Origin of the sequence: Neobacillus sp. GCM10023253, from assembly GCF_042653105.1 — a bacterium.
GTDB lineage: Bacteria > Bacillota > Bacilli > Bacillales > Cytobacillaceae > Neobacillus > Neobacillus citreus.
In genome coordinates, this window is the sequence record NZ_JBHSHV010000027.1 from 288,357 (window position 1) to 346,027 (window position 57,671).

Annotated in this window: 53 protein-coding genes (2 of these 53 cut by a window edge); 36 read left to right on the plus strand and 17 right to left on the minus strand. The window is 38.0% G+C overall.

Annotated features, from left to right (window positions below):
• The 18 genes from ACFPA1_RS24945 to ACFPA1_RS25030 all read left to right on the plus strand — a co-directional run.
• On the plus strand, positions 1-379 hold the 3' portion of the coding sequence (locus tag ACFPA1_RS24945; RefSeq protein ID WP_378586778.1) for a GNAT family N-acetyltransferase. It extends 116 nt beyond the left edge of the window; only the last 379 of its 495 coding nucleotides appear in the window; the start codon falls outside the window, past its left edge; its stop codon occupies positions 377-379.
• Positions 369-1,322 carry an aminotransferase class V-fold PLP-dependent enzyme gene (locus ACFPA1_RS24950; protein WP_378586781.1) on the plus strand — a complete coding sequence of 318 codons (954 nt, stop codon included), beginning with the start codon at positions 369-371 and terminating at the stop codon, positions 1,320-1,322. Before ACFPA1_RS24945 ends, ACFPA1_RS24950 begins: the two co-directional genes overlap by 11 nt.
• Positions 1,323-1,351: 29 nt before the next feature.
• A complete protein-coding gene (locus tag ACFPA1_RS24955; RefSeq protein ID WP_378586784.1) occupies positions 1,352-2,413 on the plus strand; it encodes a GNAT family N-acetyltransferase in 1,062 nt (353 codons plus the stop codon).
• Between the two features lie 65 nt (positions 2,414-2,478).
• The gene (locus ACFPA1_RS24960; protein WP_378586787.1) at positions 2,479-3,708 is read left to right on the plus strand and encodes a glycosyltransferase family 4 protein; all 1,230 of its coding nucleotides are present in this window, start codon (positions 2,479-2,481) and stop codon (positions 3,706-3,708) included.
• A 3-nt stretch (positions 3,709-3,711) separates the two neighbouring features.
• Entirely contained in the window at positions 3,712-4,749 is a 1,038-nt protein-coding gene (locus ACFPA1_RS24965) for a polysaccharide biosynthesis protein (RefSeq protein WP_378586790.1), read from the plus strand.
• A 16-nt stretch (positions 4,750-4,765) separates the two neighbouring features.
• The gene (locus tag ACFPA1_RS24970) at positions 4,766-5,875 is read left to right on the plus strand and encodes a capsular polysaccharide biosynthesis protein CapF (protein ID WP_378586793.1); all 1,110 of its coding nucleotides are present in this window, start codon (positions 4,766-4,768) and stop codon (positions 5,873-5,875) included.
• Between the two features lie 3 nt (positions 5,876-5,878).
• Complete coding sequence (wecB, locus tag ACFPA1_RS24975) at positions 5,879-7,003, plus strand: non-hydrolyzing UDP-N-acetylglucosamine 2-epimerase (protein ID WP_378586796.1); 1,125 nt, start codon at positions 5,879-5,881, stop codon at positions 7,001-7,003.
• 2 nt (positions 7,004-7,005) lie between these two features.
• On the plus strand, positions 7,006-8,232 hold the full coding sequence (locus ACFPA1_RS24980; RefSeq protein ID WP_378586799.1) for a glycosyltransferase: 1,227 nt from the start codon (positions 7,006-7,008) through the stop codon (positions 8,230-8,232).
• A 107-nt stretch (positions 8,233-8,339) separates the two neighbouring features.
• Entirely contained in the window at positions 8,340-9,623 is a 1,284-nt protein-coding gene (locus ACFPA1_RS24985; RefSeq protein ID WP_378586801.1) for a hypothetical protein, read from the plus strand.
• Entirely contained in the window at positions 9,565-10,851 is a 1,287-nt protein-coding gene (locus tag ACFPA1_RS24990) for a glycosyltransferase family 4 protein (protein ID WP_378586804.1), read from the plus strand. The genes ACFPA1_RS24985 and ACFPA1_RS24990 overlap by 59 nt, the downstream gene beginning before the upstream one ends.
• Positions 10,841-12,190 (plus strand): flippase, encoded by a 1,350-nt coding sequence (locus ACFPA1_RS24995; RefSeq protein WP_378586807.1) that lies wholly within the window; start codon positions 10,841-10,843, stop codon positions 12,188-12,190. The genes ACFPA1_RS24990 and ACFPA1_RS24995 overlap by 11 nt, the downstream gene beginning before the upstream one ends.
• 14 nt (positions 12,191-12,204) lie before the next feature.
• A complete protein-coding gene (locus ACFPA1_RS25000; RefSeq protein ID WP_378586810.1) occupies positions 12,205-13,572 on the plus strand; it encodes a hypothetical protein in 1,368 nt (455 codons plus the stop codon).
• Between the two features lie 22 nt (positions 13,573-13,594).
• On the plus strand, positions 13,595-14,506 hold the full coding sequence (locus ACFPA1_RS25005; RefSeq protein WP_378586812.1) for a glycosyltransferase family 2 protein: 912 nt from the start codon (positions 13,595-13,597) through the stop codon (positions 14,504-14,506).
• Positions 14,507-14,511: 5 nt separating this feature from the next.
• Positions 14,512-15,678, plus strand: a complete 1,167-nt coding sequence (locus ACFPA1_RS25010) for a nucleotide sugar dehydrogenase (protein WP_378586949.1) — start codon at positions 14,512-14,514, stop codon at positions 15,676-15,678.
• Between the two features lie 234 nt (positions 15,679-15,912).
• On the plus strand, positions 15,913-17,445 hold the full coding sequence (locus ACFPA1_RS25015; RefSeq protein ID WP_378586815.1) for a YifB family Mg chelatase-like AAA ATPase: 1,533 nt from the start codon (positions 15,913-15,915) through the stop codon (positions 17,443-17,445).
• An 11-nt stretch (positions 17,446-17,456) separates the two neighbouring features.
• On the plus strand, positions 17,457-17,927 hold the full coding sequence (locus ACFPA1_RS25020; RefSeq protein WP_378586817.1) for a transposase: 471 nt from the start codon (positions 17,457-17,459) through the stop codon (positions 17,925-17,927).
• A 267-nt stretch (positions 17,928-18,194) separates the two neighbouring features.
• A complete protein-coding gene (locus ACFPA1_RS25025; RefSeq protein ID WP_378586820.1) occupies positions 18,195-22,076 on the plus strand; it encodes a KAP family P-loop NTPase fold protein in 3,882 nt (1,293 codons plus the stop codon).
• Positions 22,077-22,370: 294 nt separating this feature from the next.
• Positions 22,371-22,571, plus strand: a complete 201-nt coding sequence (locus ACFPA1_RS25030) for a hypothetical protein (protein WP_378586823.1) — start codon at positions 22,371-22,373, stop codon at positions 22,569-22,571.
• A 43-nt stretch (positions 22,572-22,614) separates the two neighbouring features.
• Here the strand turns inward: ACFPA1_RS25030 and ACFPA1_RS25035 are convergent, their stop codons facing one another.
• Entirely contained in the window at positions 22,615-22,809 is a 195-nt protein-coding gene (locus tag ACFPA1_RS25035; RefSeq protein ID WP_378586826.1) for a hypothetical protein, read from the minus strand.
• 935 nt (positions 22,810-23,744) lie between these two features.
• Positions 23,745-23,852 carry a helix-turn-helix domain-containing protein gene (locus ACFPA1_RS25040; RefSeq protein WP_378586951.1) on the minus strand — a complete coding sequence of 36 codons (108 nt, stop codon included), beginning with the start codon at positions 23,850-23,852 and terminating at the stop codon, positions 23,745-23,747.
• A 227-nt stretch (positions 23,853-24,079) separates the two neighbouring features.
• Between ACFPA1_RS25040 and ACFPA1_RS25045 the strand changes: the two genes are divergently transcribed.
• Positions 24,080-24,361, plus strand: coding sequence for a hypothetical protein (locus ACFPA1_RS25045; RefSeq protein ID WP_378586829.1), 282 nt, complete (start codon positions 24,080-24,082; stop codon positions 24,359-24,361).
• A 225-nt stretch (positions 24,362-24,586) separates the two neighbouring features.
• Here the strand turns inward: ACFPA1_RS25045 and dnaB are convergent, their stop codons facing one another.
• From dnaB to ACFPA1_RS25075, 6 genes are all read right to left on the minus strand, one after another.
• A complete protein-coding gene (gene dnaB, locus ACFPA1_RS25050) occupies positions 24,587-25,906 on the minus strand; it encodes a replicative DNA helicase (RefSeq protein ID WP_378586832.1) in 1,320 nt (439 codons plus the stop codon).
• A gap of 179 nt (positions 25,907-26,085) precedes the next feature.
• Positions 26,086-26,415: a replicative helicase loader/inhibitor gene (locus ACFPA1_RS25055; RefSeq protein WP_378586835.1), complete on the minus strand. Its 330-nt coding sequence runs from the start codon at positions 26,413-26,415 to the stop codon at positions 26,086-26,088.
• Positions 26,402-27,241 (minus strand): conserved phage C-terminal domain-containing protein, encoded by an 840-nt coding sequence (locus tag ACFPA1_RS25060; protein WP_378586838.1) that lies wholly within the window; start codon positions 27,239-27,241, stop codon positions 26,402-26,404. The genes ACFPA1_RS25055 and ACFPA1_RS25060 overlap by 14 nt, the downstream gene beginning before the upstream one ends.
• Positions 27,222-27,533, minus strand: a complete 312-nt coding sequence (locus ACFPA1_RS25065; protein WP_378586841.1) for a helix-turn-helix domain-containing protein — start codon at positions 27,531-27,533, stop codon at positions 27,222-27,224. The genes ACFPA1_RS25060 and ACFPA1_RS25065 overlap by 20 nt, the downstream gene beginning before the upstream one ends.
• Positions 27,534-27,583: 50 nt before the next feature.
• Complete coding sequence (locus ACFPA1_RS25070; RefSeq protein ID WP_378586844.1) at positions 27,584-28,147, minus strand: competence protein ComK; 564 nt, start codon at positions 28,145-28,147, stop codon at positions 27,584-27,586.
• A 663-nt stretch (positions 28,148-28,810) separates the two neighbouring features.
• Complete coding sequence (locus tag ACFPA1_RS25075) at positions 28,811-29,284, minus strand: sigma-70 family RNA polymerase sigma factor (RefSeq protein ID WP_378586954.1); 474 nt, start codon at positions 29,282-29,284, stop codon at positions 28,811-28,813.
• An 832-nt stretch (positions 29,285-30,116) separates the two neighbouring features.
• On the opposite strand from ACFPA1_RS25075, the gene ACFPA1_RS25080 reads away from it, so the two are divergent.
• The 6 genes from ACFPA1_RS25080 to ACFPA1_RS25105 all read left to right on the plus strand — a co-directional run bounded on the left by ACFPA1_RS25080 (position 30,117) and on the right by ACFPA1_RS25105 (position 35,616).
• On the plus strand, positions 30,117-30,989 hold the full coding sequence (locus ACFPA1_RS25080; RefSeq protein ID WP_378586847.1) for a transporter substrate-binding domain-containing protein: 873 nt from the start codon (positions 30,117-30,119) through the stop codon (positions 30,987-30,989).
• 93 nt (positions 30,990-31,082) lie between these two features.
• Positions 31,083-31,817, plus strand: coding sequence for an amino acid ABC transporter ATP-binding protein (locus ACFPA1_RS25085; protein ID WP_378586850.1), 735 nt, complete (start codon positions 31,083-31,085; stop codon positions 31,815-31,817).
• A gap of 22 nt (positions 31,818-31,839) precedes the next feature.
• Positions 31,840-32,562 (plus strand): amino acid ABC transporter permease, encoded by a 723-nt coding sequence (locus ACFPA1_RS25090; protein WP_378586853.1) that lies wholly within the window; start codon positions 31,840-31,842, stop codon positions 32,560-32,562.
• A gap of 2 nt (positions 32,563-32,564) precedes the next feature.
• Entirely contained in the window at positions 32,565-33,224 is a 660-nt protein-coding gene (locus ACFPA1_RS25095) for an amino acid ABC transporter permease (RefSeq protein WP_378586857.1), read from the plus strand.
• Positions 33,225-33,332: 108 nt separating this feature from the next.
• On the plus strand, positions 33,333-34,280 hold the full coding sequence (gene speB / locus ACFPA1_RS25100; protein WP_217032643.1) for an agmatinase: 948 nt from the start codon (positions 33,333-33,335) through the stop codon (positions 34,278-34,280).
• 34 nt (positions 34,281-34,314) lie between these two features.
• Positions 34,315-35,616 carry a hypothetical protein gene (locus tag ACFPA1_RS25105; RefSeq protein WP_378586860.1) on the plus strand — a complete coding sequence of 434 codons (1,302 nt, stop codon included), beginning with the start codon at positions 34,315-34,317 and terminating at the stop codon, positions 35,614-35,616.
• A gap of 371 nt (positions 35,617-35,987) precedes the next feature.
• On the opposite strand, the gene ACFPA1_RS25110 is transcribed toward ACFPA1_RS25105, so the two are convergent.
• Genes ACFPA1_RS25110 through ACFPA1_RS25120 form a run of 3 tightly spaced genes read right to left on the minus strand, consistent with a single transcriptional unit; the run spans position 35,988 to position 37,831 of the window.
• Positions 35,988-36,962, minus strand: coding sequence for a toll/interleukin-1 receptor domain-containing protein (locus ACFPA1_RS25110; protein WP_378586863.1), 975 nt, complete (start codon positions 36,960-36,962; stop codon positions 35,988-35,990).
• Positions 36,963-37,001: 39 nt separating this feature from the next.
• On the minus strand, positions 37,002-37,448 hold the full coding sequence (locus ACFPA1_RS25115) for a DUF3908 family protein (protein WP_378586866.1): 447 nt from the start codon (positions 37,446-37,448) through the stop codon (positions 37,002-37,004).
• A gap of 47 nt (positions 37,449-37,495) precedes the next feature.
• Complete coding sequence (locus tag ACFPA1_RS25120; protein WP_378586869.1) at positions 37,496-37,831, minus strand: hypothetical protein; 336 nt, start codon at positions 37,829-37,831, stop codon at positions 37,496-37,498.
• Positions 37,832-38,213: 382 nt separating this feature from the next.
• Here ACFPA1_RS25120 and ACFPA1_RS25125 point away from each other — a divergent pair, with 382 nt between their 5' ends.
• Entirely contained in the window at positions 38,214-38,858 is a 645-nt protein-coding gene (locus ACFPA1_RS25125; protein ID WP_378586872.1) for a hypothetical protein, read from the plus strand.
• A gap of 1,064 nt (positions 38,859-39,922) precedes the next feature.
• On the opposite strand, the gene ACFPA1_RS25130 is transcribed toward ACFPA1_RS25125, so the two are convergent.
• Together ACFPA1_RS25130 and ACFPA1_RS25135 are read right to left on the minus strand one after the other, a co-directional pair.
• Positions 39,923-42,013 carry a LysM peptidoglycan-binding domain-containing protein gene (locus ACFPA1_RS25130; RefSeq protein ID WP_378586875.1) on the minus strand — a complete coding sequence of 697 codons (2,091 nt, stop codon included), beginning with the start codon at positions 42,011-42,013 and terminating at the stop codon, positions 39,923-39,925.
• A gap of 278 nt (positions 42,014-42,291) precedes the next feature.
• Entirely contained in the window at positions 42,292-42,819 is a 528-nt protein-coding gene (locus ACFPA1_RS25135) for an NUDIX hydrolase (protein WP_378586878.1), read from the minus strand.
• A gap of 532 nt (positions 42,820-43,351) precedes the next feature.
• Between ACFPA1_RS25135 and ACFPA1_RS25140 the strand changes: the two genes are divergently transcribed.
• The 5 genes from ACFPA1_RS25140 (at position 43,352) to solA (ending at position 48,832) form a co-directional block, all read left to right on the plus strand.
• Entirely contained in the window at positions 43,352-44,614 is a 1,263-nt protein-coding gene (locus tag ACFPA1_RS25140) for an NAD(P)/FAD-dependent oxidoreductase (RefSeq protein ID WP_378586881.1), read from the plus strand.
• Between the two features lie 43 nt (positions 44,615-44,657).
• On the plus strand, positions 44,658-45,677 hold the full coding sequence (gene dctP, locus ACFPA1_RS25145) for a TRAP transporter substrate-binding protein DctP (protein WP_378586884.1): 1,020 nt from the start codon (positions 44,658-44,660) through the stop codon (positions 45,675-45,677).
• Positions 45,678-45,771: 94 nt separating this feature from the next.
• Positions 45,772-46,299 carry a TRAP transporter small permease gene (locus ACFPA1_RS25150; RefSeq protein WP_213148083.1) on the plus strand — a complete coding sequence of 176 codons (528 nt, stop codon included), beginning with the start codon at positions 45,772-45,774 and terminating at the stop codon, positions 46,297-46,299.
• Between the two features lie 27 nt (positions 46,300-46,326).
• A complete protein-coding gene (locus tag ACFPA1_RS25155) occupies positions 46,327-47,628 on the plus strand; it encodes a TRAP transporter large permease (RefSeq protein ID WP_213148084.1) in 1,302 nt (433 codons plus the stop codon).
• Positions 47,629-47,662: 34 nt separating this feature from the next.
• Complete coding sequence (solA, locus tag ACFPA1_RS25160) at positions 47,663-48,832, plus strand: N-methyl-L-tryptophan oxidase (protein ID WP_378586888.1); 1,170 nt, start codon at positions 47,663-47,665, stop codon at positions 48,830-48,832.
• A 169-nt stretch (positions 48,833-49,001) separates the two neighbouring features.
• On the opposite strand, the gene ACFPA1_RS25165 is transcribed toward solA, so the two are convergent.
• The 4 genes from ACFPA1_RS25165 to ACFPA1_RS25180 all read right to left on the minus strand — a co-directional run bounded on the left by ACFPA1_RS25165 (position 49,002) and on the right by ACFPA1_RS25180 (position 52,585).
• A complete protein-coding gene (locus ACFPA1_RS25165) occupies positions 49,002-50,246 on the minus strand; it encodes an NAD(P)/FAD-dependent oxidoreductase (RefSeq protein WP_378586891.1) in 1,245 nt (414 codons plus the stop codon).
• Positions 50,243-50,575, minus strand: a complete 333-nt coding sequence (locus ACFPA1_RS25170; RefSeq protein ID WP_213148087.1) for a (2Fe-2S)-binding protein — start codon at positions 50,573-50,575, stop codon at positions 50,243-50,245. Before ACFPA1_RS25170 ends, ACFPA1_RS25165 begins: the two co-directional genes overlap by 4 nt.
• Complete coding sequence (locus ACFPA1_RS25175; RefSeq protein WP_213148088.1) at positions 50,572-50,844, minus strand: (2Fe-2S)-binding protein; 273 nt, start codon at positions 50,842-50,844, stop codon at positions 50,572-50,574. Before ACFPA1_RS25175 ends, ACFPA1_RS25170 begins: the two co-directional genes overlap by 4 nt.
• A 70-nt stretch (positions 50,845-50,914) precedes the next feature.
• The gene (locus ACFPA1_RS25180; RefSeq protein ID WP_378586895.1) at positions 50,915-52,585 is read right to left on the minus strand and encodes a sigma-54 interaction domain-containing protein; all 1,671 of its coding nucleotides are present in this window, start codon (positions 52,583-52,585) and stop codon (positions 50,915-50,917) included.
• Positions 52,586-52,760: 175 nt separating this feature from the next.
• Between ACFPA1_RS25180 and ACFPA1_RS25185 the strand changes: the two genes are divergently transcribed.
• The 5 genes in view from ACFPA1_RS25185 to ACFPA1_RS25205 are tightly spaced (at most 51 nt apart) and all read left to right on the plus strand, a layout consistent with a single transcriptional unit that may run on beyond the window.
• Positions 52,761-53,933, plus strand: a complete 1,173-nt coding sequence (locus tag ACFPA1_RS25185; protein ID WP_213148090.1) for an NAD(P)/FAD-dependent oxidoreductase — start codon at positions 52,761-52,763, stop codon at positions 53,931-53,933.
• On the plus strand, positions 53,930-54,970 hold the full coding sequence (locus ACFPA1_RS25190; protein WP_378586899.1) for a proline racemase family protein: 1,041 nt from the start codon (positions 53,930-53,932) through the stop codon (positions 54,968-54,970). The genes ACFPA1_RS25185 and ACFPA1_RS25190 overlap by 4 nt, the downstream gene beginning before the upstream one ends.
• On the plus strand, positions 54,967-55,908 hold the full coding sequence (locus ACFPA1_RS25195) for a proline racemase family protein (protein WP_378586901.1): 942 nt from the start codon (positions 54,967-54,969) through the stop codon (positions 55,906-55,908). Before ACFPA1_RS25190 ends, ACFPA1_RS25195 begins: the two co-directional genes overlap by 4 nt.
• Before the next feature lie 51 nt (positions 55,909-55,959).
• Positions 55,960-56,856, plus strand: a complete 897-nt coding sequence (gene dapA, locus ACFPA1_RS25200) for a 4-hydroxy-tetrahydrodipicolinate synthase (protein ID WP_378586904.1) — start codon at positions 55,960-55,962, stop codon at positions 56,854-56,856.
• A 39-nt stretch (positions 56,857-56,895) separates the two neighbouring features.
• Positions 56,896-57,671: the 5' portion of an aldehyde dehydrogenase family protein gene (locus ACFPA1_RS25205; RefSeq protein ID WP_378586907.1), read on the plus strand. Its footprint extends 709 nt past the window's final position; only the first 776 of its 1,485 coding nucleotides appear in the window; its start codon is at positions 56,896-56,898; its stop codon lies off the right edge, out of view.

The following is a 57,671-nucleotide window of genomic DNA, read 5'->3' on the forward strand; positions in this document are numbered from 1 at the left end:
TATGAACAATTTAACCAAGTATGCAATAGATAGTTATGATGATATGCTTCGTTTTAAGAAGAATGATTCAGCTATCTTAATTGGAGCTTTTGACAATGAAAAAATAATTGGTTTTCTTTGGGCTCACAAAAGAGAATTTCTTGGTGATAGCAGGGTGCACATTGGACATATAGTTGTGAATTCTGAAGTAAGGTCAGGTGGCATTGGTACAAAGTTATTAAAGTATCTTGAGGATTATTCTATTCGAGAAAATATCAAAAAAATTGACTTGATGGCAACATTTGAAAATGAAAATACAATGAAATTTTACAAAGCAAACGGCTTTTCAATTGAACGCGTTCAACTTGAAAAGGAACTAGGTGATATTGATGGTAATTGATAAAATTGCAGTTAACAAAGACAATTACAGAGTGCATGAGTTCTACTATAACAGTGCACGTGAGGGAATGTTTGACCTTTTAAATAATATGAAAAATAACAACAAGATTGATACTTTATTATTACCAGGTTACATTGGCTGGTCCCCTAGAGAAGGAAGTGGGATATTTGATCCAATTAACAACCTAGAAGGGTTAACTGTTCAATATTACAAGATGACGACTGATTTAAATATAAACCTAGATGATCTATCTCAAAGAATAGAAGACCTAGGTAGTGATAAATTTGCAGTTCTAGCAGTAAATTATTTTGGGTTTGTTGATAAGTGTATTAAAGATGTTGCCGATATTGTAAAAAAATATTCAGGATGGCTTATTGAAGATAATGCTCATGGGTATTTCACTTATCTTAATACTCAGGATAATTATTCGGATGCAACATTCTTTTCACTGCATAAAATGTTTCCATTCAAAGCTGGGGGGAGTTTAATAGTAAGAAATAAACTATTGAGCGAACTTAAATATAATGGTCGTAGTATAAGTGAAACACAGTATAACCCTTGGATATACGATGTAAGTAAAATAGCAAATATAAGAAGAGAAAATTACCTGACTTTAGCAAGTATTATTCGAGAGGAAGGCGTTACAGAATATTTTACCCCACTTAAAGAGCATTTAGTGTTAGAGACTGTACCCCAAACTTTTCCTATTCGTATTACTTGTGGAAATAGAGATAAGATTTATGAGTTGATGAATGAGTCAGGTTATGGAGTAGTTAGCCTATATCACACGCTAATTGAACCACTCAGAAGTCCTGAATATCAAGTGAGCTTGGATCTTTCTAAATGTATTATGAATTTACCCGTACATCAAGATGTTAATAAAGATAAATATCAAGATATGATTAATTTATTAGTGAAGTATTGTAAGGAAACAAGCTGCTAGGTTTAACATAAGGAGGTATTTGGATAAATATGTTAATGTCAACAAAGATAAAAAATTTCTCAATTATTGACATAACAGAAGATGAAAAATGGGATGAAATTGTAAAAAGTTTTAAAAACTATGATGTAAACTATTTAAGCAACTACGTTAAGGCATTCCAACTTCACGGCGATGGCGAACCTCTACTATTTTATTACGATGATGGTAGTACGAGAGCCATGAACGTTGTAATGAAACGGGATATTGCTTGCGCTAAACCCTTCAAGGATAAGTTACCAATGAATACTTATTTTGATTTATCCACACCTTATGGTTATGGGGGCTTTTTGATTGAAGGTAGAAATTATGATGAAGTTAATAAAGCCTATGATTTTTATTGTAGGGAACAGGGATTTGTAAGTGAATTTGTTAGATTTCACTTGTTCAACGAATATCAATCCTGGTTCAGTGGTTCTTTTGAAACTCACACACGAAATGTAGTCCGCACCTTGGAATTGCCACTGGATGAAATGTTAATGGATTTTGAACATAGGTTTCGTAAGAGCCTTAAAAAAGCTAATAAAGCTAAATTAGATGTTGAGATAGATTATTCTGGAAAAAGGTTAGAGGAATTTTTAGAGATTTACTATGGAACAATGGATCGAAATAATGCGCAAGATAATTTTTTCTTTTCAGAAGAGTTTTTTAAAGAACTTAATAAAATGAATGATAATTATGTATATGTACATGTACTATTTGAAGGAATAATCATCTCTACTGAACTTGTATTATATGGCCAAGAGAACTGCTATTCATTTCTTGGGGGCACTAATCAAGATTACTTTAATCTACAAGTTAATACTTTTTTAAAATACGAGATTATTAAGTGGGCGAAAGAAAAGGGGCTTAAAAGATTTGTCCTTGGTGGTGGCTATGGAGAAGATGATGGTATTTTTAAGTATAAAAAGAGCTTGGCACCAAATGGAATTCAAGACTTCTATATTGGTAAGAAAATTTTTGATAAAGATAAATATAATGAATTAGTTAGAATCCGTTGCCAGGAAGAGGATTATGATGCAAATATATTATTTTTTCCGGCATATAGAGGGTAGGACTTAATTATATTTTATTAATCGTTTTACGTGCGGTTAATAGTGTTGAGAAGGCGGGATAAGTAATGAAAGTAATATTTCTTTCAATTGGTGGATTAACTGATTTGGGTGAAAATGCTGTTTATCCAGATTTACTAAGATATTTTCGAGACAATGGTCATTCGGTACATGTTGTCTGCCAACGAGAAAGACGCTCTGGTCTACCCACTGAAATGAAGATTGAACATGGAATAAAAGTACTTCGGGTAAAAACTGGAAACATCACAAAAACTAATCTAATTGAAAAAGGCATTTCAACTGTGCTTATTGGGTATCAGTTTAGAAAAGCAATAAAAAGGTATTTTGGTAATGTGAAGTTTGACCTAGTTCTTTACTCTACTCCGCCAATTACAATAGCAAATACTGTTTCATTTATAAAGAAGCGAGATAATGCCTTTTCTTATCTTATGTTAAAAGATATTTTTCCACAAAATGCAATAGATATTGGAATACTTGAAAAAGCTGGGGCGAAGGGTATTTTAACTAAGTACTTTTCGGTTAAAGAAAAAGAGCTTTATTTACAATCTGACTTTATTGGTTGTATGTCAGAAGCAAATGTTGAATTTATAAAAAGAAATAATTCCTATTTAGATAACGAGAGAATTGAGGTTTGTCCTAATACGATTAATCCTTTGGCTATTAAAAATACTGATAAGAAATTACTAAGATCGAAATTTAATTTACCACAAGATAAATTAATACTTGTTTACGGTGGAAATTTTGGTAAGCCCCAAGATGTTAACTATATTATTCAAGTATTAATTCATAATGCAGGAAAGGCTAATATTCATTTTGTAATGTGTGGCTCTGGAACAGATTTCTTTAAAATAAAAGAATATGCAGAAAGTGCAGATAGCAATTACATTACAGTTATTGATAGTTTGAACAAGAATGAATACAGCCAATTGCTTGATGCATGTGATGTTGGCTTGCTTTTCTTAGATCATCGATTTAATATACCAAATTTCCCTTCGCGATTACTAGATTATATGAATCATAGTATGCCGGTGTTAGCTGCTACAGATAGAAATACTGATCTTGGGGAAGTTATATTAAATGGAGAATTTGGATGGTGGTGTGAAAGTAGTGAAGTCCATAGCTACGGAAGTATTATTGAAGAAATAATTTCTAATCCAAAGGTTATCCAAGAAAAAGGGAAGTTAAGTAGAAAATATTTAGAAAAGCATTTTGATACAAAAATTGCTTATGGACGGATTATGAGTGCTTATAAAAAATGTACAAGTAGGAGGAGTTAGGAAATGTTCAAAAATAAAACTCTACTTATTACAGGTGGAACAGGTTCTTTTGGAAATGCTGTAATGGAAAGATTTCTTGATACTGAAATAAAGGAAATTCGAATTTTCTCCCGCGATGAGAAAAAGCAAGATGATATGAGAAAACTTTATAAAAATGACAAGTTAAAGTTTTACATTGGGGATGTAAGAGATTTAGCCAGTGTTAAAAATGCTATGTACGGAGTGGATTATATATTTCATGCAGCAGCACTAAAGCAGGTTCCATCTTGTGAGTTCTTCCCTCTTGAAGCGGTAAAAACAAATGTGATGGGTACAGACAATGTATTAACAGCTGCTATTGAGTATGGAGTTAAAAAAGTTATTTGTCTCTCGACAGATAAGGCAGCTTATCCAATTAATGCGATGGGTATTTCAAAAGCGATGATGGAAAAAGTATTTGTAGCCAAATCAAAAACTGTTGATCCTGAAAGGACACTAATTTGTGGAACTAGATACGGCAATGTGATGGCGTCACGAGGGTCGGTTATACCATTATTTATTGAACAAATTAAGAGTGGCCGGCCTTTAACGGTAACGGATCCTAATATGACAAGATTTCTTATGAGTTTAGAAGAAGCAGTAGAGTTAGTGGTATTTGCATTTCATTATGCTGGGGCAGGCGATATCATGGTTCAAAAATCCCCGGCTAGCACTATTGGAGACCTTGCTCAAGCTGTAAAAGAATTATTTGATGCGGATAATGAAATAAAAATCATTGGAACCCGCCATGGAGAAAAACGTTATGAAACACTTCTTACCAAAGAGGAATATGTAAAGGCAGAAGACTTACCCGGTTTCTATAAAGTTCCTGCTGATCAAAGAGACCTTAACTATGATAAGTATTTTGCAGAGGGAGATCAAAAGCTTACTAGTGTAGAAGAGTATAATTCGGATAATACACAAATCCTTACCATTGAACAAATTAAAGAAAGACTACTTGAATTAGATTATGTACAAAATGAATTAAAAGAGTGGAATAAAAAAGTTCCAGTTATGAATTAAAGGGTGGTTTTGAGTAATGAATATTCTTGTTACAGGAGCAAAAGGGTTTGTAGGAAAAAATCTTATCGCAGAGCTTAAAAACAACGGGTATAACGATATATTTGAGTTTACTAGGGAAAGTGATCCTTCACTACTTGAGAAGTACACAAAAGAATGTGATTTTATCTTTCATCTAGCTGGAGTTAATAGACCAAAAGCTGAAAAGGAATTTATGGAAGGTAATTTTGGTTTAACTTCTCAATTACTAGAATTATTAAAAAAACATAATAATAAAGCCCCTGTGCTTCTAACTTCTTCTATTCAAGCAGAAAAGGATAATCCATATGGTAGAAGTAAGAAAGCTGGAGAGGATTTATTATTAAATTATTATTATGAGACTGATGCTAAAGTATATGTATATCGGCTCCCAAATTTATTTGGTAAGTGGAGCAAACCAAACTATAATACAGTAGTAGCTACATTTTGTCATAATATAGCTAGTGGCTTAGATATACAGATTAACAACCCAGATGCAGAGCTTAATCTTTGTTATATAGATGATGTATTAGAAGAGTTTATTAGGGCTCTAGAGGGAAGGCCAACTATTCAGGATGATTTCTGTGTTGTACCTGTAACACATAATATTAAACTTGGAGATTTAGCGGATCTTATAAAGAGCTTTCAAGAAACCAGAACAAATTTAAGTATCCCTAATATGGGGGATGCTTTAACTAAAAAGCTTTATAGTACTTACTTAAGCTTTTTACCAGAAGATCAGTTTTCTTATGATCTTAAAATAAATTCTGATCATAGAGGTTCTTTTACAGAATTTATGAGAACACCTGAAAGAGGACAAGTTTCTGTAAATGTTTCAAAGCCAGGGATTACAAAAGGAAACCATTGGCATCACACTAAAAATGAGAAATTTTTAGTTGTTAGTGGAGAAGGTTTAATTCGTTTTAGAAAAATAGATGGAGAAGAAATTATTGAGTATAGAGTAAGTGGAGAAAAGCTACAGGTTGTAGATATTCCTACTGGATATACGCATTCAATAGTAAATGTTGGGGAAAGTGATCTCGTAACAGTAATGTGGGCAAATGAGTGCTTTGATCCGGAAAAGCCGGACACTTATTTCGTGGAGGTATAATTAATGAAGAAATTAAAAGTTATGACAGTCGTTGGTACTAGACCTGAGATTATAAGATTATCAGCTGTTATAAATAAATTAGAACAATCAAATGCAATTGAACATATACTTGTTCATACAGGACAAAATTATGATTATGAATTAAATGAGGTGTTTTTTAAGGATTTTAATTTAAAGAAACCAGATTATTTTCTTAATGCAGCTACGGGAACAGCTGTAGAAACTATCGGTAATATTCTGGTTAAAATTGATCCAATTTTTGAAGAGGTAAAGCCAGATGCTTTCTTGGTTCTTGGTGATACAAACAGCTGTTTAACAGCAATTGCAGCTAAAAGAAGGCATATTCCTATATTCCATATGGAGGCTGGAAATAGATGCTTTGACCAAAGAGTACCGGAAGAAACTAACAGAAAGATTGTAGATCATACAGCAGATATAAATTTAACCTACAGTGATATTGCAAGAGAATATCTTTTAAGAGAAGGATTTCCTTCCGATCGTATTATTAAGACTGGGAGCCCTATGTTTGAGGTCTTAAATTCTAGAAAAGATGATATTAAAGCATCAGATGTACTTGAAAGACTAGGGCTGGAAGAAGGAAAATACTTCGTTGTATCTGCTCATAGGGAAGAAAATATTAACTCTGAAGTAAACTTCTTAAACTTAGTCAAAAGCTTGAATGCTATTGCTGAAAAGTATAATATGCCTGTTATTGTTAGTACGCATCCAAGAACGAGAAAAATGATTGAAGATAAAGGGATTGAATTTAATCAAATGGTAAGAACATTAAGACCACTTGGATTTAATGATTATAATAAGCTTCAAATTAAGGCTAAAACTGTTCTAAGTGATAGCGGGACAATTAGTGAAGAATCTTCTATTCTTGGATTTAGAGCACTAAATATTAGAGAAGCTCACGAAAGACCTGAGGCTATGGAAGAGGCATCTGTAATAATGGTTGGGCTTGGAAAAGAGCGTATCTTACAAGGGCTCGAGATACTAGAAACTCAAGAGAAAGATACTCTAAGACTTGTTGGGGATTATAGTATGCCTAATGTGTCTGATAAGGTTTTAAGAATAATATTATCTTATACAGACTATATTAATAGGGTTGTTTGGGGGAAGTAGAATTGTATGACAACTTGGATGTTCTATTTATAGGTGGGCTATTCCCAAAAGAAAAGGAAAAAGAAATATTACAAAACTCAATTGGTAATGTTCAAAATGCTGCTAATAATTTGCAATGGAGTATTGTAGATGGTTTAGATGCAAACCGAACTGAGAAAGTAAAAATATTGAATTCACTCTATATCGGTTCCTTTCCTAAACGATATAAGAAAATGTATATTAAAACTCATAAATTTTCCCACACCATTAATACTTTTCCAGAAGATATTAATGTTGGGTTTTTAAATATAACTGGAGTAAAGAATTTAAGTAGATATTTTTCATTAAAACCATATGTTAAAAATTGGGCACAAACAAATAACGGGAAGAAAAAAATAGTTATCGCTTATGCTATGACATCGACTTTTACACGCCTGTTAAGATATATTAAAACTTTAAATAGCGAAGTTAAAACTTGTCTAATTGTTCCGGATTTACCACAATATATGAATCTAACAAATAATAGTAAGGTATACAATATCTTAAAGAAAATTGAGATAAAAAGTATAGATTTAGACGCGAAGTATATTGACAGTTATGTTCTTTTAACAGAATATATGCGTCAAGCATTAAATATAAGTTCTCCATCTGTTGTAGTAGAAGGTATTTCTACTAATTTATTTGAAAAAATTTCCCCTATTCCTATTGAAGAAGAAATAAAAACGGTTCTATATAGTGGTGGGCTAATTGAAAAATATGGAATACTTGATTTAGTATCTGCATTTAAAAAGTTAAAGGGAGATAAATATAGATTAATAATATGTGGTTCAGGTGAAGCTGAAGATTTTATCCGAAAAGAGAGTCGAAGAGACAAGAGAATTGTCTATAAAGGGTTACTGAAAAGAGAAGAAGTACTTCAGCTTCAAAAGTCTTCAACAGTCTTAGTAAACCCTAGACCCAACAATGAAGAATATACTAAGTATAGTTTTCCTTCTAAAATCATGGAATATATGTCATCAGGAAGACCAGTAATTGCTTATAAGTTGGACGGAATTCCTGAAGAGTATTATGACTATATTTATCCTGTTATGGAAACTGAAGATGGACTTTATAACGCCCTAAGGGATGTGTTGTCAAAAGACAAGATAGAATTAAATAATAAAGGAAATCTAGCAAAAGAATTTGTATTGACTCAAAAAAATAGTACAAAACAGGGAGAAAAAATACTAAAAATGGTAAATCAGTTATAGCTTATTTGCTATAACCTCAGGCACAAGGATAGATATACCAAACCCTTCTGAAACACGTATTAACACACGGACTATCTTATTTTAAAAAACGGAAGGTGAGGGTTACTGTGAAACAATTAGTCACAGAAAAAAAAGGTCTTGATTGGTTTTGGTTAGTCATCGTATTTCTGTTTTCAATTAACTTTTATGGAAAAGGGCATTTTTTATTACTGCTTTTATTATTAGTAGGACTAATAGTTATAAATTATAAAAAATCCAAATTTAAAATTACAATTGATCATTTGTTAATATTTCTGTTTTCAATTAGTTATTTTATTATATTATTTATGCATCGATCACCTGGAATAGGTGCGATGCTTATTTATCTTATTGGCCCAATAGCGTGTTATTTTATTGGTTACTTTATTATTAAAGTAGACAGTAAATTTATCGTGAAAACAATGCTTTCTATTACTTTAGGTTTGTTTTTAAATGGTTTATTAAATATGATAAATTATTTTCAAATCTATGGATTTAACCCCAATCAAACTGGTTTAAGAGTAGTACCCAATATATGGAGTGGGGGAGTTCTTACAGATACTTTGCAAGGTACTTATTTTGCATTAGTATCTAGTATTTTGTTTTATAGTTTCATTTTATTGAAAAAAGGGAAACATATTCTGATACCAATTATATTAATAGGCTGTACAATTTTCTCTATAATCTCTTCTTTTATTTTAGGAAACAGGACTTTAATTGCGGTTGTAATGGTTAGTTTTGTGGTCAGTTTTCTAGTATATAGTTATTTAGAAAGAAAAAGTAAAAAAGAATTTTTTAAGGTTCTTCTTTTTGTATCAGGACTATTTTCATTAGTTTTCATTTTTTACATTAGTAATTCCTTTGGACTAAAAGAGTTTGTATTAAATTCTACGTGGTATACAAGAACCGAAACAGCTTCAATGATGGATGATGCCAGGATAAGATTTTATAAAATAGCATTAAGTCAGATGTTAGATTTTCCTTTTGGTGGATACCATATGAGCTTTACGTATGCGCATAATTTATGGTTTGACGTCTTAAATGCTACTGGTTTAATTCCATTCTTTTTTCTACTTTTGTACACATTGAATTCTATAAAAGGTCTAGTAAATATAATAATTTATAAATCTATTGATATGCAATTTAAAATGTTTACTTTAGGTATTTATTTAGGTTTTTTCTTAGTATTTATGGTCGAACCAATTTTAGAAGGTGTTCCATATATGTTTCTGTTATTTATCTTATTTAATGGTATGACTAATAAATATATAGAAGTCTATAAGTCTATGCGGAAGTCAAAAGGAGAAAAGAAATATGAAAATATTATGGCTAACGAATATACCTCTTCCAGAAGCATGTCAGCTAATGAATGAAACACCTTCTCCATTCGGAGGCTGGTTAATTAATGCATCAAATAGTTTATCAACTCAAGAGGATATTGAACTTTCAATCGCATTTCCTAAATCTAAGTCAAAGGATGTAATTCAACTTACTGGAGAAAATATTAATTATTTTTCCTTTCCTACTGTAAGTATGAAAGATGAGAGTTCAATTCAAGATAATTCTTATATTAAAAGTATAGTAAAAGAGTTGAAGCCAGATTTGGTCCATGCTTTTGGGACTGAATTTGCTCATACATTGGCAATGATGAATGTTTGTAAAGCTCTCGGGATTAAAACAGTTATAAGCATTCAAGGGCTAGTTTCAGTATATTCAAAGCACTATACAGCTAATTTGCCAATAAAAGTTCAGAAAAGATTTACTTTTAAAGACTGGATTAAACAGAGCAATCTTATACAACAACAAAAACAGTTTGAAAAAAAAGGTGTCCTTGAGATCGAAGCAATTCAAAAAACCGATCATATTATTGGTAGAACTACGTGGGATAAGGGCTGTACAGAGCAAATTAATCCCACTGCTAACTATCATTTTTGTAATGAAACGTTGAGAGAAGAGTTTTATAAACATAAGTGGTCTATAGATAGATGTGAAAAGCATTCTATCTTCTTGAGTCAAGCGGGTTACCCTATCAAAGGGCTACATTATGTTCTAGAGGCGATGCCGTTAATTCAACAAAAATTCCCTGATACAAAACTTTATATTGCAGGGACAGATATCACATCTTCCGGTACACTTAATGAAAAACTTAGAATGTCATCTTATGCAAAGTACATTGCAGAACTGATTGAAAGTTACAATTTAGTTGATAGTGTTTCTTTCACTGGTGTTCTAGATGAGAAAAAGATGTGTCAAAGGTATCTAAGTTCTAATGTTTTTGTTAGCCCTTCATCAATTGAAAACAGTCCTAATTCATTGGGCGAGGCTATGATATTAGGTGTTCCATGTGTAGCGTCTCACGTTGGAGGTGTACCAGATATGATAAAGCATAATGAAGAGGGTTATGTTTATCAGGCTGATGCACCATATATGTTAGCACATTATGTATGTGAAGTATTTGAAAGTGATGAACGGGCGTTAAGATTCTCTAATAATTCTAGAACACATGCATGGAAAACACACAATCCTAAAATAAATACAGATCGTTTAATAGAAATATATAAAGAAATATTGCAAAAGAAGGAAACAAGCGTTGAAAATTAATAATAAAATTGCGGAATTTTTGAAAAGAATAAAAGGTAATGAGGTTGCCGCAAAGACCATTAATAATGCAAGTTGGCTAGTTGGAGACAAAATTTTCACTATGGTAATTGGGGTCTTGGTTATGGCTCTAGTGGCTAGATATTTAGGACCTGAAAATTATGGAAAATACAATTACGCTTTAGCTTTTGTTACATTATTTACAACTTTATCTACTTTAGGTTTAGATACATTATCTGTTAAATCTATTGTACAACAAGATGAAGAAGAGGGGACAATACTCTGCACCGGTTTAGTTTTAAGAGTAATAGGCGGAATTGTGTTAACAATTTTGTCCAGTGTAATTATTAAGTTCATTGAACCAGATGAATCTCTTATTCATTCACTTGTAATGATAATGTCCCTCACTATGGTTTTTAAATCATTAGAAGTAATTGAATATTGGATTCAAGCATATCAAAAATCCAAAATATCCTCTCTAATTCGTATGGTAGTTTATGTTTTTACAGCTTTACTGAAAATTGCATTTGTGTTGTTGGAAGGAGGCCTATTGCAACTAGCACTTATCTATATGCTGGATGCATTGATTATTGGAACTTCATTAGTTATCGTATATTTTAAAAAAAGAACATCTCATTCAAAATGGAAATTTAGATTTCAATATGCAAAAAGTATTTTATCGCAAAGTTGGTATATGATTCTTTCGGGTCTAATGGGTACGCTTTATATGCAAATTGACAAAGTGATGCTTGGATCAATGTTAATAAATAAAGAAGAATTAGGTGTATTTTCAGCTGCAACCCAAATTGCTAGTATGTGGTATTTTGTTCCAATGGCTGTAATAACATCTTTTAAGCCTGTTATAATGAAGAATAAAAAAATAAGTGAAGAGAGTTACCTTAAATCAGTCAAGCTTTCGTATACTATTGTGGCTTGGATGGGGATAGGATTTGGGGTTCTTATTCTATTATTCTCAGATATAATAATAGGAATACTTTTCGGATCTAACTATTCAAAGGCCGCGGGCATCTTATCAGTAAGCGTATGGGCGGGAACTTTTGCCATGCTTGGCTCAGCAAGAGGAACTTGGTTAATTAGTGAAGAATTACAAAAATATTCAGTAATATATATTGGTGGAGGTTGTATTATCAATATTATATTGAATTATTTTTTAATACCAGTATTAGGTGGATATGGTGCGGCTATTGCTACATTGGTTACGCAAATAGCTGTTTCCTTAATTATTCCGGCATTTTTCAAAAAGACTACATTGTCAGTAATTATGATGTTAGAAGCATTTAATATAAAAAAAGCTTTAAAATATATAAAGAGAATCGATTAAAGGGAGGGGAAGATTTGAGCATAAAACGTCTACTCCGTGTTTTAGGAAGACTTAATGATTTGCAATATGTAAGTCTTAGTATAAAACATTATTCTGGTAAATTACTGTTAAATATTCGATTGCTAATGTTGAAAAAGTATCATCATGGTAGGACGGTTAATTTTAACCCAATTAGAAATAAGAAATTACTTAAAACTTTAAAATATGCTTATAGAAATTCTCAATATTATAAAAATACCTTTGATGAAAAAGGAATAAAAATCAAAAGTATTAGGGAAGATTGGGGCCGTGTACCCTTTCTAGACAAAAGTATTATTAGAAAAGAAAAAGATAGAATCTTGGCTATGTCAGATTCAAAGAATTATGTAGGATTTGTTACTACAGGAGGTAGTACAGGGGAACCTTTAGGTTTCTATACATTTGGTAGTTATGACGCAGAACATCAAAAATTTTTATATCAATTAATGGGTTATAGTCCCGGTGATAAAATTTTAGCAATGGACGGTACATTGGTACCGGATGACTTAATCAATAAAAATATATTTTGGACAAATAAAAGTGCAAATGATTTACCTTATGGAAGTGTAGCTCTATCTTCTCAGTATCTAAACAGTAAAAATATTAATTATTATATCGATTTTATAAAAAAATTCAAACCTGCGATTATTAGAGGGTATCCTTCATATATAGACTCTATAGCTATGTATATATTAAAAAATAATATTGATTTAGGTTTTAATATAAAAGGTATACAAATAACTTCTGAAAGTTTTTATAATTATCAGGTAGATAATATTAAGAAGGCTTTCAAAACGAATGTATATACTCAATATGGACATGCAGAAGCAAGTGTATTTGGATACTCAGTCGATGACAGCTTGATGATTTACTGTTCTCCGTTTTATGGATATACGGAAGTTATAGGAGAAGATGGTATTCACGTTAAACCCGGGGAGATGGGGGAAATAGTTGTAACTGGCTTTAATAATTATGCAATGCCGTTTATTAGATATCGGACAGGAGATTTAGCGATATATGATGGTGATGATAATGGGATAGTAAAGCTAAGAAAGATCAATGGAAGGACACAAGATTATATTTATACAGAAAATATGGAGAAAGTCTTACTTACTGCGATTGTTTTTGGAAGACATTATAAAGCATTTGAAAATATTGAAAAGTGGCAAATTGTTCAGAATGTACCGGGTGAAATTATCTTTAAAATTATTAAGGGTTCAAGCTATTCTATTAATGATCAGATTGAGTTGCAGGATAATTTTTATCAACTTGCCAAAATTAAAACTGAATTTGAAATAGTGGATAATTTGCCTTTGACACCTCGTGGAAAATCCAAATTTCTTATTCAAAATTTATTAATATAGAATATATAGGGAAGTGGAATATATGTTATCTCCTGTAATTGTCTTTGTGTATAATAGACTAGAACATACAAAAGAAACCATTGAAGCCCTCGCAAAAAATAGTATTGCAGATGAGACTGAAATATATATTTTTTCTGATGCGCCAAAGGATAAAAAATCGGAAAAAAAAGTTACATTAATTAGAGAGTACCTAGACTCATTGGGAGAAAGAAAGCTCTTCAAGTCAGTAAAAGTTTTTAAAGCTGAATCAAATAATGGGCTTGCAAAATCTGTTATTTTAGGAGTTAGTCAAATCATTAATGAGTATGGGAAAGTAATAGTAGTTGAAGATGATCTGGTTTCCTCTGCGGACTTTCTTCAATTTATGAATGATGCATTAGATTATTATGAAGCAAACAAAAATATTTGGTCAATCAGTGGATATAATATACCTATAGAAATACCAAATGATTATAAAAGTGAAGTTTACTTATCTTATAGAGGATGTAGTTGGGGATGGGCTACTTGGAAAGATAGATGGGAAAATGTAGATTGGAATGTATCAGATTATCATGTGTTTAAAAAAAATAAAGATCTAAGAAGAAGATTCGGTCGTGGTGGAAGAGACTTGTCTTTCATGTTAGATTTACAAATGCAAGGAAAAATCGATTCTTGGGCCATTAGATGGTGTTACACACAATCTAAATTAGATATGTTCACAGTTTATCCAGTTGTATCTAGAATTAAGAATATTGGTTTAGATGGTACTGGAACTCATAGTGGGATGACTTCTCATTATGACTCTGCATTGAATAATAATCATCAAAAATGTAATTTTGATAACTCAGGTTTGGATAGGCGATTACTGAAAAAATTTAGAAACCATTATATGTCTCTATCACAGTATTTATTGCTAAAATCAAAAGTTTTAGCAAAAAAAGCATTAAGGATGTAATGATGATGAAAATTACTATTGCAGGAACAGGCTATGTTGGATTATCTAATGCAATATTATTAGCGCAACACAATGAAGTAATAGCACTTGATATTATTCAAGATAAAGTAGATATGATTAACCATAAAAGGTCTCCGATTATTGATAATGAGATAGAAGAATACTTAGCAACTAAAGAACTAAATCTAACTGCTACTACAGATAATTATAAAGCTTATAAGGATGCAGATTATGTAATCATTTCTACACCAACAAATTATGATCCGGAGAAAAACTATTTTAATACTAGAACTGTGGAAGCGGTTATCGCTAATGTTATATCTATTAATCCAGATGCGGTAATGGTAATCAAATCTACCGTCCCTGTTGGTTATACAGAAAAAATAAAAGAGAAGTTTGAAACAGATAATATTATATTCTCACCTGAATTCTTACGTGAAGGAAAAGCTTTGTATGATAACCTATATCCTTCACGTATAATCGTTGGTGAACAGTCTGACAGAGCACAAGTATTCGCTGATTTGTTAGTTCGAGGAGCTATTAAGGAAGATATTCCTGTTTTATTTACAAATTCAACAGAAGCAGAGGCTATTAAACTTTTTGCCAACACTTACCTTGCGATGAGAGTCGCATTTTTTAATGAGCTCGATTCTTATGCTGAGGTCAGGGGATTAGATAGTAAACAAATTATTGATGGTGTGGGTCTAGATCCTCGTATTGGTCATCACTATAATAACCCTTCATTTGGATATGGGGGCTATTGCTTACCTAAAGATACAAAACAGCTATTAGCCAATTATGAAGACGTTCCAAATAATATAATGACAGCTATCGTAGATGCAAATAGAACAAGAAAAGACCATGTTGCCGAAATGATTATTAAGAAGAAACCTAAAATCGTTGGTATCTATAGACTTACCATGAAAATGGACTCAGATAACTTTAGACAATCAGCTATTCAAGGTGTTATGAAGCGTATTAAAGCTAAGGGTATTGAAGTTGTTGTATATGAGCCAGCGCTTCATAAAGAAACGTTTTTTAATTCTAGAGTTATTAATGATTTTGAAGAATTTAAGAATATAAGCGATGTGATTGTAGCAAATCGTATGTCTGATGATTTGCGTAAAGTTGAGGATAAGGTTTACACAAGAGATTTATTTAGTAGGGATTAATAAATTACCCACTGGGCTGTCCTATTTGGCAGCTTGATGGGTATCTTTTTGTCATTTTTTTACTTTAATACGTTAATTCATAATAACAATGGGTGACAGGCACCATCCAGGGATTTTCCAGTTTGTTGATTTTGTGTTAAATAGTTCGGGTTATTTCTTTGTTGTTTAAATTTTGTGGAGTATAATATAGATGTGATTTTTAATAGATTATGAGTTTTGAAGGCATCTTCTGTAATGACGGTTGGTTTGAATGGTATGGATGGTTACAAGGTGAAGGTTGAAGCGAATGCACGCACGGATAAGGAGTCGTTTGTGATTGTGGGCTTGCCTGATGCTTCGGTGAAGGAATCAAAGGAGCGGGTTTGGAGTGCGTTGTATGAACAGAATGCTGATATACATACGAAGAAGATTACTGTGAATTTATCTCCTCCAGAATATAAAAAGACAGGCCCGGGTTATGATGCTGCAATGGTGATTGCTGTTTTGAAAGCTATTGGTGAGCTGGATGGAGTGAATTTGGATGATACGTGTATCATTGGAGCCATATCATTAGAATGTAATATTGAACCATTTGAAGGGATTATCCCAGTCGTTACAAATGCAATAAAGCTTGGTTTTAAGAAAATTTTTATTCCTCCCATTAATACCCACATATTTCCCCATACTGTAGGAATAGAATTAATTCCTGTTTCCTCGATATCCAGACTCATTTCCCATTTACGCGGACAAACGACAGTAGAGCATTTATTTACTTTTCCAAATACTAATATTGAGAAAGTACCGCCTATAGAAATACATGAAGAACCGCAAATTGATTTCCAAGCGGTGATTGGGCATACCCAGGCGAAAAGGGCATTGGAAATTGCAGCTACAGGCGGACATCATGTATTGTTATGCGGGCCGCGGGGTTGTGGAAAAAGTATGCTGGCTGAAGCATTTCCTTCGATTTATCCAGACCTAACTCCAGAAGAAGTGCTGGATTTATATGGGATCTATCAGTTGGGGAGAGAGGAACTTCCTTCTGTGAAGCAGCCACCAATTAGACATCCGCATCATTCTGCTTCTGCTGCCTCACTACTTGGGGGAGGAACGTATCCGAGACCTGGAGAAGTTTCATTGGCTCATTATGGCATTTTATTTCTTGATGAAATGGGGGAATTTTCGAAGAAGACACTCGATATGCTCCGACAGCCAATGGAAAGCGGACGTATTACTATCAATCGGGCCAAACAATCTGTCACCTATCCAGCTGACTTTGTGCTAATTGCAGCAACAAACCCCTGTCCTTGTGGCTACCATGGCTCCTCAAATCATTACTGCGTATGTACTCCTAAGCAAATTGCCTCCTACAAACAAATAATCTCAGGGCCAATTATGGATCAGATTGATTTTTACCTGACATTACGTAATGTATCCTTTAAGCAGGAAAATAGAATGGAAGAGAGTTCCCTTTTTATAAAAGAGCGAGTGAAAAAGGCACGAGAACGCCATTATGAGCGCTATGGGGAAAGAATCTTAAATAATCGTGTCCCGTTTCATTTAATCCAAAGCAAAAGCCCAATCACCAGCGAACAATTGGAATACTTACATCAAGTTTGCTGGGAAAATAAATGGAGCAATCGTACTCAGGTCAAAATCATCCGCATAGCCCGCACGATTAGCGACCTTCAACTTGAAACCAAAATATCAGATTACTCTTTAAAAGAGGCAGTACAATGGAAAATACAATCCCAAACTGAAACAGTGCCGCCAGTCGGAGTTGAATAAGGGGAATCGCCATGGGGAGAAAAAGACGAGAGTGGATTCCGCATGCCTATCACCATATATATTCAAGAGGAAACAATCGGCAAAACATCTTTTGTGATGAGACTGATATGCAAGAGGCTTTCCGGCTATTAACGATGATTCATAATGAAACACCGATTTCCATTTGTGCTTTTTGTTTTATGACAAATCACTATCACCTACTTTTGAAAACGGAGGAGGTATCTATTTCTAAAATCATGGGGATCTTTAATAAACGCTATACTGATTATTTTAATGGACGATACCGTCATGTAGGACATGTTTTTCAACAGCGATTTAACAGTTCCCCTATTCCATATCCACAGGATCTTCTCCAAGTAAGTAAATATATCCACCGCAATCCAATTAGCACCAAAAAGCCAATGGTAGTCAGAATGGAACACTATCCTTACAGCAGCTACAAATTTTACAAAAATGCCAATTATTACCCTTACCATTTCTGAACCTCCATGACCTGCCAGAGAGCTTTATCCTGCAAAATCAGAAAACGATTGAATATTATTGCAGATTTGTTGAGGAGGAATAATTTTAATAAACAAGTTGTTAATTGGAGGCTTTCTGGAAGGTGCCTGTCACTCAATGTCGCTTTAGTATAGTAAATAGTTTTATTAATTGATTTTCAAATATTATAAGCTGTCTTAATTAATAAATATAAAAAAAGACAATTTATGTCGATTTTTGGTATTATTTACATAAGGAGGCTGAAATAAATGGAAGAGGGCTATTTTTTAAAAGACACCGCGTTGATAGACAAATCACATGATGCCTTCCATCATGAGGACTATGTAAAAAATCTTAAGAAAATAATTGAGGAACATGACCCGCCTTATAATATTGCTCTAATCGGAAAATGGGGGGTCGGTAAATCATCTATTATCAATTTACTAAAGAAAGAATTAAAAGGGAAACAGGAGATAGTAACCCATGAAATAAATGCCTGGAAATATGAAAATGAATCTCTAAGGAAAGCCTTTTTAAAGAATCTTTGGCAAACTTTTGAAAAAGATAAAGACATTAGTTATTTTAAATTATTTGCAGAAAGTTTTAGACAAACAAATGTGCAAGCTGCTATAGATGATAAACTTTCAACAACTTCCCAAACAATTAAAAGTATGTTCCAATTAATCGGGGTCTTGATAACTTTGTTTGTAGTTTCTTCAATATGTGTACTAACTTGTTTATATTTATGGGATGGTCTAAATGCAGTGTTTACCTCAAATACATTTTTAGAAAATGCAAAAGACACATTTAAAACTTTTAAAAACAACATCTGGGTCGCTATTATTATTGCACCTTTATACAAAATGTTACAAGACATACTTATATCATCAATGCAATCCAAAGTTGCAGATATCCAGTTGGTCAAACCAGTTGAAACAGCAGATGAATATGAGGAATTGTTTAAGGAAGCTATAGCAAATTATAAGAAAAAACATCCTCAATTCAAAAAATTAGTAGTCATTGTGGATGACCTTGATAGACTTAGCACCAGAAAAGTAGTTGCTGCTCTTGATGCAATTAAAGCCTTTGTTGAGATAAACGAATGTATCTTCATCGTAACGTGTGATGAAAATATATTAATAAATGCTTTAGAAAAAGAAAAATTGAATAAATCCCCTGACATTGATGGGGAACTTTTTTTGGATAAGTTATTCCATTTTAGAGTACCATTACCCCCTATTATTGAAAATGATATGAGACAATTTGCATTTGATATAGGAAAACAAGAAGTTCCGGGGCTTGTTAAACTTTGTAATGGGCAGTTTGAAGAAATTATTGATATTTTAATTCACTCAGAAGTTAGCACGCCTAGACAAGTAAAAAAACTGTTAAATACATTTGCAAATAATTTACTTATCGCCAATTCAAGGGAAGCACAAAACAGAAAGTTAGAGCAACAATTATTAACTGGAAAGAATGGAATCAGGTTCCTTGCTAAACTTTCTGTTATCCAGTCAGATTATAATGAAATAAATATTAATCTTGGTAATGATTTTAGCTACTTAGAGGAATTGCTAAACTTCTATCAGAATAGCAAAGCTGAAGGGGTAGAGGTTAAACCTTCAATTAAGATGCTTTTCAATCAGAAGGATGCTGATTATAAAATCAAACCACATTATGAGGGGTTGATGAACTTCCTTACCCGAACACAACATATTACTGTGGAGAACTTAGCTCCATTTATCTATTTAGCTCAGGATGCAATTGGATTAAAAGCAGGAGATGAAAAACAACGGGCTATTCGTAAAAATTTAATCAGTGGTAATGAGAAGGGTATCATTGACTTGTTAAATGAGGGACCTAATTCTGAAAATATTGTGTATGCAATTATCGAAGAGATTAAGCGTTCATCAAGAAATGATTTACCGTCTGTAATTAAGGCAAGTATTCAGTTAATTAACCATATAAAAGAGCGGAAAAAAGAATTAGCAGATGCCATTTCTTATCTATTAACAACAATTGAAGTAACTAAAGTGAGATTTTGGCAAGTTGAGCCTCAAAATATGCTGGAAGTTTACTTTTCAGCAGAAAACAAGATAGGTATAGAAAATGGTCTCGTCCATTTATTAGATGAACTTTTTTTGAGAAGCGATAACTGGAAAAAACCTCAAGGAAAAGGAATGGATACGGATGACTTCATCCAAGAAATATCAGATACTCTTGAACTTATATTAAATGTTATAAACGAATTACCAATTAGTGTGCAAGATAAAGTGAAAACATTTCTACAAGTTGAACTCGATGATTATAAATTCTTTCCTTTCGAAAAGGTCTACTCTCTTTACCAAAATCACGAGGAACTATTTTGGGATTATTTTGGTTTGCCTTTTGTAACTCAATTAGTTGATGATATGGAATTTGTTGACGGAAATGTTTTAGATGAAGAAATAAATACTTTTGTAAATATTGCACCATTACTTATAGAAAGACATAGCTATGATTTCATTGAATTAATACCTTCGGCTATATCAGCATCATCGGAGAGTAGAGTGTTAGATATATTAAGTTTGTTAAACTTGGTCTTGGATACAATAGATGTTAATACAGGAACAAAAATTATTAACGCAATAACAGAATATTCCTTTGAGGAACAGAATGATGTAGGTGAAGTGATTTCTATACTTAAAAGAATTCCGTTCAGTTTAAAATCTAATTCTGAACTTGCAAAACGACTTGATACATTTATCTTACAGCATCTGCCTAAAAACAATAACATTATTATGCAATATATGATTGATTTCATGGAAAATGTCTTGTCAATGGAAGAGAATGATTTTGGGCTGTTTGATAATATTTTTAATAACATACTAGATAACATATTAAATGAATCGGGTTATGATGTAGTTCTAAAACGATTAAGTGAATACCTTACTGATGAGCAAAGGACAAATTTGTTCAATAAGTTAAATCCTCCTACATTACTGTTTTCTTATAACTCTTCATTCTTCGATAGAGTTTATTCGTTATATGCACTCCTTGGAAATGATGAAAGTAATAATCCGTTTATTCAAGGTAATATGAGACAGGGGATTTTATATTTTCAGAATAACCAATGGAGTCAAAACCCAAGCTGGGCAAATGATTTTATTAAATTATTCTCTGTAGCTTCTGGCAAACTTGAAGAATCCGATATTATTAATTTTATAAATGCATTGAATAATTATGTTCGAGGAAATCCTGACTTAGTTATTAAGTCATTTATGTATATCGGCAAACATATGCCAAAGCCGAATGTTGTACAGGCGATTGAATATGCGATCAAAAACTCAAGTTCAGAATCCTCGAAGTTAAATACACTTGAGTTTATAAAATCCTGTAAACAATTTATTAACAAAGATAATAATAATTTAACACTGTATATTAGTTATTTATTGGATAATTTCCACCTTAACGTTGGAAATTTCTTAGAAGAACTTTCTTCAAAGTTTAGTTTTATTCCGGAGCCAGATGTTATAAAGTTATTAACAAACATTGTAAATTTAAATGTAGAAAAGATTCAAGCCAATTTAACTACAATACAAAATGCTACAAGTAAATTTTTCTCTGCTCTTGAGTCTGATAAGAGTAAAGGGAATGTTCTCACCATTTTATTAGAGAAAGATTGTAATAAAGAAATTTTAAAGACTATTCTGTTAGATGCGCTAGAACAAACCAGTGTTGTATCGTTATTGAACAGTGTAATTCAATCAGCTGTTAAAACGGATAGATATTATAAGAGGGACCTTCTAGAATTATGTGTTCCGTACCAAGAACAGCTTAATAAAGCTGGTATTACAAACTTACTTATTGATGTATTACGAGATAATGATGATACCTACATTATTAGTATTTGTGATATTTTACTCCACAAATATAGTAGCTTTAGGTTTGGTCATGAAAAGAAACTTATCTCATCTCAATTAGTTCCGGCATTTAGGAATCTAAATATGGAGGCAAAAGAAAAGTTGTTGGAAGTTGCTAAACTGTTTAATATGGAAAAAGAGTTTGAGCAGGCAATAAAGGAAAAAATCTTAACTAATGAAGAAGAAGAGCTAGTTTTTAGAATACTAGCTTTTAGGAAGAGTAGATTCCATGATATGTTATCAAGATAGGGTATATCCTTGGTTTGAATGGTTTCCTAATCGGATAATTAGTATTTAACTTAGGAATGGTGCCTGTCACCATCCGAATGGATTAATAGGTGGTCCATCGGGGTATGGTAAAAATATGCTTACGGGAAATCCAGGATAAGACCCCCACTAAAATAAATCCAATAATTGCTTCAAGAGGAATTCCTAAAAAAATCATGTATAATTATGTTATGCCGTACCATTTTCCATCAACCACTCCTAATAATTTGTTTTCTTACCTTATATTTGAAATGAAATTTAGGGGAGGTGGAAAGTATGAATGAGCTATTAAAAATCCATGATACTTACCGAAAAGTCGATGGTATCTTAGTTCAAATGGGTAAACATGTACCAAAAAGTAAGGTGTATCGAATTATGATTAATCATTCGAACGATAAAGGTCATGAATACCATAAATACCATCGTTTTTCTGAACAATGTATTCATGAGATTATACAAAAAATCTTAGCTAGTTAATATAGCGCTCGGTTATAGTCATTTAATTGGTACGGCTGCTATCCTAATTTTTTGGGATAGCTTTTTTCTTATGCAAAATGCCAAAAGAACCATTGATGCCATTATTGGAAGCAGCAGAAAACATAGAATTTGGTTGCAAATTTCCTGTACATGGCGAATTAATAGTAACCAACAGAACTTCTTTACCGATTAGTAGTGAAGGTGTAAAAAGGTATAAGAGAGCAACACGTTGAAACAAAAGCTTCTCCTAATGGGCAGGCATACAATAACTTGATCAATGATCAACTTAAAAGTCTAATAGAGCATGATGAAACTTCTGAAGGAACCCCACTAGTGATTATTGATGGGAAGCCCTTGTCATGGGAAGAAGTGGGCAAGAGGCTCATGTCGTACGAAGGCTTTCAGATAAAAATTGAAATGTGTGATATGACGGATGATTTTGAGTGAGGTGCAGGAGTCGGGGTTAGATTCATACTGGCAAACAGTGACAGGTACTAAGCAAATTAGATTTCGACATTCATCAGCTGCCAAAATAAATATAGATCAAGTTTTGAAAGGGTTCAGGCTAATTCTAATCAATCGTTTGTTTAAATGACAAAATTATCAGCGAAAAAGGAATGGAAAATCGATTATATCATTACTTTTTTAGCATTTATCCAAACGTTTAATTGAGAAATCGGCAGTAGATTTTGATGGAAATTACCGAATTCCCGAATGTATGTTGTACCTGCCAGAAATGAACCATCCTAATCTGTCAACATTCATCAAATTTCTCACGAGCAAAGGACCAGAGATGTTGATTTATCAACATTTAGTCCAATTCACATAAACGTTTGTCTGACCGACAAGCATTTTTGTGTTAGTAAAAGAAAAAGTCCGCCAGTGGCAAGACTTTGAATTGGTTTACACAAACGTTTAGTTAAATTGCGCAGGACCAACAATTTGTTGAAATCCATCGAACGTTCGTAGTTATGACCGATTACTCCTATAGCGATAGTTGAGCATGGGGCCGGTCCCCTTGTGATGAAAATAGAAAACCGCCCTTGCCTTGGGCTAATCTGAAACATCTTCAGAACTGTTTTAATCCTTTAATGCTTCACGGACCTCTTTTACAAACTCATCAGGCTGAATTTCCAGCACTTTAGAGATTTTAAAGACTGTATCCAAGGAAGGTTACTTTTCATTTCTTTCTAGATCGCCAATATAGGAGCGATCCAAACCGGATTCAAATGCAAGCTTTTCTTGTGATAGTCCTTTGGCTTTTTGCCGCCGTCTTAATATTCGCCTATGTAAATGGCCAAGGAAATTCTCCTTTTTAAGATCATTAGATAATTAGATGAAATATCACTCTACAGGCTACAGTCCGCATTTTGGTGTTATTTGAAAAATTATTAAAAAATGAGCCGTGGAGGGGCTATTTTGCCTGTCCACGTATCATGATTACCAAATTTGTCACAAGGAGATTGACCCTGTTTGTTGTAATGTATCTGGTAGAAAGGAGCGTAATCATGCGTATTGGCAAACAGAAAAGTTTTATCTATTTTCCCTCCTATGGCTTTATCGAAGTGAGTACGGTAGCATTTCAAAGAAAGCAAGACCCACGATTAAGCAGGCAGGTGGGGCAAGAAGAACGTCAGTCGTTGCAACAGCTGTCCCAGAATGGCTTGAGTGACGCATCAATCAGAGAAATGTTTGAACAGGCCTATCCGGGACATACCGTTATTCAAAACGGAAACGAGTGGACGATGATCCCAAACGAGAACCTTAACAAGAATAAATTCAAAGACTAGCCCTTAACTTCCGAAGGATTACCGGTTGAGAAAGGAGGGAATCCCGCAAGGGATGAAAGCGGGACAAGAGACCCTCTTTTCCTACTGACATCATGAATCGTGAGGCTGTCTTCATTTCTTGCGGGGACACTCGGTCATGAATGCCAACCTTTGTCCAGGACTAGCCAGGTTCAGCCGCCAGCCTGAGTTCGTTTTTAAAAAAAGCCCTTCGATCTTCGTCCTTCGTTATGTTTCCAAATGGGTGAACAGGCCATATTCTCTCTGGAAGCCAAGTTCGATGGTGCCGGTGGGGCCATTGCGGTGCTTGGCGAGTATGATTTCGATTTTGTTCCGGTACGGTGAGTCTTTGGTGTAGTAATCATCGCGATATAGGAAGGCGATCAGGTCGGCATCCTGCTCGATTTGCCCGCTTTCACGCAGGTCGGAGAGAACCGGATGCTTGTCGTGGCGGCTTTCGACACCGCGGCTCAGCTGGGACAGGGCTATGATGGTTACGTTCAGTTCTCGCGCCATGGTTTTCAGGGCCCGTGAGATTTCATTGATTTCCGCCTGGCGGTTTTGTCGGAAGCTTCGGTCGCCCTCTATCAGCTGAAGGTAATCGATGACGACGAGGATTCGCTGCTCTTGGCCGTATTCCCGCCGTGCTTTGCGAACCTTGGACCAAATATAGGGGATATCCATCCCGGCTTTGTCAAAAATATGGAGATTCAGTTGGGACAGTGCCCCGATGGTATCGGTAAAATGCTGCCAATCCTCCTCTTGAAATTCCTTCTTCGGGTTTTTTATTTTCCGGCTGTCGATCAAGCCGGTGAATCCCGCCATCCGTTTTAGCAGCTGCTTTTTGGACATCTCTAGGGAGAAAATCAGGCTGATGTCCTGTTTGGCTGCATGATGAGCCACATTCAGAGCGAAGGCCGTCTTTCCCATGCTCGGGCGGGCACCGATGATGACCAGGTCGGATTCCTGAAAGCCGCCGGTGAGCATGTCAAGGGTGGGAAAGCCAGAAGGGATGCCGACAATCTCGCCCAAATCCTTTTCACAATCCATGAACAAATCCACCAAGGACGGGGTGATGCTGCCGGTGTCTTCGTCGGTAAGCTGGTCATCGATCGCCATTAGCTCTTGAATCCCATTGTGGATTGTCTTTCGGATGTCTTTTCCGTTTGCCTGCTCGATGAGGCGCGAGGCAATGTGAATCGTTTTTCGTTTTTGCGCATATTCTTTGACGGATTGCTGATAAAAGGGAAAGTTGGCGGTAGTAGGCACGCTCCCGGCTAGTCGATTCAAATAGCTAACCCCGCCAATCCATTGGAGATTGTCGATGCCAAGCTCGTCAATCATCGAAACATAATCAATCGGCTTTCCCTTCTCATCCAGGCTGCGAATCGCCGAATAAATCAGCCTCAACTGCGGAAAATAAAGCTGCTCCGGCAGAATCGCCGCCTCCTTCACCAGCCCGCCGTCCAGAAACAACGCCCCCACAAAAGCCTCCTCCACCTCCTGACTAAAGCATGACAGTTCTTGTGTTTGTGTTTGATTAATCATAATCGTGCCTCCTAACAGTGATGCATGGGGACGGTTCTCGTGCATCACTATTTCGTAGTAGTGACCAACTGACGGAGGCTGCTCCCGTGTTGAGATTTGCGCGTCCGTCATGATTTTTGTGATAAAGGGGGACGATGACAGGCCCGTCCCGACAAGGACTTTGAAGTCTGCTTTTTCCTCTACCTCTGAATTCCCAGAATGGTCCTCATGTTGGCCAGTTCTCGCTGGACCACTTCTTCACTCGCTAGCTTATGCCTGGTGGTCATGATGAATCGGGTCTCCCTGGCATTAGGGACGGTCATGGAGCCGGACGATTTTGGCAATAGGTCGGCGATTTTAGGCGGATAGGGTGATTCTTTTACGAACGAAAACAGTCTTTCCTGCACGATGTCGTGTTCATAGCTTTTGAGCACTTCATGCCACATGTTCACCTTTTCCTGATTGACGATAAATTGGTCGTAGAAAGTGTTGATCGTCTTTAATAACTCAAACGTCTCACGCTTCATCATCTAAATCGAAATCCTCCTCGTTAAGGGTCTGTTTGAAGCTGGTTTGCCCCCTTCGTTTTTCAAAGAGGGGATTCGCTTGCGGCTTTTGGTTGAGATAGGATTCAAATTTGTTTCCAAACAATGTTTCCGGTCTTAGGTATGTACTCATATGTGGATCATCGAGCCATTCAGCTGTCTTTAAGTCGATGACTTTCTTAAAGTCCTCCACGGTAAAGCCTTCTTTTAATCTTGTTTGAATCAGTTGGTTTGTTTTCTTTGTTCCTGATTTGTAGTTGGCATCGGTTTTGGCATTGAGGTAGTCGACGATGTCGACAATAGGTTTTTTCTCTGTTGTTGTCTCTGTCGTAATCTCTGGTAATGCTTGGGTCAGACCGAATTCTTCTGTGGTCCAGTCTGACATCTCAGATAGGTCAGTCTGAACCGACGATTGGCCGGAAGTTGCGAAAGGGTCAGCTTGGCCTTGTGTTGTTGGGCTTGCTGTGTCGGTAATCGCGGGGCCATCCTCCATCGCTTCGAGTCGTTGATAATCGATGGTGTACCATTTGGTTTTATCCAGTTTCAGCTTATTCCAATTGGCCGAGATCAGGAAACCCTGCTCTTCTAGTGAACGAATGATTCGTTTAATGGTGCTTTCCGACCAGAAGGGCATTTGTTTCTGCCAATCTTTATAGGTATTGAATATCCATTTTCGTCCCTCAATCACATGGGAACTGGACTGGATCCAGTAGTGAATTTGCTGGAGTACGATGGCTTCGTTCAGCCCCATTTTGACGGCGAGAGAAGGGATGATCATGATGGGCGCTTCGTTAATCAGTAATTTCGTCATAGAGTTTTCCTCCTATGTGGTGGGATGCAAATTTTGAGGCACAAGAACCGTCCCCGTGTCCCACTTCTGAGTGTTCTTCTATTTTTCTTAGTAATTCTGAAGGCATCAGTTCAAGTCCTTTTGATAGAGCCCAGAGGGTGTCAAAGCCTGGCTTTTTTAGTTCCCTTTCTAGTAAGCTGATATAGGAAGGCTCTAGAGAGCAGCGAACTGCTAGTTCCGCTTGTGTTAGATCCAGTTCCTTCCGTAATTTTTTCAGGACCTTGCCGTAACGAGAGTTTAAGTAGTTTCCCAATAGACATTCTCCTTTGAACAATGATGATGTTGCGTTGGAAGTTTTGTAGATTATTGATTTTCTAAGATATCAAAGTTATACTTTCCGGATTTCTCCTTGGTCAGTTGATGGTCTATCGGCGGGGTGTGTTCATAGCTGGTGATATCTGGCTGCTTGCCTCGTTTGGTTGAAAGATGAATTAATTGCCTGGCTTTTTCAATTTTGTCATTAAAGGATGCTAGCTTGGATTCAATGATCATCGTATAGCCATTGCTCAATTCCACGATTGTGTTGTTGCCCATCGCGGTGGTTTTCTCAATATGCTCCGGGTTAAACCAAATACAATCTGCCTTCTTAGGAGATTTGGTTGGAAAAAGGCAAATCCCCAGATACGGGTTTACGATGATGGGGCATTTGGCCTTCTTATCAAGCACCACTTTGGCCCCGGTAGTAGCTCCCTTTAGGTCAAACCCTATGTATGTCAATGTATCGTCCAATACCTGCAGCGGGGACCGATCGACAAGAAACGCCGAAGTGCCGACCATGACCCGCGCGCACAGCTTTCCAAATCGATTATATTCCCCCGTCATCAAAATCATCTTTTTCTCAATATAATAGTTTCTTTGCTCCAACAATTGGTCATCCACTCCTTAAAAGGTTTGACAGGTGAGGCATGGGGACGGTTCTTGTGCATCATTTTTGTTTGGAATTTGGGTCACCTCCATTGATATCTGCCTGTGGATTCTATAGGGCAGGGTTAAGTGAGATAATACTATTTTTATATATTTAATATGTAAAATAATGGGTGACACTGCCTTGATTTTATTAAATATCATAAATGTAAACGTTACCACGTACTAAAGTACAAATTTCGCTAGAATTCGACCTTATTCTTGACGAAATTTTGACAACCTGGAGGGGGCATAGAAGCGATTCTGGTGAATCGTTTTTTACCATCATTTTTTAAGAAGATAAGGTTTGCCTTCTCATAAATAGGCTTTGATGGGAAGCGATTAAAAACTTAAAGGCTGCTTGTAGCATCACCCTTTATAATTGGTTGGTTATGTCCATTTCATCGTTTCATCGATGTTGGCACCTTTAAGATACAGAGTTATACGGTATTTGTCGAATCACCTCATTTCCAATTTGGAGCGAATTTGGGGTAGGAAAATGGCGTTTTTGGCTCCAAATTGGAATTGATGAGGGGGTTTTCGTGAATTTCGTTCCAATTTGATTGTTTTTGAGTTGAAATAGGGGGACGGTTGTCGTGTTCCTATTTTGCTTATCTGATCAATTCATCATTCGTTCTCGCAACTTTCCCGCGCTCCCATCCGCCATTGCTTTACGGCTGAGACGGAGACCTTTTCCTTTTCGGCGATTTCCTTAACGGAAAGGCCATCATGGATGGTGTATAATAGCCATTTCTGTTGATGTGGGGTCAGCAATTCCCAATAGGATAACAGGATTTCATTCTCCAAAGTTCTGTTTGGCTGCCAATCAGGAACGGTCCCCCAGAATTCTCCCTCCTTGCAAACATATCTTTCATTGGCTCGTACCATTTTTCCCAGCTCCTCGAGCAGGCGGCCTCTAATAAACGTATAAGCATAGTTGGTGAAACTTCCTTTTTCGGGATTAAATCGCTGGCTTGCCTCCCAAAGGGCAATCAGGCCATGCTGATAAAATTCTTCCTTGTCTTTGTATAGATGAAGAGAGTGGATGATTTTATGGATCATCGGTTTATATTGTTCTGCCAATTGTTCAAAGCTTTCCACGGTGGTTCCCTTCAGGAAAGCGCGCTTTGCCATTGTATTCCCGGGTACCTTACCATAACGGGAATCGCCTGAATCATCGAACTCGTCTAATTCACTTTTGAAACGAATAATAGCCTCAAACTCGCTATTTTTTGCATCAAAATACAAATACGAAAGCGTTTTTTGCCATTTTGAACAAATAGTATAAGAATTTGAGGCAGGGGGAATTTAGTCAAATTAATAGATGTAAGGTGTGGGTCGGATTCTTTAACGAAACTGGTGTTGAGTCTGAGCGTAATGTGAAAACCAAAGTTGAGGGCAGCTATGGTACAGAGATCAGTGAATGTGTGCCATTTGAGCAGAATGCTAGATGGGTGTGCATTGGGTGTGCGTTTCTATGGTTATTCCAGCCCATGTGGTGGCTGTGGCCAGGCTCATGATGGCCACATTTGGAGTAAATCCGTATGTGTCCTCCATAAAGATAACTCTATTACATCATCTCAAAAAATCAGAAAATTACTATTTTATCATAATATTGACAATATTTTGTCTATAACATAATATCTAATTATGTTTTAAATCATATTGAAAAGGGGGGCAAAAAGTATAAAGTACCAGAGATTTCGAACGTATAAAACTAAAGATTTTTTCCCGAAACATTTGGGAGAGGAAAGTCATTATCTTGAGGCAGAATTGTTGTATACAGGCTGGCATTGCCGGAACGGTTGGTAGAAATTGTTGTTGAAGTTGTATGAAGTGAATAGTGAGAAGGAATTGTGATTTTTTTTTATTTTATTTACGGTATATTTACGGAAATATTCCTTAAATAGGAAATAAAATGAGGGGGTAAGACATGAGAAAACCGTTTTTCGTTTTAAATCTTATCGTAATTTTTGCCTTTTTGATTCTTACAGCTTGTGGTTCCAATTCAGAATCTACTAGCAGCAGTCCTTCAGATAAGAGTTCTTCGGCTGATAGTAAACCCAGCAATCTCCCTGCCCTGCCAGATGACATTAAGAAAAAGGGAAAATTGGTTATTGGGGTAAAGGTAGATTTTCCGCCTTTCGGTTCTATGGATGCAAGCGGGAAAAATGTTGGATATGATATTGATTTTGCCAAGAAATTAGCTGAATATGCGTTTGGAGATGCTAATGCTGTTGAGTTTGTCCCGGTAACAAGTGATAATCGTATACCATTCCTAAATTCCAAAAAAGTTGATTTATTGATTGCCTCCCTGGCTGCGACAGAAGAAAGAAAAAAGGTAGTTGATTTTACAGATCCATATTTTGGTACATCCAACTTAACACTGGTGAAGAAGGATAGTAACATTAAGGAATTAAAGGATTTAGAAGGTAAAACAGTCATTACATTAAAAGGTTCTACAGAGGCTTTAGCACTTCAAAAAGCCGTGCCTTCTGCCCAACAGCTGCAATTAACAACACTTGCCGAACAATTGCAAGCGCTTAAAGATGATCGTGGCGTGGCGATAGTTAAAGATGAATCTGTGCTTTACAAAATTGTTGATCAGGATTCCTCCTATAAAATAGTGGGCGAACCATTCGAACCAATGGCTATTGCTGCTGCCGTTCGCAAAGGGGATACAGAATATTTAAATTGGCTAAATGCTGCCATCAAGGAAGTTTCATCACAAGACCTCTTCTACAAATGGTTCAAAAACTGGTTCCCAGAATTCAAAAACACTCCTCAATTATTACCTAGACCTTAAGTAAATCATTGTATAAAGATGGGCCCGAAAAGGGGAGCCTTGCTAATATGAATCCTCTTTTCGGATAATAGTTTAATAGAAAGGAAGGGTCTGATGACGAAAACAAAAATGAAAATAGAAAATGTACACAAGAGCTTTGACCAATCCTCCGTTTTACGTGGAATCACGACCTCAATCTCAGAAAAAGAGGCAACGGTTATTATTGGTCCAAGTGGGTCGGGAAAAAGCACTTTGTTACGCTGCCTTAATCGTTTGGAGACCATTAATGATGGAACGATCTATTTGGATGATCAATCCTTTATGGATATTCCTATTCAAAAACTAAGAACAAGAGTAGGCATGGTCTTTCAGAGTTTCAATCTTTTTCCTCATCTCAGTGTAATGAAGAACTTATTACTTGCTCCCACGAAGCTTCAAACAAGCAAGTCAAAGGATGAATTAATGGAGCTAGGATATTCCCTCCTTGACAAGGTAGGCATGAAGGAAAAAGCGGATTCTTATCCGGAGGAACTTTCAGGCGGCCAGCAGCAACGGGTTGCGATCGCAAGAGCACTCATGATGGAGCCTGAAGTGATGTTGTTTGATGAAGTAACGTCAGCCCTTGACCCGGAACGTGTTAACGATGTTCTTGAAACCATGAAGGATCTGGCTAAAAGCGGTATGACAATGGTAATCGTCACCCATGAAATGGGCTTTGCAAGAGAAGTGGGCGATAAAATCATCTTTATGGACCAGGGTGTCATTGTCGAAGAGGGGACACCAGAGGAAGTGTTTGGAAATTCTAAAGAAGACAGGACCAAAGCATTCCTAAGAAACGTATTGAAATAAATGAAAGGAAGGTGATAGACCGTTGAAATTTGATATTGCCTTTATCATAGACCAGCTGCCGTATTTAATGACAGGGCTGAAAATGACCTTATTATTAAGTTTTGCCAGCTTGGTTCTTTCTCTTTTGATTGGCATAGCGGGTGCTGTTATTCGCATTTTAAAGGTGCCGATTCTTAGCCGCATTATCATCGGCTATGTGGAGCTCATTCGAAATACGCCATTGCTTGTTCAAATTTTCTTTTTATATTTTGGCCTTCCATTTATCGGATTAAAATTGTCAGGAACCGTAACGGGAATTGTTGCTCTTAGTTTATGGGGAGGAGCGTATGCCATCGAGAATTTCCGCGGGGGATTTAAATCTGTTTCAAAGAGTTTGAATGAGGCGGGATATTCTCTTGGTTTGAACACGTACCACGTGTATCGCCACATTATCATTCCAATTGGATTTCGAGTAAGCTTCCCGTCTTTTAGCAACACGGCCATGTCTGTCGTTAAAAACTCAAGCCTGTTGGCTGGTATTGGCGTTTTGGAATTGACCTTTACTGCTCTCAATTCGGTTGCAGTTAGTTTCAAATATATCGAAATGTTTTTGTCATTAGGGATCATCTACCTCCTAATCGTCTGGGTTCTATCCTTTCTGTTTGGGTTAATTGAACGCAAATTAGATTTTAAACGCAGATCTGCCAAAAAGGCATTATTTAGTTTTAAAGGAATGGCAAATAAAACTTACGGAAAGGCAGGATGACTATGAATGCCATATTAGAAAGCTTGCCGTTTCTGTTAAAGGGATTTGGCTATACGGTTTGGCTGAGTATTTGCTGTGTTGTAGTGTCTGTTCTTGTTGGGGTAATCGTTGGAGTATTACGGACACTTGAAAATACAGTTATTCGCTTAGCCAGTAAAATATTCATTGACGTATTTCGAGGTATCCCGACTTTAGTTGTTTTATTTTTAGTTTTTTTTCTGTTGCCGACCATAGGTTTTCAACTTCCTAACTTTTTGTCTGCTCTTATTGGATTAAGCCTTTGGGCGATTGCCAATGTTGCCGAAGCAGTCCGTGGATCTATCCAATCGATTCCAAAGACACAAACAGAAGTAAGTTATGCTCTTGGTTTGAATTATGTTAATACGATGATGTATGTCATTATCCCCCAGGCGACCAAGCGTGTGCTACCTTCTATTATTGGAATTTTGACCAACTTGGTCCAATCCACTTCCTTGACTGTGCTAATCGGGAATGTTGAGTTTTTAAAGTCGGCTCAAATTACGATTGAGCGGATTACGATGATGGGCAGCAATAATACTGCCGTTTTTATGCTATATACTCTAGTTTTAGCGGGGTATTTCATTATTTGTTATCCCCTTTCTCTATGGTCAAGAAATTTGGAAAATAGATTAAAAGTTTAATATTTAACTATCAAGGTAAGAAGTGATTCGAACATACCAAACAAATTAACCATATGCCCTACATGGGGAGTATTCAAACAGCTAACCGATTAACAGGAGGAATTAATAATGGATAAGATAAACATGCCTATAACAGGAATATGCTCATTTGCAAAATACCCTATTTGTGATGATTTAGAAAAACTAGATGCAGACATGGCGGTCCTTGGTGTACCTTATGATTTAGGGGTAGGATTTTTAACAGGATGCCGTTTTGGCCCGCGCCGCATAAGGGAGGTCTCTACTCATTATAGTCGTGGAGATGCAGGATTCTATGATCCGGAGCTTGATGAAGTATTTCTTGCAGCTCCACTTAAAATTGTAGATTGCGGTGATGCGGATGTCATTCATGGTGACATTCAAGAATCATTCAACCGTATCGAATGGGCTGTCCGCAAGATTCGGGAAAAGGGTGCCATACCAGCCATTATGGGCGGCGATCATTCCATTTCAATCCCGATTGCCCGCGCACTTGAACCAGAGGGATCGGTAACTGTGGTTCAGCTCGATGCGCACCTTGATTGGTCAGATGCTCCCGGAGGACAAAGATGGGGAAATGGAAGTCCTATGCGCCGCATGTCTGAAATGAAGCATATCAAGGGGATGGCTCAAATTGGTTTGCGGGGATTAGGCAGCAGCCGGAAGGAAGACTTTGATGCTGCTAAGGAATTCAATAGTGTATTAATATCAGCTAAAGAATCCATGGAAATGGGGGTAGAAGGAATACTAGCTAAAATTCCGGAAGGCGATAAATATTATGTAACCATTGATATTGATTGCTTTGATATCTCTCTTGCCACGGGAACAGGTTCACCATCACCAGGAGGCTTCTCCTATGATTTCCTCAATGATATTTTAAAAGGATTGGCGAAAAAGGGAGAAATTGTATGCTTTGATTTAGTTGAAGTGGCTCCGCAATACGATCCGACCGGAGGGACGCCTCGTGTAGCGGCTATGACTATGTTAAACTTTATGGGGCATATATTAAAACATAAGGGAATGAGACAGAATAAATAACTGCCAGCAATAGGCCTGTAAAGAGGATGGTTATATGAAAAAGAAAAGAATCGGGGTTGTTGGGCCAGAAGATACTCAAAAATTGGTCTCACAAGTCTTGGAAGATACTAAGTACAACCTAGAAGTGATTCCCCTACAATATTCTAGTTTTGAAGAAACAATTGAAATTGTAAAAAAGAATTCAGCAATGGTGGACATTTGGCTTTTTACAGGGGAAATGACCTATAATATGGTAAAAGAAAAAGGCCTCATTGAAAATGGGTACTTTTTGGAATTAAGCGGGATGAGTCTTTCTACGGTTCTGCTTGATATAGCCTATAATTTTGGCTATAAATTGGAACGAGTCAGTTTCGACACTATTTCAGAAAATGAGTTGTTGGAAACGTACCAAGATCTATCCATTGAAAGCAGCCAAACTCAGTTGTTGCCATTTGTTTCTAGTCTAACTCACCAAGAAATTGTTTCCTTTCATACATCCTTATATGAACAAAAAAAGGTAGATGTTTGTGTTACAGCACTTCATTCTGTATACCAGGAGCTTCAAAAAAAGCAGGTGCCATCTTTTCGTTTAGCTCCGACTAGAACATCAATTTTGAGGGCATTTGACCGGATTACTAAGAATGGCCAATTATCCCACTTTAAAAAGTCTCAAATTGCCGTGGTCATGATTCAAGTGGATGAACTATTTCATCTAAAAGGGGAAGGGCTAATGGCCTATGATGTGCACCAGTTGAATTTAAAATGCCAAGAAATTATTTTAGACTATACCCGAAAGATCTTTGGTTCCTTTTCTCAAAAGGGCGTAGGGACGTTCACCATTTTCTCTACTCGGGGAGAAATTGAAGCAAATGAATTGAGTGGGTTGAATCTGTTAGAAAAGTTAAGAATTTTGTCCGATTTGACCGTATCTATAGGGATTGGCTATGGGACTACATCCTTTTCTGCAGAGAAACATGCTAGCTTGGCACAATATCACGCTCAACAAAAGAATGGTCATATCATTGCTACGGTTGATGAGGAAGGTAAAATTCACGAGTTGTCAAATCAAGATACTTCATTTGTTTATGGATATCGTACGGAGAATGAAGATTTAAGCAATAGGTTGGAGAAGGCAGGAGTGAATATCTCGACATTCAATAAACTCTTATATATCCAAAGCCAATCCAGTGTTAGTCTTACTGCTTCTTCAGTTGCAGAGCAATTGGAGATGACATCTCGCAATGCACGAAGAATTTTGCTAGGTTTAGAAAAACATGGCCTTGCCAAAATTATAGGTCAAGAGACACCCTTAACGAAGGGGCGTCCAAGATCTATTTATACCATCTTATCTTCATGATAATAGAAGCAATGGTAGGACTTGACTTTTCCATAAACTTTGTCTTTTGCAGAATGTTGACAATGTGGAGGGGAATTCTGGCATTCATCGCCGGGTTATCTGCGGAAATTTAGAAGGAGAGAGATTCAAGGTCTCTCTCCAAAAGCAGTTTCTTTCAATACTGCGCTTTCGCCCTCAAATTATGCATTCAAGTCAGTATATGACCAAATCCCCATAGCCAATCAGAAGGATTAGTCTTTAACCAATAAGAATCTGTAAAAAAATGTTTTATTAACTTCAAAAAAAACAAAGCCGCTCATTTGATTGGCTCACCTACTTTTTTTTGCTTATCAATGTAAACATGCACAATGGTTTGGCTGTTACATTTACAATCACATAATAGAATGTGAAATATTGTTTTTCCAAATTTCCTTGACAATCTCCTCTGGGGTAGAGGCGGCTTTGTCCCCAAAAATGTTCATGGTCATTTTCAATTTTAGTTCATTCTTGTCGGTAACATCGTAAGTAATCATTTCATTCATTGAGTTATCCGACATTAAATGCCGACCGTATGAAAGGTTGATGGTATTCCAACCAAATGAGCCACCATACCAAATTTTGATATTGTTTACATTTTGACCGTTAACATACAAACTGAAAATTGTTTTAAATTTTTCTATTTCCTCTTGGTCAAAATCAAAACCGGGATTAGCATTTTTAACTTGTGAAAATAACAAATTGAATATTTGAGTTATCTGCTTAAAACTATCCTTCATGAACTTATCGATATCTCTATCAGTAATATTCTTACTGCTTGTCAGATTTAAATCAGAAAAATCAACATCAATTGACATAGTTTTATTAAGGTCTTTTGGCTGTAATACTCGCGGTTTGCCGACTGGTTCCATTCTATATAATGGAACTCCTTCAATACGATGCAATAATTCATTATATTTTTCTTCAAATTTATTATCGTTAGAAAAATCGATAGCATAATAGCCTTCTAAATGAAATGGAAAAACCTTTTCAAAATCCCCTTGATGTCTAAGGATAAAAATTAATTTATCAGGGTTTTTTCTTAAAATAGGTAAAGACAACATTGTTTCGAAACCAACCCCGCCTTCCAATTCATTGGCTTTTTTTGCGAAATTTTCAGTTAACACCAAGATCGCAAAATCATTATCCCTCATATTTTTTATCATCATTGTATTTAGATTTACTGTTCTTGTTGTTGTTTCAAAAACATCAACGTTTGCTTCTATACCTCCCTCTACCCTGAGCTTATTAGCAAGTCTTACAACCCATTCTTGGTGAGGCGTAGAGTCCCAACTATAGCTGATAAAAGCTGTTTTGTTTTTTTGTTCCATATGATTATCTCCTATAAATGATTTATTTTGATTGCTCTGTTATTGCGCAGCATTTAAGATTTTAAAAATGTTATTTATCTTTTTCCCAAATTTATATGCCCAATGTGAATTGGTATCATTGCAGTTATTTAAATCAATTACTTCCCCTGATACAAACTCCATTGATATGGAACAATTATTCAGATTGTCACTCCATGTTCTGTACTTAAAAACCTTCAAATTGTCGTATTTAAATATTTCGATATTGATATTATCAATAAGATCAGCCTTACTAAAGTCTACTTTAATTAATTTATTTTTATAAAATAAGAGTAAAACTAACATTTCTCCTGTAAAAATGTTTTTTTGGTATATTTCTTCTATTCCTTCCCCTAATCCCAATTTCGTCAATGTTTCCACTGCAGCTTGAATACTCCCAATTCTATACTCGTTAGGCAACGATAGTTGATATTCATTCCTTGCCAAAGTTTCCAAGTTTAATTCCATTTATCATATTTCTCCCCTCAACAAAACTCAAATAAGCCAATGTTTATTTACAAAAAGCTTTTCAGTTTTTCTTCATCAGAAACATGAATCCAAGGTAATTCCAAGTTTGCTTCGTCAATTCCGGGTGTAATAACTCTGGTATATAATAAATCATAAATGCATTCATTTACTAAAAGAATGTCCTTGTCCGATATACGCATAGTGTAGTGGTAAGTACCACCACCCTTAGTCTCTGAAAAAGGTCCAATGGCACCTCTAACTCGTAAAATATTTTTAACAGCTTCCCTTAAGGAGTTAATACTTGTTTTTGGTTTTTCCATTAATAATTGTGCAATAATGGTTAAGGTTTCTTTTTTATTTAAAATAGGTTCGCTCTGATACATATTTTACACTCCTCCTTTTCCGACAATTATTCTTTTTTTATTTTAACATTTTTATCCAATTTTGAGTGATTTGAGCATCTGCGTAATAGCCTTTTATTTACAAAAGGTATAGTTACGGGCAGTATTAATATGAAAGGACATTCATCATAAAGATCCAGCCTATGCACGGCCGAAGCTTGAATTAATTATCTATTCTTAGGTGTATTTCCTCAAATGATTGAAGTCGAGGATGATCGCACGATTCACTTTGGCCTAGAAGAATGAAAGCAATCGGACTTTGAGCATCGATTTTTTTATACCCTAGTTTAATGATATCCTATATAATATTTGGAGAGACTAGAAGTATGATCTTAGCCTGAGAGAAAGGTAAATTGAATTCAAAATGAAACTATTTGCAAAAATTACAGTTTGTCTATCAATGATACTTGCAATTATAACAATAGTTATATTTGTGAATCCCGTGCTTTTTATAACATTTAATCAAAATCTAAACACCACTAATAATATAATTTCCTATCTAACTTTACTTTTTACTCTATTAGCTTTAATTATTGCAAGTTTTGCCTTTATAGTAGCTACTAAAGAGCCGAAACTTAGCTTGTCAATTTTACCGTGGGCCGCCGAAAATCCAGGGCCAGCCTTAGCTGTTAGTAGAAGTTCAAAAAAAGTTACGATAACAAGACCTTTTAGTTCCTGGCAATTATTTTTACATAATAATGGAGAAGTAGCTGCACGATACCCTGTTGTTGAAATCAAATTTAAGAATGTTTTTTTCGGTAATAATGCTTTTGAAGGATGGAGACAAGTTCATCATGCAAATGCGTTAGGTTGGTATGCTTACCAGTGGACACCTGAGGATAAAATGATAGTACATCCTCACTTTCCGATTGAGTTGCCAACGATGAATTTTTCAGACTACAATTTTGAAGTAGAGAAGCCTGAGATTGAGATTACAATAGTTGCTGATGGATTTAGACGAAAAACAACTACCCAGAAGATTAAAATAATTCAGGTCGATTTCGAATAATATAACTGAATGGAGCAGAAAGGGATGGATAGTTTCAGGTTGCTTCCAAACATTCGGTGCCTGCTACACCCTAAACCACTCGAACTTTGTCGAAGATTGATAGAATTTTTTATGAATGAAAAATGGTAGAATAGAGTTGCAACTGAGTATTATGAGGGTGGTCGGTTTTTTGATCTTCTTTTCCTTTTAAAGGGAAGGAGGTGATCAATCTGGAAAATGTTCTTTATCTTACGAGAAATTCTAAGAGGAATGGTGCGTGAAGTTAGCGCTTATTTCTTTCGGAAACACGTACTAGAAAATAGGAAAACCACCCCAGCGCCGTAGGAAGCAAAAGGATGGTTCTTAGAGATAAACTCCATTTTAACAACCACCACCCTGACGGTAGCAGTTGCAGGGAGAAGTGTTAGCAACACTTCTCATTTTTATTATATGTTCCATTATATACAAAAATATTCAGATTTAAAAGTCTGATCTCGGGGGTAGGCCATACCCAGTGCGGCCGACACTTACTTATTCTTGCCAGAAATAAATCACCGTATTCTGCTATTATTCACCAAAATTCTCACAAGAATAAGACCAGAAACGTTAATATCTCAATATTTTAGCCCGATTCACATAAACGTTTGTTTGACTGACAATCATAATTGTAATAGTGAAAGAAAAAATCCGCCAGTGGCAAGACTCTGAATCGGTTTACTCAAACGATTAGTTAGGTTGCACAGGTCAACATTTTGTTGAAATTCATCGAACAATCATAGTTGTGAACCATAACTTCTAATAGATTTTGTGAAGCATGGGGACGGTTCCATGTGATGAAAAAGAAACCGCCTCCATGTCTGGGGGCTAATCTGACTCATCTTCAGAAGCCTAATAATCCTCTAATGTTTCACTGACCTCTCTTACAAACTATATCTGTCTTGATTTGTTTGTTAAATAATTTATTTAATAGTTTCATTTTTAAATACACCCTTTATTACCTAAGCGCAAAGATGTAATAACTATATCATACATACAAAAATTTTAATTAGTGATGTGGGAGCGTAACGTTTGCTTACCTTTTACTATTACTGTTTTGATGGAATGATTAGCTTTTGGCCAATATAAAGGTATGCAGTTGGTTCCAGTTTATTGGCATCGACAATGGCTTGGGTGGTTACGCCGAATTTTTGAGCAATCTTCCAAAGCGTATCACCGGAAACAACTGTATAAGTGGTTTTCGCAGGCTGTTCAGGCTGCGCCGTGCTCGGGATGGTCAGCTTTTGGCCAATATAAAGGTACGCAGATGGAATGAGATTATTGGCATCGACAATGGCTTGGGCGGTTACGCCAAATTTTTGAGCGATCTTCCAAAGCGTATCGCCGGATACAACTGTATAAGTGGTTACCGCTGGCTGTTCGGGCTGCGCTACTCCCGGAATCATCAGCTTTTGGCCAATATAAAGGTACGCAGATGGATTGAGATTATTGGCATCGACAATGGCTTGGGCGGTTACGCCGAATTTTTGGGCAATTTTCCAAAGCGTATCACCGGATACAACCGAATAAGTGGTTGCCGCTTGCTGTTCAGGTTGAGATACGGGCGCTGGGACTACTAATTTTTGGCCTACATATAGATATTTGTTTGGATCAAGGTTATTCAATGTAACAATTTCAGAGCTGGTCGTGTTGAACTTTGCTGCAATCTTCCATAAGGTATCGCCACTAACGACTATATAATCTGTCGTTGGCTTTGCCAAAGACGGTTCAGTGACAAGTTCAACATCACTCGCACTGATTGTTCCTGTGACTCCTTCTTTAACAAGAACGGTGTATTTTCCATTCTCTATCGCTTCCGACATAAGTGGGAATGTGTCTCCTTTTATAGCCGTATATCCTTGCCCCCCAGGATCCACGCTCATTTTTGCTGTTTCGCTGATGACGCGTACTCGTTTTTCTGGCTGCATTGGTTTGATTTCGTACATGTTTTGCACTTTCACAGCGCTTGGAAACGTAATATAGCCGCTATTAGGGCCTTCAATCACGGAGATCTTGATAAAATAGCTTCCGTTTGGTACTTTTCCGCCATAGATGTCTGAGCCATCCCATTCAAACGTGTGAGTGCCAGCTTCAAATGATTGTTCAGTTACTACAAGAGCGGCATGGGCTCCAGCGGCATTTGCGATATAAATGGATAATTTCGCAGGTACTGCAAGGGTAAATTGTCCGGTGACTTTATCGTTTATTCCATCGCCGTCAGGAGTGAAAGATGGCGATTGGAAGGAAGCATCTGTAACAATTTCTTTTAATCTTGATACTGGAATATAATAATCGGCATCTTTGATGGTAATCGTGCCAGACCGCCAGATTAACGGTGTAGTGGAAGGGTAGTTATAGGCGGTTTCGATGGTTTTAAAAACAATCTCATAACTGCCGTCCATGACAATTCTTCCTGTTTTATCAGTGCCATTCCAGTTTACCGTATGGCTTCCAGGAGATAGGGTTTCCTTGCTGCCAGCATAGATTTCATCTCCATTACTATTACGGATAGTCAGTTGAACTTCAGCAGGACGGTTTAAGTTGAACGAAATTTGGACCGATTTAGTTTGTGTTTGTCCGTATTTAGGTGAAAACACTGCTGGATTTGGAGTAACGCCATCAATCAAAGGCTTGGGACTTGATTCCGAGACAACTGTGAGTGTTCCAAGCGGATATCCTTGCATTTGATTGTATTGCTGATCCGTGAGATATCCCTTAATTTGGTATACACCTGCAGGAAGAGGTGCTTTTTTCGTATCATCCCATGGCACCCAATCCACTTTGTGTACAGTTTTAAAGTCCACATTAGATAAAATAATTTTTGTTTGTACGCCAGTCCCAACGACAAGAAGATACCCGCGTGTTGGCACGTTGGTTTGCAACTGAACGGTTGTGTAGCCAGGAACTTTACTGCCTTGGTAGGCAACGGTAGAGGCAGAAAGATTAAATGACGTAACCTCAATCGAAGGCCGGTACCCGCCTCCCACTCTGTAATCTCCGAAACCTATTCCAGGGGAAGCGCCATATCCCACTCTGTAACCTCCGAAACCCATTCCAGGGGAAGCGCCGTATCCCATTCCATAACCTCTGAAGCCCATACCGGGATCACCTCCGTATCCCATTCTGAATATTCTTTGCATGTTTAACTCCTCCTCGAATTGTTCCTAACTAGTGTATGTGTCCATTTTGAAGAGGGGATAGATACTTGCCTATATATGGGACTTTTTAAAATCCAGCGAATAGGGATAATGCGGCAATAATGGGGCGTTGATGGCTTGATGGTCAGGAAAAATATTACTAATTAAAAAAGCTTAAGGATTAATAGATCCTCAAGCTTCTTTTAATATTCAGTGTTTCTATGAAAGAGTATTCTGTACAGACGCCTCATTTGTGCTTAACAATAAGGCGATGTTCCCGTTTAATCTACAATGAGCTTATATCGCAATACAGCCGCCAACCCAGCGCCGTGCTTAAATTCACCAGATTTAATTAGGTTATTTAAATCTTTCATCGAGATTTTATGTACTTCAATTTGTTCGCTGCTTTCCAGGTTTTGCTCCGTTGCTGTTAACCCTGCTGCTGCAAATAAATGAATCTCCTCGCTTGTTGAACCCGGAGAAGGGAAGAAGCTTCCTAAATCCAGCCAGTGCTCACCCTTGTAGCCCGTTTCTTCTTCTAGTTCCCTTTTTGCCGTTTCCAGAGGAGTAGGGTCGTTATCGTCAATCATTCCCGCCGGCAGCTCCCATTGCCAGCTTTTCATGGCGTGGCGATATTGCTTAATACAGACGATTTCATTGTTGTCTGTAATCGGGAGGATACACACACCTTTAGCAAAATCTATATAGGAAAACGTCTTTTCCTCCCCGTTTGGGAGAATGACCTGATCCATTGTTATTTGAAAACGATCCAGCTTTTCATTTTTAGAACTATTAATTTTCCAAGACATATTAAACACCTCAAGTTTTAATCATTATCCTCATTTTACACGGATTCTGCTAGAAATAACATTTTTTCAAGATTAGGTAATCAAAAGATTAAACAGTTGGGCAGATTTTTGAAGGGTAAAAAGGGGGGGCTAATGGATTATTATTTTAGGATTTTTTTAAAGATGAAATCATTCTACCATCTAAGTCCGGCTGCAACTAAATGGAAATGACTGAATTTCATCTTATAGATATCCTTTTGGTGTGAACCATCAGAGGATTAAAAGCTACTAGCTTGGAATCAAACTGGCTGAGTACCTTCACCCAGAGTGTCTTTATCTTTCATTCTAGTAAGTTATCTAACTATTCTTTAAAAGTGTTTTTTTATTAATCTCGAATAGTACCTTGCATCACCCCTCCATTCTTCCTGGTAGTAGACGAAGTATTTACCCCTTTCTTCACTTGATTTTCCTCGATTTTGGTAATTTTTTGATTACATTCCTATATACATTAAAGTAAAGTACAAACCTTAAAAAAAGAATAAAGGGGGATTTAATGTCCAAAGTTATTGTGATCGGTGGGGGGATTATAGGATTAGCTAGTGCCTATTACTTAAGAAAAAAGGGCTGTGAAGTGGTTGTTTTGGAAAAGGGAGAGCCAGGGGCTGCTTGTTCAAGAGGAAATATGGGCTGGATTTGTCCTACTTTATCGGAACCTGTACCGGCTCCTGGGCTTATAAAGACAACCCTAAAATGGATGATGAGCCCAGATAGTCCGCTCTACATAAAGCCTACCATTGTACCTTCACTATTCCCTTGGTTATACCAATTTTGGCGGAATTGTAATAAAGCTGCATTTGAAAAGGGTTATGATGCTGGACTGATGTTAAGCAGGGAAACGTTCAATCTATTTGATGAGCTTGAACGGGACAAACAGGTTGAGTTTGAGATGCACCGCAAAGGGTTGTTATTTGTTTTTCTGAAAGAAAATCTGGTGGAAGAAAAGTTCAATGAACTACAAAGGGCAGCGAAAATCGGCCTGCCGTTGCCAGAAATCAAAACAAGGTCTGAAGTATTGGAAATGGAGCCGGCGTTATCCGATTCGATTGCGGGCGGATTGTATCTCCCGGCGGAACGGCATGTCCGGCCAGAATCTTTGAGTAAAGGGCTGTACAAGTGGCTGGTGGAAAATGGCGTTGAAGTAGTAACCAATTGCGAGGTTAGGGAGTTTATCCGTCAGGAAGGCAAAGTCACCGGGGTACGTACCGATCATGAAGTATTTGAGGGGGATCAATATTTACTGACTACTGGAGTATGGACCCAGCAGGTTTTAAAATTTCTAGATTTAAATATTCCTATGACAGCCGGTAAAGGGTACAGCATTACGATTTCCAATCCATCGTCAACCATCAATCATCCGCTTTATCTTGGGGACTCGAAGGTTGCCCTAAGTCCATTTAACGATGCCATCCGTATTGGAGGTACGATGGAGCTCTCCGGAATCAACACCAACATGAATACGCAAAGAGTCAACAGCCTGGAGAACGGTGTTTCGAAATATCTAAGATCTTCTATCAACGGCAGTAAACAGGTTTGGGTCGGAATGAGGCCGATGACCCCTGACGGTCTGCCAATACTAGGCCGCGTTCCGACGTTTAACAATCTATATGTTGCTTCTGGACATGCTATGAGCGGAGTATCTATGAGTCTAGCTACTGGGGTTACCATGGCCAATTTCATCTATGACTCTCAGTCGCCGGTAGATCTAACGCCTTTTTCACCTGAAAGGTTTTCCTTAACAGCAGCGAATCGAACATAAAGAAAAAATGATTTTTGGTAAAAATTAGATGGGGGGCTAACTTTTGTTTAAAAAATTACTTCCGGTGTTCTTGGTTTTCATGTTAATCATTACAGGCTGTGGTGGAACGAAGAGTGGATCGAATGGTGAGGGTGCTTCCGGCAAAAAGATAACCTTAAAGGTGGCTGGGCAGTATCCATTAGAACATCCTAACACCAAAAATTTAATGAAGTTTAAGGATGAAGTTGAAAAAGCAAGTAAAGGGAGAATTGAGGTAAAGGTATACCCAGCTAATCAGTTAGGTGATTATACGCTTGTTTACGAGGAGGTTATGAGAGGCACGATTGATATGGCGCTCATCTCCGTTCCAAGCGAATTTGAGCCAAAATTAGAAGTTAACTATGTACATTATCTTGCTGAGAATTATGAGAAAGCGAAGGAATTGTTCAAGCCGGGCTCGTTTATTTATAACACAAATGTAAAGCTGCATGAAAAATTAGGTGTCAAATTCTTATCGTTTCATGTGGAAGGGTTTGGCGGGATAGGTACCACAAAGGAAATTAAAAATCCAACAGAACCGGGTGCCGATAAGGGGTTATTAATCCGGGTGCCGCCAATTGATGTTTTTAGAGGAAATGCACAAGATTTAGGTTTTAGGACCGTTGCCGTTCCATTTGCTGAACTTTATCAGGCACTTCAAACTGGAGTGGCTGAGGGATGGGTTGGCGGACCGCCATCTGCGAATTATACAGAAGTAAGGGATGTTATTAAATATTACTACCAATATAATAACTTCTTTGAAAACACATCGTTAGTTATGAATCTTGACCTGTGGAAAAAAATGAGCCCCGATGATCAAAAGATTATTCAAGATGCTGCCAGCGCATTAGGGCAAAGAAGCGTGGATGCCGCTGAAAAGGACGACAAAGAATACATGGAAAAACTGAAACAAGCAGGGGTTAAAGTAATTACCTTCAGTGATGAGGATTTAAAGAAATTTGCTGAGTTCACCAGAAAAACAACGTGGCCAAAATTAAAGGATCGTTTAGGAGAGGACATTGTTAATGGACTAAGTGCTGATTAATAGAACAAAGGGGAAAAAGGGTGGAGGTGGAAGGCTTCGTTCTTACTATTCCTACCCTTTTCCCTTACTAATCATATGAAAGGGGAATGATCCATTGTCTCCAGACTTGAAGCAGGAACAAAATCTGAATAAAACATGGCTGGGCCTTATTTGGAATGGCTTGTTACGGCTTCAAAGGACAATCCTTATCCTTACCAGTATCCTCATTGTCCTTGGGATTAGTATAACAGCTATTCTTCGATATGTTTTTAAAGTGGATATATTTGGAATGGAAGAAATCATTGTGATTTTTGCCTTTTGGCTTTATTTTACCGGTGGGGCATATGGGAGTTATGAACGAAGCCATATTTCTGCTGATATTATTTCTGCCTATGTAAAAAATGAACGGACGAAATCAATCATTAAAGCTGCAACCTCATTGATCACAACCATATTGTGCCTGATCTTTACCTGGTGGGCCGTACAGTTTTTTATTTGGAGCTTTGAAAGCGGCGGGAAATCTCCGACCTTAGGAATACCTTCAGTCGTTCCTAAGAGTGCGATCTTCTTCGGTTTTATTTTGATGTCGTTTTACTCCATTGTTCACCTCATTAATGATATAAGAGCATGCTTTGACAAATAAAGGAGCGCTAAGGAAGGGAGCGTTAAATTGGTCATTTCTATCGCTTTATTGATATTGTGTCTTGCTTTAGTTGTTGGAATACCCGTACCTTTTGCATTTTTTGCATCGGTTGTCTATCTGATCTTTGCCCAAGGCTATGAACCTAGTTTTCTGCTTCCATATGGATTTAGTCAAATGAGCACTACGGTCTTATTGGCCATCCCTTTGTTTATTATGGCAGGCGGCATTATGGAAAAAGGCAGGATCGCCGGAAAACTGATAGACCTTGTTGAAGTGTTTGTCGGAAAGGTTAAGGGAGGATTAGGCGCTGTTGCGGTCGTATCCTGTGCTGTATTTGGCTCCATTACCGGGAGTGCAGCAGCCACTCTTACCTGTATTGGCACGATTATTCTACCGCGTTTAAAGGAAGCCGGGTATTCAAGGGGCTACGCATCCGCACTTATTTCGAATTCATCAGTCCTGGGCATGTTGATTCCTCCAAGCGCAATTATGATTCTTTATGCTTGGATTGGCGGTCAGTCTGTTCTGGCAAGCTTCTTGGCAACCGTCGTCCCCGGGATTATTTTACTCACACTTCTAATCATCATTAACACGGTTTATGCAAAAAAGAACAACAACATCCAACAACAACAGGAATCCATTGATTTTAATATGTTTGCTAAAAGTTTAGGGAAGAAGACCTATTCTGCCACTCCAGCCCTTGCTCTTCCTCTGTTAGTGTTAGGAGGAATCTATGGAGGCATTATGACTCCGACTGAAGCAGCAGGTATTGCTGTGTTATATGCTGTTCCAGTAGGTTTTTTTATCTATAGAGGATTGGACTTAAAAAGCTTCAAGCAGATTTTGATCGAAACCGCGACCACCACAGGTGTCATCATGGTTATGCTGTATGCGGTTATGATATTAAGCCGGTTATACGTTATGGAGGATTTGCCGGGACAGATTACGAGCTTTCTATTTTCTATCTCAGAAAATAAATATGCATTATTGATCTTGATCAATTTGTTTATGGTCATCATCGGCATGCTGATGGATGATGTAAGTGCCGTATTACTATCAACACCCGTTTTATTACCGGTTGTCACTAACTTAGGGGTAGATCCGATTCATTTTGCTGCCATTGTTGCAGTCAATTTGGGGATGGGGAATATCACTCCGCCAACAGCTCCCCTATTATACCTTGGAGGAAGGATTGGTAAAACGCCAATTAATGAGATGCTAAAACCAACCATGATTATGATTTTATTTGCCTGGCTTCCTACATTAATTTTAACAACCTATTTACCTGAAATAGTTTTATATCTCCCTAATCTGATTCTGGGTAAATAGATTATCTAGATAAAAACAGAGTGAGGTGTCATTTTTGAAAAAACAATACGATGTTGTTGTGGTTGGAGCAGGTACTGCGGGAATGGCTGCAGGATATTTTTTAGCCAAGCAGGGGGTAAAAACCTTACTGATTGATTCCTTTGATCCTCCCCATTCGAATGGAAGCCATCATGGAGATACGAGAATTATCCGCCATGCTTACGGTGAAGGAGAACAGTATGTTCCAATGGTACTTCGGGCGCAGCATTTGTGGGAAGAACTTCAACAGGAATCTGAAGAAACAGTATTCTTGAAAACTGGTATTCTAGGAATTGGACCAGAGGATTCTCCGTTTATGCAGGAGGTCGTAAAGAGTGCAAAAACCTATAATCTGCCGCTTGAAATGATGGATAATGCCAGTGTAAAACAGCGCTGGCCAGGCTTTGAGGTGCCTGAAGGGTATATCGGCTGTTTTGAATCCTCATCAGGCGTCCTATTGAGCGAAAAGTGTATTTCAGCGTTCCGTAAGCTTGCGCTGTGCCAAAACGCTGAATTATGGACCAATATCAGAGTGGAAAATATAGAATTCCAGCCTAATGGAGTAATAGTGGAAACTTCAAATGACAGAGTTTATGCTGACAAATGTATTATTACAGCAGGCGCCTGGACAGGTAAACTATTGAAGTCTTTAAATATTCCATTAACGCCAGTAAGAAAAACAGTGGCTTGGTTTGAGGCCGATGAGGAAAAATATAATCAGCATCAATTCCCGGGATTTTACTACGTACTGCCAAACCAAATGTTCTATGGTTTTCCTTCTATCGATGGAAGCGGTGTTAAGGTAGGACGGATGGATGGAGGGAAGAACATAGATCCCGACCAAGTGGATCGAAGCTTTGGCATCTACCAGGAGGATGAGGAAGACTTAAGGTCTTTTGTCCAAGCCCATCTGCCAGATGCTGCCGGACAACTAAAGGTTGGAAAGGTCTGTCTGTTTACCCGAACACCAGATGAAGATTTTATCATTGACCATCATCCTGATTACCCGCATGTAGCCATTGCCAGCGGTTTTTCAGGGCATGGATTTAAGTTTGGAAGCGTATTTGGAGAAATATTAGCAAACATGACTTTAGGGAAAAAGGTAGAGTACGATTTATCCTATTTTCGGATTGGGAGATTTTCTGGGGCAGAGCCGTTTTCGGGTAGGGAGTTAAAGAAGTATTAATATTAAGGGAAGCCTTTAATTTAGTTCATTAGGAAGTCTCGAGATGGTATCGGCGCTTTTTTTTGTAGTAGGTGGGTTCAGCAGGACGAAATATGTACTGCAACAAGCAGGTTGTAATAAAAAAAATCAGCAGCTATCTGCTGATTTTTTTGTAGGACTATATTTGATCCTAGCCAATTCTCTTATGGGGTTTTTGGCCGCTTTGGTTTGTATATTGAGTTTCCCAAATTTCTTTCATTTTGCCCCTGCCTAAATCAATTTCAGGATTAAATTGAATTGCTGCATGTTCTCTTACAGTGCGGACCTGCTGGATAGCCCGTTTAAGCTGCTGGTCAATGGTTCCTGAACCTTTGCCGGAGTGTTTGGCGATTGCCAGGCCAGCAATTGTCCCCTGGGCCATGGCAATTTTACCGCTTTCGATGCCGGTGATGTTTCCTGCCACAAATAGGCCTTCGAGCGGTGTTTCCATGGTTTCTGAGTGACAAGGTACATGTCCGCCCAGTTCAGGGAGGTATTGGAATGGACAGCCGGCCACAGCCGCAAGCTCTGCGAGCGGATATAAACCGCCGGCGATACAAACGAAGTCTGCCTCATAGATGGTTTCACTGCCAGGAATAACCTTCCCATTCACATCCGTATCAGCCACCCTAACTCCCTCAACTTGTTGTTTCCCGACGATTTCTACTGCCGCTTTTCGTAACTGCAGCGGCGTACCGTTTATTTTCATACCGTTTTTCGGATAAAAGTTGATGCCGATTTTTCTCAAGGTATCATTTTTCATAAACTGGCTGCCAATTCGCAGCAGCGGGGATGGTGCCAGATGGGCTGCATGTAAAAGGGTCTTTAACACTTCTTCCGGGTCACCGGCTTTCCCGCTTATCGGGCTTTTTTCTGGTAGGACAATCCGATCGACGTTTATGCCGGCCAACTGCAGCTCATTCAAAATCGCAAATGCCAAGATGTTAGCTCCAATGATGATTCCCTTGCTCCCGACTTGTACTCGGTGAACATTTGTCATCACCTGTGCTGCGCCGATCGACATCACCCCAGGCAGCGTCCAACCCGGTACTGGGATGGGATATTCTGCTGCGCCAGTGGCAACTAGGACATTTGGAGCCGAAAGGGTGCCAGAGTTTGAATGGACATTCCAGAGCTTTTCGTCTTTCTCAAGGTTATATACAGACACGCCGCAGCGAATATCAATGTTTAAGTTCCTTGCTTCCTGAAGCAGGCGTTCTGATTCTTTCATCCCGTTCCACCACTCCCCAGATGGTTCTTGGTGAAGCTGGCCAAGCAATCTGCCGCCTGGTTTGATAAATTCATCCAGGACGGTTACGTGGAGACCATTTTTGGCGGAGGCGATGGCTCCTGATAGGCCGGCAGGTCCGGCTCCGATTACAATTACATCACTCATCCCTGTTCCACCATCCTCTTGACGATATTTGGCAGCTGCTTGCCGCTTTCTACAACCATATCTTCTTCCACAAAGGTTAAGCAGGCCCGTACGTTCGCCTGCCCATTGACGGTCACTCGGCACTCCATACAATGGCCGATATTGCAGTAAATTCCTCGTGGTGATCCGCTTTCTTCATGGACACGGAGCTTCCTGATCCCGTTTGCCAGTAATGCAGCAGCAATCGTCTCCTGTTCATATGCTTCATAGGTCGTGTGATCATATTGAAATGAAATCCTTTTTCGGTCTGTTAGCTTGCCTAAAACAGGATGGTCTAGTATTCTACTCATTTTTTTCCACCTACCGCTCCGAACGTCATCGGTCTCACTGGGGGCTGATATTTCAATGGGATATCGCCTGCAGTAGTATGGGGAACTGCGCTTTCAATAATCTTATCGACAGAAATACGGCATGTCCGTCCGCCGCAAAAGCCCATTCCGGCCCGGGTTCTTAATTTCAATTCCCGGGCAGTGCATTGATGCTGGTTTGCTGTTGATATTAGCTGTCCATAGGTGACTTCTTCGCACCGACAAATAACCATGTTTTCCATGTTTGTCATTTGAATTCCTCCTCATGAAGTATATAACCAATATCATGCAAAAAATGTGCCAACTTTTGCGGTGGATCGTTTAATCCAACCCCAGCCGCTTCAACCGGTTGTATAAGGTTGCCCTAGTGATGCCGAGACGTTTGGCACACTCCAGTTTATTTCCATTTACAATCTGTAAAGCACGTTCAATGACTCTTCTTTCATGCTGATCCATTTCTTCCTGGAGCGATACGATCGTGTCATTTGTTTCTATTACTCTATCAACCGTTTGAAGTGTAGGGGTATTTTGGTCAGTGCCAGCGGAAGAAAACCGCAAATACTCTGCCCTGATTACTCCGTCAGTGGCGAATACAACAAGGCGTTCCGCCATATTACGAAGTTCGCGAATATTCCCGGGCCAGTCATAGTGGAGCATGGCCTGCATGACGTCCGGAGTAAACTCATGGATCGGCCTTGAATAGCTTTTGGCAAACTCATTTAAGTAATAATGGGTTAATTCAATAATATCCCCCGGTCTCTCTCTTAATGGGGGGATATAGAGGGTTACTACATTTAGGCGGTAATATAAATCTTCACGAAATTCCCCTTGTCTCATTAATTCCTGCAAGTCACGGTTTGTGGCGGCGATGACACGAAAGTCGATATTGATTTCCTTTTCGCCGCCAACCCGGTAGAATTTCCGCTCTTGCAGCACTCGCAGCAGTTTTACTTGCATCTCCAGCGGCATTTCGCCAATTTCGTCGAGAAATAATGTTCCTCCCTTTGCCAGCTCAATTTTCCCTTTTTTTCCTTTGTAATCGGCACCGGAGAAGGCGCCGCGTTCATATCCAAATAATTCACTTTCAAATAATGATGCGGGTATGGCCCCACAGTTGATAGTAATAAAAGGTGCATTAGGCTTCTCGCTGGCTTCATGAATCGCTCGGGCAAATACTTCTTTTCCGACGCCGCTTTCTCCTAGGATTAGCACGGTTGATTTAACCGTACACACCTTTCTTGCCATTTCAATGGTGTGCTGAATCGCAGCACTTGTCCCTTTAATAAATCGAAAAGGATCGTTGGAATGGTTGTACTTTGCGACTTCTTGTTCTAAACGTCGAACTTCATTGGACATGTTAAACAGTTTTTCGTTCAACATGACTTGATTGGTGACATCCGTTTCGGAGACAACAGCGCCAATAATATGATTATTAAAGGTAACAGGATTGGTATTGATTAACACAAATAAATCAGATCGAGGCTGATGGTACTGGCCGGTAATGCGCTTTCCTTTATGTAAGGTTTGCAAGATTTCTAGTTTATTTTTATCAAAAAAGTCTGTAATGGGTTTGCCGATAATCTCTTGCTGCTTAACGGAAAAAATTTTTTCCGCCCCTTTTGTCCAAGTGCGGACGGTTTCTTTTGCATCAATTACGGTGACAGAAGAATCAGTTGTAGCAATGACCGTTTCATAGAAAGCCAGGAGTTGTCTGTAGGTGCTAAAGAGGAATGCAATCATATGTCCGGCTGTGATACAAGCGGCAGGCTGCTCGTTTTCGTTCAACAGGATTGTTACGGAATCATCCTGAAATGAGTGAATCAGACTTTCAATCGAATCATCCTCATGAACAACTTTGCATGGAATCAGAGATGTATTATCTGAGGGGGCGTAATAATATTTTTTGTTAATCATTGTTAGATGCATAAGGCCAGATGCAGTATCCGGCAGCTCCTTAACGATATCCTTGGCAGTTTGGATGGGAAAAAACATAAGATCCTCCTTTCGGTGTGTAAAAAAATATTTACACTTTATAAAACATTATACACCATATGTCAAAATATTTTAAAAATTTATAATTGACACATAAAAATATGACTATGTTTTTTTTGGCACACTTATTGCATTAAGTTTACATGAGATTTTTTTATGGAGGGGGGAAGGAACGGTGAAACACTGTGATGTTCTCGTCATTGGCGGGGGAATTATTGGCTGTGCGATTGCCTATTATGTCTCAAAATCAGGCAGAGATGTGACAGTCATTGAAAAAGGGGAATTTGTCAGCGGTACATCTTCCCGCTGTGATGGAAATATCTTAGCGATTGATAAAGATCCCGGATTCGATAGTCAAATGTCTTTGGTTAGCCAGCGTTTGGTAGATGACTTGAGCAGAGAGCTTGACCATAAGTTTGAATATCGTGCGCCTGGCAGCATCCTCGTTTGTGAGTCCGAGGAGGAGATGGAGGCTGCAAGGAAATGGGTGGGCCGCCAAAAGGCTGCCGGGTTGCCGTTTAGAATGCTGGATCGTGAGGATATTCGTCAGGAGTCGCCCTTTTTTGCCGATGATTTATTAGGTGGATTAGAATGTGCGACAGACTCTACTGTCAATCCATATATGCTTGCTTTTGCCTTACTTGAGAAAGCCAAGAAACAACGAGCAAAAGCTTTCAATCACACCGAAGTCAGGGAAATCAAAAGAGAAAATGGTTCTTTTATTGTTCAAACATCCAAAGGTGTGTTTACTGCCGACCATGTGGTGAATGCTGCTGGAGTGTGGGCGCCCAAAATTGGCGAAATGCTAGACCTCTCGATTCCTATCAAACCGAGAAAAGGACATATCGTCGTAGCATCGCGCCAGCAGCATGTCGGTTCTCGGAAAGTAATGGAGTTTGGCTATTTAATTTCAAAATTTGGCGGGGAACGGCGGGTCGATCCACTCACGGAAAAATACGGGGTGGCCCTTGTGTTTGAACCGACAGAAAGCCAAAATTTTTTAATCGGCAGCAGCCGTGAATTTGTTGGCTTTAACACGAAAGTTAACAACGAAATCATCCAGTGTATTGCCAATCGTGCCATCCGCTTTTATCCGAAAATGGCCGATATGATGGTTATTCGCTCTTATGCAGGATTGCGGCCTTGGACGGAAGATCACCTGCCCATTGTTTCCAGGGTGGAGGGAATTCCTAATTTCTACATTGCTGCCGGCCATGAGGGCGATGGAATCAGCCTTGCTGCGGTCACCGGAAAAGTCATGGAGGAAATGCTAAATGAAAAAGAAACCTCCATTCCGATTGAACCGCTTCGTTTTGAGCGATTTAGAGAAAGGATGGTCATAAGATGAGGGCAGACAAAGTTTTTACAACGATTGATACCCACACAGGCGGCAACCCCACGCGGACGGTCATTAGCGGCCTGCCAAACCTTGTGGGGGAAACCATGTCCGAAAAAATGCTTTATATGAAAAAGGAATATGACTGGATTCGAAAGCTGTTAATGAACGAACCACGGGGGCATGACGTAATGTCAGGTGCCCTGCTGACAGAGCCATGCCATCCGGAGGCGGATATCGGTGTCATCTACATTGAAACAGGCGGCTATCTGCCGATGTGCGGCCATGACACGATTGGCGTTTGTACGGCGCTTATTGAATTTGGCCTAATTCCGGTACAGGAGCCGGTTACTTCATTGAAATTAGATACTCCTGCAGGACTTGTTAGTGTAGACATCGCTGTAGAAAACGGAAAAGCGAAGGAAGTGTCTTTTTGCAATATCCCGGCCTTTCTATTAAAAAGTGTTTCGGTCGAGGTTGAAGGAATCGGCCAGGTAGATGCTGACATTGCTTATGGGGGGAATTTCTACGCGATTATTGATGCAAATTCGGTGGGTTTAGAGTTAATACCGGAGAAAGCTGCAGCCATTATTGATAAAGCGATTACAATTAGAAACGCCATTAATGAGAAAACCGATATCGTTCATCCTAAATATCCGTTTATAAAAGGGCTAACCCATGTGGAATTTTTCACCAATCCAACCCATGAGGCGGCTGATGTCAAAAATACCGTTATTGTCCCGCCAGGAGGAATTGACCGCTCTCCATGTGGTACAGGGACGTCTGCAAAGCTTTCTGTTATGTATGCCAAGCAACAGATTGCGATAGGGGAAGAATTTGTTCATGAAAGCATCGTCGGGTCGCTATTCCGCGGGGAAATTCTTGAAACGACTGATGTAGCAGGGATTGAAGCGGTTGTGACCAGGATTACGGGTTCTGCGTGGCTAATGGGGATGCATCAATTCTTCTACCATGAGGAAGATCCGTTAAAGGAAGGCTTCCTGCTGATTCCCCCAATGAATGAACATGAAATGGAGGATGTGAAGTGAAAATTGAAAAAGCCTATTCCACAATAGATGTTCACGTTGCCGGAGAGGCATTCCGCATTATCCGGAATGCACCATTCATCCATTACCAAAGTTTAAAAGAATTATATGAATTGTTTCCCCAAGCTTATAAGGAAGAGCAAACTCTATTATTAAATGAGCCCCGCGGATTTGCCGGATTAAATGGCTGCCTTGTTGTTCCGCCATTGACACGAGAGGCTGATGCGGCGGTCGTATTCTTCAATCATGATGGCACCATGCCGATTCATTATGGTGGCATGGCTGCTGTGGTGACGGCCCTATTAGAATGCGGCCATCTAAGAGAGAGGGCGTCAAATCAATATTTGATTGAAACCGTGGGCGGCGTTTTCCCGATCACCGCCGTAATGAAGGGAGAAGAAGTGGTCTCGGTTAAGATGGAGAGCGGCTTCTGTGAGGTAATGGGGACAAAGGAATGTGTCACACCTTCACTTGCCAACCATACACTCGTTCAGTCTGATCAGGTATACGCCGTCTTCCGCACACAGGACTTCCCGGTGGAGATTCAGGTGGAGGAATTAGCGGATTTGCGAAGATGGGGACAAACTGTTCTGCCATCATTAAGCCCGGATGTGAAAGGGGCCATTTTAGTAGACGAGTCAAGGATCGATGAAGGACACATTCGTTCTATTACCTTCCGGGATGATCTCTTGATTGTCAGATCCCCAGGTTTTGGACCGACACTTGCAGCATTCACAAGCCTGCTATCATCGGGTTCTATTACGAACCAGGTTTCGCTTGTGAATGAGAGTATTTTTGGCAGTCAATTACAAGTCCAGGTTTTGCAGCAACAAGAATCTCGCTTTCAATATACGATGACCTGCCGCGGATTTATAACCGGGATGCAAACCTTTATTCTGGATCCAACAGACCCATTAGCGGCGGGGTTTATCTTAAAATAATTTATTTTTAGTAAGGAAAAATATTTATAGAATCATAGAGGAGGAATTGTGATGACAACAATTAGAGGAGCTTTTCCAGTACTTATTACCCCGATGACGAAGGAACAGGAAATTGATTGGGGCGGTGTAAAAAATAACGTAAATTATTTTATGAACCAAGGTGTCGCCGGGATTGTCATTAATGGAAGTACAGGGGAATTCGTCAGTCTAACAAAGGAAGAAAAGTACCAGATGGTCGAAGTGGTGATGAAAGAAGTAAACGGCCGTATCCCAGTTATTGTCGGGACTGCGGCAGAAACGACAAAGGAGACAATTGAAAACACCAAGCAGGCAGAGGCACATGGCGCCGATTGTGCTTTGATTATCAATTCCTATTATGCCAAACCAAAAGAAGACGAAATCTACTACCATTTTAAAGAAGTGAATAATGCCGTAAATATTCCGATAATGCTTTACAACAACCCCTTTACTTCCGGTGTCGATATGAGTACCGAATTAATGCTCAGAATTGGAACGGATTTGGAGAATGTTACCCGAATTAAAGAATCAAGCGGGGATATCCGCAAGGCGCGTGACTTAGCCAGAGGGGCAAAGGGGAATTTTGAAGTTTTCTGCGGTTCCGAGGAATTGGTAATGGAGTCTTACTTTGTCGGTGCAACCGGCTGGATTTCGGTTGCCGGCAATATCGTGCCAAAGCTTGTAACAGATATGTTCAATCACTTCCAAAACGGTGAACTTGAGCAAGCATGGGAAATCAATGACCGGATTCTTCCTCTTTGTACCTTCCTTGAGGGTTCAGGAAAATATGTTCAAATCGTTAAGCGTTCAATGGATCTGCTAGGCAATGCAGGAGGTCCTGCCCGATATCCGCGTTTAGGATTAACGCCGGAAGAGGATCAAATGCTCAAAGAAATTTTGAAGAATTTACATGTACTGTCACTTGTTTAAGTATACGCAGTTCCAACTAGCTTAAAGAGGGGGAAGACAATGTTAACAACACATTATGAATTGAAACCGAACGTGAAAGAATTTTTAGCAGGAAAAATCGAACTATTTATTAATGGTAAATTTGTTCCGTCGGTTAGCGGGAAAACATTTGAAACATTGAATCCGGCAACTGAAGAAGTGCTTGCCCTTGTAAGTGAGGCACAGGAAGAAGATATTGATTTAGCTGTCAAAGCGGCAAGGAAAGCGTTTGAATCCGGGCCGTGGCTTGATTTGAGTGTAGCTGAAAGAGCAAGAATCATTTATAAATTCGCCGATTTGATTGAACAGCATAAAGAAGAATTGGCTCAGCTGGAAGCTTTGGATAATGGCAAGCCTTACGCTGTTGCATTAGCAGATGATATTCCGGCCACAGTCGAACAATTCCGTTATTATGCTGGCTGGGCGACAAAAATTCTTGGACAGACTGTTCCGATTTCCAAGGATTATTTAAATTTTACAAGGCATGAACCGGTTGGTGTGGTCGGTCAAATCATTCCTTGGAATTATCCGTTAACGATGGCATCCTGGAAAATGGGTGCTGCCTTGGCAGCAGGGTGCACCATCGTGCTAAAGCCGGCTGAGCAAACACCATTATCGATCCTTTATGCCGCAAAGCTTATTCAAGAAGCAGGCTTCCCGGAAGGCGTGGTAAACATTGTTCCTGGTTTCGGCCAAACGGCAGGTGCAGCGATTGTCAATCATCCTGATGTAGATAAAGTGGCATTTACAGGTTCTACTGCAACAGGAAAGTATATTATGCGGCAAGCTGCAGAGAC

Excerpts from the sequence above, each read along its gene's own strand:
- ACFPA1_RS24960 (WP_378586787.1), top strand. The coding sequence starts at position 2,479 with ATGAAAGTAATATTTCTTTCAATTGGTGGATTAACTGATTTGGGTGAA.
- ACFPA1_RS24990 (WP_378586804.1), top strand. The coding sequence starts at position 9,565 with ATGAAAATATTATGGCTAACGAATATACCTCTTCCAGAAGCATGTCAG.
- speB (WP_217032643.1), top strand. The coding sequence starts at position 33,333 with ATGGATAAGATAAACATGCCTATAACAGGAATATGCTCATTTGCAAAA.
- ACFPA1_RS24950 (WP_378586781.1), top strand. The coding sequence starts at position 369 with ATGGTAATTGATAAAATTGCAGTTAACAAAGACAATTACAGAGTGCAT.
- dnaB (WP_378586832.1), bottom strand. The coding sequence starts at position 25,906 with ATGATTAATCAAACACAAACACAAGAACTGTCATGCTTTAGTCAGGAG.
- ACFPA1_RS25125 (WP_378586872.1), top strand. The coding sequence starts at position 38,214 with ATGAAACTATTTGCAAAAATTACAGTTTGTCTATCAATGATACTTGCA.
- wecB (WP_378586796.1), top strand. The coding sequence starts at position 5,879 with ATGAAGAAATTAAAAGTTATGACAGTCGTTGGTACTAGACCTGAGATT.
- ACFPA1_RS24965 (WP_378586790.1), top strand. The coding sequence starts at position 3,712 with ATGTTCAAAAATAAAACTCTACTTATTACAGGTGGAACAGGTTCTTTT.
- ACFPA1_RS25130 (WP_378586875.1), bottom strand. The coding sequence starts at position 42,013 with ATGCAAAGAATATTCAGAATGGGATACGGAGGTGATCCCGGTATGGGC.
- ACFPA1_RS25025 (WP_378586820.1), top strand. The coding sequence starts at position 18,195 with ATGGAAGAGGGCTATTTTTTAAAAGACACCGCGTTGATAGACAAATCA.
- ACFPA1_RS25020 (WP_378586817.1), top strand. The coding sequence starts at position 17,457 with ATGGGGAGAAAAAGACGAGAGTGGATTCCGCATGCCTATCACCATATA.
- ACFPA1_RS25110 (WP_378586863.1), bottom strand. The coding sequence starts at position 36,962 with ATGGAACAAAAAAACAAAACAGCTTTTATCAGCTATAGTTGGGACTCT.
- ACFPA1_RS25115 (WP_378586866.1), bottom strand. The coding sequence starts at position 37,448 with ATGGAATTAAACTTGGAAACTTTGGCAAGGAATGAATATCAACTATCG.
- ACFPA1_RS25055 (WP_378586835.1), bottom strand. The coding sequence starts at position 26,415 with ATGATGAAGCGTGAGACGTTTGAGTTATTAAAGACGATCAACACTTTC.
- ACFPA1_RS25140 (WP_378586881.1), top strand. The coding sequence starts at position 43,352 with ATGTCCAAAGTTATTGTGATCGGTGGGGGGATTATAGGATTAGCTAGT.
- ACFPA1_RS24970 (WP_378586793.1), top strand. The coding sequence starts at position 4,766 with ATGAATATTCTTGTTACAGGAGCAAAAGGGTTTGTAGGAAAAAATCTT.
- ACFPA1_RS25165 (WP_378586891.1), bottom strand. The coding sequence starts at position 50,246 with ATGAGTGATGTAATTGTAATCGGAGCCGGACCTGCCGGCCTATCAGGA.
- ACFPA1_RS25085 (WP_378586850.1), top strand. The coding sequence starts at position 31,083 with ATGACGAAAACAAAAATGAAAATAGAAAATGTACACAAGAGCTTTGAC.
- ACFPA1_RS25105 (WP_378586860.1), top strand. The coding sequence starts at position 34,315 with ATGAAAAAGAAAAGAATCGGGGTTGTTGGGCCAGAAGATACTCAAAAA.
- ACFPA1_RS25175 (WP_213148088.1), bottom strand. The coding sequence starts at position 50,844 with ATGACAAACATGGAAAACATGGTTATTTGTCGGTGCGAAGAAGTCACC.
- dapA (WP_378586904.1), top strand. The coding sequence starts at position 55,960 with ATGACAACAATTAGAGGAGCTTTTCCAGTACTTATTACCCCGATGACG.
- ACFPA1_RS25010 (WP_378586949.1), top strand. The coding sequence starts at position 14,512 with ATGAAAATTACTATTGCAGGAACAGGCTATGTTGGATTATCTAATGCA.
- ACFPA1_RS25180 (WP_378586895.1), bottom strand. The coding sequence starts at position 52,585 with ATGTTTTTTCCCATCCAAACTGCCAAGGATATCGTTAAGGAGCTGCCG.
- ACFPA1_RS25135 (WP_378586878.1), bottom strand. The coding sequence starts at position 42,819 with ATGTCTTGGAAAATTAATAGTTCTAAAAATGAAAAGCTGGATCGTTTT.
- ACFPA1_RS25005 (WP_378586812.1), top strand. The coding sequence starts at position 13,595 with ATGTTATCTCCTGTAATTGTCTTTGTGTATAATAGACTAGAACATACA.
- ACFPA1_RS25045 (WP_378586829.1), top strand. The coding sequence starts at position 24,080 with ATGCGTATTGGCAAACAGAAAAGTTTTATCTATTTTCCCTCCTATGGC.
- ACFPA1_RS25120 (WP_378586869.1), bottom strand. The coding sequence starts at position 37,831 with ATGTATCAGAGCGAACCTATTTTAAATAAAAAAGAAACCTTAACCATT.
- ACFPA1_RS25015 (WP_378586815.1), top strand. The coding sequence starts at position 15,913 with ATGACGGTTGGTTTGAATGGTATGGATGGTTACAAGGTGAAGGTTGAA.
- ACFPA1_RS25095 (WP_378586857.1), top strand. The coding sequence starts at position 32,565 with ATGAATGCCATATTAGAAAGCTTGCCGTTTCTGTTAAAGGGATTTGGC.
- ACFPA1_RS24955 (WP_378586784.1), top strand. The coding sequence starts at position 1,352 with ATGTTAATGTCAACAAAGATAAAAAATTTCTCAATTATTGACATAACA.
- ACFPA1_RS25080 (WP_378586847.1), top strand. The coding sequence starts at position 30,117 with ATGAGAAAACCGTTTTTCGTTTTAAATCTTATCGTAATTTTTGCCTTT.
- ACFPA1_RS25030 (WP_378586823.1), top strand. The coding sequence starts at position 22,371 with ATGAATGAGCTATTAAAAATCCATGATACTTACCGAAAAGTCGATGGT.
- ACFPA1_RS25190 (WP_378586899.1), top strand. The coding sequence starts at position 53,930 with ATGAGGGCAGACAAAGTTTTTACAACGATTGATACCCACACAGGCGGC.
- ACFPA1_RS25170 (WP_213148087.1), bottom strand. The coding sequence starts at position 50,575 with ATGAGTAGAATACTAGACCATCCTGTTTTAGGCAAGCTAACAGACCGA.
- ACFPA1_RS25060 (WP_378586838.1), bottom strand. The coding sequence starts at position 27,241 with ATGACGAAATTACTGATTAACGAAGCGCCCATCATGATCATCCCTTCT.